Below are 57,671 nucleotides of genomic sequence, written 5' to 3'. Positions count from 1 at the left end.
TACACACTGCCGCTCGCGGAGATCGTCTTCGACTTCTTCGACCAGCTGAAGTCGAAGACGCGCGGTTACGCGTCGCTGGACTACGAGCCCACCGGCGAGCAGACGTCCAGCCTGGTCAAGGTCGACATCCTGCTGCACGGCGACAAGGTGGACGCCTTCTCGGCGATCACGCACAAGGACGCGGCGTACGCGTACGGGGTGCGGCTCGTCGCCAAGCTGCGCGAGCTCATCCCCAGGCAGGCCTTCGAGGTGCCCATCCAGGCCGCCATCGGCTCCCGGGTGATCGCCCGCGAGACCATCCGCGCCATCCGCAAGGACGTCCTCGCCAAGTGCTACGGCGGTGACATCTCCCGTAAGCGCAAGCTGCTGGAGAAGCAGAAGGAGGGCAAGAAGCGGATGAAGATGGTGGGTTCCGTGGAGGTTCCGCAGGAGGCCTTCATCGCCGTCCTCAGCAGTGATGACAGCGGGGGATCGGCCAAGAGCAAGAAGTAACCACCGGTAATAATCGGCCATGGCCGCAAAACGGGCGCAACAGGGGTCCGCCGTGCGAAAGCGTGGTGGACCCCTACGCGTGCGTAGGGTCGCTCTGTGTGGAACATGCGGGGAAACAGACAGGCCGAAGCCCCTTACGTACAGGCCGGTCGCGGCTTACTCTGATCCCTGCTCGATAGTTACTCGCGAGTTAAACAAGTAGTGCGAACCGCACCGTGAGTAAACCCAGCCGCACTGAGCCAGCCGCACCGTCGCGGGCCCCCGGAGGATGTCGTGAGCGACACGCAGACACTGATCGAGAACCGTCCGCCGTCCGTGGCGGCCCTCTTCCTGGAGCGTGTGGCGGCCACACCGGACGCCGAGGCCTACCGGTACCCGGTGCCCGCCGCCTCCGGTCAGGGCCCGGACGACTGGAAGTCCCTGAGCTGGGGGCAGGCGGCCGAGCGCGTCCACGCGATCGCGGCCGGTCTCATCGAACTCGGCATCCAGCCCGAGCAGCGGGTCGCCCTCGCCGCCTCCACCCGCGTCGAGTGGATCCTCGCCGACCTCGGCATCCTGTGCGCCGGAGCGGCCACCACGACCGTCTACCCGCAGACCAATGCCGAGGAGTCGGCGTTCATCCTCTCCGACTCCGGCAGCCGGGTACTGATCGCGGAGGACGCGGCACAGGTCGCCAAGGCCGTCGAGAAGCGCGCCGAGCTGCCCGAACTCACGCAGGTCGTCGTCATCGACCCGGCCGGCGTGGAGACGGGCGACTGGGTTCTCACCCTCGCCGAGCTGGAGGAGCGCGGTGCCAAGTACCTGGAGAAGCACCCCGAGCTGATCAAGGAGCGGGTCGGCGCGATCACCAAGGACCAGCTCGCCACGCTCATCTACACCTCCGGCACCACCGGCCGCCCCAAGGGCGTACGGCTGCCGCAGGACAACTGGTCGTACATGGCGAAGGCGATCGCCGCGACCGGGCTGGTCAGCGCCGACGACGTGCAGTACCTCTGGCTGCCGCTCGCCCATGTCTTCGGCAAGGTGCTCACCTCGGGGCAGATCGAGGTCGGCCATGTCACCGCCGTCGACGGCCGCGTCGACAAGATCATCGAGAACCTGCCGGTCGTGCAGCCGACGTACATGGCCGCCGTGCCGCGCATCTTCGAGAAGGTCTACAACGGTGTCGCCGCGAAGGCCCGTGCCGGTGGTGCGGCCAAGTACAAGATCTTCCAGTGGGCGGCCGACGTCGCCCGCGAGTACGCCAAGGCCACCCAGGACAACTTCCGCCGCACCGGCTCCGCCACCGCGCCCTTCGGGCTCACCGCCAAGCACAAGGTCGCCGACGGGCTCGTCTACTCCAAGCTGCGGGAGGCCTTCGGCGGGCGGCTGCGGGCCTGTGTCTCCGGGTCCGCCGCGCTGGCCCCCGAGATCGGCTACTTCTTCGCCGGCGCCGGTGTGCACATCCTCGAGGGCTACGGTCTGACGGAGTCCTCCGCCGCGTCCTTCGTGAACCCCGGCGAGGCCTACCGCACCGGTACGGTCGGCAAGCCGCTGCCCGGCTGCGAGGTACGGATCGCCGACGACGGGGAGATCCTGCTCCGCGGCCCCGGCATCATGCAGGGCTACCACGGGCTGCCCGAGAAGACCGCGGAGGTCCTCGAAGCCGACGGGTGGTTCCACACCGGTGACATCGGTGAGCTGTCCCCCGACGGCTATCTGCGGATCACCGACCGCAAGAAGGACCTCATCAAGACGTCCGGCGGCAAGTACATCGCGCCCGCCGAGGTCGAGGGACAGTTCAAGGCGGTCTGCCCGTACGTCTCCAACATCCTCGTCCACGGCGCCGACCGGAACTACTGCACGGCTCTGATCGCCCTCGACGAGGTCGCGATCCTGGAATGGGCCAAGGAGAACGGCCTGGACGGCAAGTCCTACGCCGAGGTGGTGGCCGCGCCGGCGACCGTCGAGATGGTCGACGGATACGTCAAGGAGCTCAACGAGGGGCTGCAGCGCTGGCAGACCATCAAGAAGTTCCGGCTGCTGCCCCGGGACCTGGATGTGGAGCACGGGGAGATCACGCCGAGCCTGAAGGTGAAGAGGCCGGTTGTGGAGCGGGAGTACAAGCACCTGATCGACGAGATGTACGCGGGGACGCGCGAGGCGTAGGGGTTTCGTCGTCAGGTGCTGGTGCGTGGGGGCTGTTCGCGCAGTCCCCCGCGCCCCTGCGGTCGGATCAGCTGACGCAGCTCACCGACTTCGGCCCGCAGTGCCGCCGCGTCCAGCGGACCGTCTGCGGACAAGTGGTCCTCCAGGACGGCCAGTCGCTTGCTCAACTCGCTGAAATCCGCCTGTTCTCGCGTCAGCAGAGCCTGCAACTGCTGGTTTTTCCTGTGCAGCTCCAAAAACACGTTGACCTTCGCCCGCAGCACCCACGGATCGAAGGGCTTCGTCAGATAGTCCGCCGCGCCTGTCGCGTAACCGCGGAACGCGTACCCGGCGTCCTCCTCCGCTCCCGTCAGGAAGATGATCGGGACGTCCTTCGTCTGGTCGAGGCGTTTGATGTTCGCGGCTGTTTCGAAGCCGTCCATGCCCGGCATGCGGATGTCGAGGAGGACCACGGCGAAGCGGCGGCGCAGCAGGGCCTTCATCGCCTCCTCGCCGGAACGCGCGCGTACTATCGGCTCGTTCAGGGATCCCAGCACGGCCTCCAGCGCGATCAGGTTGTCCTCCATGTCGTCGACCAGGAGGATGCCGGCCCGCTCGTCAGCGATCATCGCCCCGTCCGTTCCTCGTCGGCGGGTTCGCCGCCTTCCGTGCTGTCGGGGTCCAGGAGTGCGCAGACGACGGTGAGCAGCCGGTCGACGTCCACGGGTTTGGGTACGTAGTCGTTGGCGCCGCGTGCGATGGACTTCTCCCGGTCGCCGGGCATCGCCTTCGCCGTGAGCGCGACGATCGGCAGGCCGGTCCAGCGGGGGGCGCGGCGGATGGCCGCGATGGTCTCGTAGCCGTCCATCTCCGGCATCATGATGTCCATCAGGACCAGTTCGACGTCCGGGTTGCGCTCGAGGGTCTCGATGCCTTCCCGGCCGTTCTCCGCGTAGAGCACGGGCATGCCGACGCGGCCCAGGACATGGGTGAGCGCGAAGACGTTGCGGATGTCGTCGTCGATGATCAGGACGCGCCGGCCGGGCAGGATCCGGCCTGCGCGGCCGGACTGCCACGCCTCCAGCTTGGCCGGAGCCGGCCAGGAGTCGTCGGTGTCGGGGGTGGTGGCCGGGGCGGGGCCGGGCACCGGCAGGGTGTGGTCCTCCGGGGTGGGGCCGGCCGCCGTGTGACCGGGGCTGACGACGGGGACGTACAGCGTGAACGTCGAGCCCCTCCCCTGTTCGCTCGCCGCGACGATACGGCCGCCGAGCAGGCCCGCGATCTCGCGGCTGATGGACAGGCCGAGGCCGGTGCCGCCGTACTTGCGGTTCGTGGTGCCGTCGGCCTGCTGGAACGCCTCGAAGATCACCGGGAGTTTCTCGGCGGCGATCCCGATGCCGGTGTCCGTCACCTCGAAGGCGATCACCTCGTCGCTGCCGCGGACGTAGTGCTGGTCGGGGTCCTTCACCCGGTCGACGCGCAGTTCCACCCGTCCCTTGGCGGTGAACTTGATCGCGTTGGAGAGCAGGTTGCGCAGGATCTGCTGGAGGCGCTGTTCGTCGGAGTACATCTCGCGCGGTACGTCCTCGCCGACCGCCACCTCGAAGGCCAGACCCCGGTCCAGGGTCAGCGGGCGGAAGGTGGCGTGGACGTAGTCGAGGAGTTTGATCAGAGGCAGGCGTTTGGGGCGTACGTCCATCCGGCCGGCCTCGATCTTCGACAGGTCCAGGATGTCGTTGATGAGCTGGAGGAGGTCGGAGCCCGAGCGGTGGATCGTCGTCGCGAACTGGACCTCCTGGTCGGAGAGACGGCCGTCCGGGTTGTCGGACAGCAGCCGGGCCAGGATCAGCAAGGAGTTCAGCGGAGTGCGCAGTTCGTGGGACATGTTGGCCAGGAACTCCGACTTGTACTGGGAAGAAGTCGCCAGGAGAGCGGCTTTCTCCTCCAGTTCCGCGTTCGAGCGTTGCAGTTCCGCCTGTTGTTTCTGAAGTTCGTCCGAGCGTTCCTGGAGTTGCATCGCCAGGCGTTGCGACTCGCCGAGCAGGGACTCCGTGCGGGAGTTGGCGATGATCGTGTTGATGGCCACGCCGATGGTGTTGACGAACTGGTCGAAGAAGGCCAGGTGGACGTCGGAGAAGCGGGAGAAGGAGGCCAGCTCGATGACGCCGAGGAGTTTGTCCTCGAAGAGGATCGGGATGATGACGATCGTCGTCGGCGCCGCTTCGCCGAGACCGCTGTTGATCTTGATGTAGTCCGGCGGTGCCTCCTCGACGAGGATCCGCTTCTTCTCGCGGGCGGCCTGGCGGACCAGGCCGTGCACCGGCAGGCCGCCGGTCTCCACGATCGCGCCCTGCGCGGAGCCGTAGCCGGCGATGAACGCCATGCCTTTCGCCGGTACGGCCGTGCGCACGGCCGCGCCGTCCTCGTCCGGGTCGGCCAGGAAGAACGCGCCGTACTGGGCGTTCACCAGCGGGGTCAGCTCGCGCAGGATCAGGTCGGCGACCTCCATCAGGTCCCGGTGGCCCTGCATCAGCGCGGCGAGCCGGGCCAGGTTGGACTCCAGCCAGTCCTTCGCGCGGGTCGTCTCGCGCAGGTTGGCCACCATCAGGTTGATGTTGTCCTTCAGCTCGGCGACCTCGCCCTGCGTCTCCACGGTGATCGAGCGGGACATGTCGCCCTGTGCGACGGCCGAGGCGACCTCGGCGATCGCGCGGACCTGGGTGGTGAGGTTGAGGGCGAGTTCGTTGACGTTGGTCGTCAGGCGCTTCCAGGTGCCGTACACGCCCTCCACGCGCGCCTGGCCGCCCAGTTGCCCCTCGGAGCCCACCTCGCGGGCCACGCGGGTCACCTCGGACGAGAACGACGACAGGGTGTCGACCATCGTGTTGATCGTCGTCTTCAGTTCGAGGATCTCGCCGCGCGCGTCCACGTCGATCTTCTTCGACAGGTCGCCCTGGGCCACGGCCGTCGCCACCTGGGCGATGTTGCGCACCTGTGAGGTGAGGTTGTCGGCCATGTAGTTGACGTTGTCGGTCAGGTCCCGCCAGACGCCGGAGACGCCGAGCACCTGGGCGCGGCCGCCCAGCCGGCCGTCGGTGCCGACCTCGCGGGCCACGCGGGTCACCTCGTCGGCGAAGGCCCGCAGCTGCTCCACCATCGTGTTGACGGTGTCCTTCAGTTCGAGGATCTCGCCGCGCGCGTCGACGGTGATTTTCTTGGAGAGGTCGCCGTTGGCGACGGCTGTCGTCACCTGGGCGATGTTCCGCACCTGTGAGGTCAGGTTCAGCGCCATGAAGTTGACGTTGTCGGTGAGGTCTTTCCAGACGCCGGACACGCCTCTGACCTGCGCCTGACCGCCGAGGTTTCCTTCGGTGCCGACTTCGCGGGCGACGCGGGTGACTTCGTCGGCGAACGCCGACAGCTGGTCGACCATCGTGTTGATGGTTGATTTCAGTTCGAGAATCTCGCCTTTCGCCTCCACGGTGATCTTCTTGCCGAGGTCGCCCTGGGCGACGGCCGTGGAGACGAGCGCGATGTTGCGGACCTGGCTCGTCAGGTTGTCCGCCATGAAGTTGACGTTGTCGGTGAGGTCCTTCCAGACGCCCGACACGCCTCTGACCTGCGCCCGGCCGCCGAGGTTTCCTTCCGTCCCCACCTCACGGGCGACGCGGGTGACTTCGTCGGCGAACGCCGACAGCTGGTCGACCATCGTGTTGATCGTCGACTTCAGTTCGAGAATCTCGCCCTTGGCGTCGACCGTGATCTTCTGCGACAGGTCGCCGTTGGCGACGGCTGTCGTCACCTGGGCGATGTTGCGGACCTGTGAGGTCAGGTTCGACGCCATGAAGTTGACGTTGTCGGTGAGGTCCTTCCAGACGCCGGAGACACCCCGCACCTGGGCCCGGCCGCCCAGCTGTCCCTCCGTGCCGACCTCGCGCGCGACCCTGGTCACCTCGTCGGCGAACGCGGACAGCTGGTCGACCATGGTGTTGACGGTGAGCTTCAGTTCCAGCAGTTCACCGGTCGCCTCGACGGTCACCGTGCGGGTCAGGTCGCCGCGCGCCACCGCCGTCGTCACCAGGGCGATGTCTCGGACCTGGGCGGTCAGCCGGGACGCCATGGTGTTGACGGCCTCGGTCACGTCCCGCCAGCTGCCGGACAGGCGCTGCACCTTGGCCCGGCCGCCGAGCCGCCCCTCGGTGCCGACCTCGCGCGCGACCCGGGTCACCTCGCCGGTGAACAGGGACAGCTGGTCGACCATCTTGTTCACCGCGCGGCCCAGTCTGCGCAGGTCGCCGCGTAACTGGCGGCTGCCGTCGTGCAGATCGACCCGTTGGGTCAGATCGCCGCCGGCCACCGCGTCCAGGACGCGCGTGGCGTTCGCCGCGGGGGCGACCAGGGCGTCGAGGACCTGGTTGACGTCGTCGACGCGGGACGTCCAGGCGCCCTGGCCGGGGCTGGCCGAGAGCCGTTCGTCGAGGCGGCCGTGGCGCACCAGCTCGCGTTTCACGCGTTGCACTTCAGAGTTGAAGTGAACGCTGCGGTCCATGATCTGGTTGAAGACCGCGGTGAGTTCGGCGACCATCCCCTCCCCGGTCTCGGGCGCTTTGGTGAAGTCGCCGTCCCGGGCGGCGGTCAGCGCGGCGAGCAGAGGGCGCAGTTCGGATGCTCGGAGTTGTTCCGGTTTCTGTCCGTCTTCGAGCACACGTGTAGCACTGTTCTCACTCATGGCGGCCCACTTCGGTAACTCGGTGCTTATGGGCGCAGTCAGTCTGTCACTCTGTCCGCATCGATCGGGATGTATTCGTCCGAACTGCTCGGGGAGCTCGACATGGGGGCCATACCCACGCAACGGGAGACCGTCTCCCGGGTCCGTGAGGCGCCTGCGCGCGACGAGGCGCCCGCGCACGAGAGCGCGGGCGCGTACGCGCAGGGGCGCGCGACCCTGCCCGGGAGCCCCCTCGCGCCGGGTTCCGCCCGCGCGCTGGTGCGCGCCTGCCTCGACGAGTGGACCGACTGCGGCCTGCTGGAGCCGGGACAGCGGGTCGCCGAGGACGCCATGGTGGTCGTCAGTGAACTCGTCACCAACGCCGTCGTGCACGCCGGCACGGACATCGAGGTCGACTGGTGGCTGGAGGAGGCGCGGGAGGAGACGGCGTTCGTTGTCGAGGTCACCGACCACCACCCCTCCCGCGCCCCGCGCGACCACCCGGGCGAGACGCCGTACGAGACCCCGGAGTACGGGCGCGGGCTGCGCCTGGTCGCCTCGCTCGCCGAGTCCTGGGGGGTCACCTACCGCGTCGGCGCGAAGACGGTGTGGGCGCGCCTGACCGGGCACGGCGGCACGCTCCCCGACGAGCAGGAGCTGAAGGTGGCCGAGATCCTCGCGCCCGAGCCGCAGCGCCTCGACCGGGACCGGGACTGGCTGGACAGAGGCGTGCTGTCGTTCCTCGCCGAGGCCTCCGACCTGCTCGCCGGGCAGCTCGACGAGAACCTGGTGGCCGCGCTGGCCGGCCAGCTGATCGTGCCGCGGCTGGCCGACTGGTGCGCGGTGTGGCTGGAGGACGAGTCGACGGTGCGGTCCGGCGGCTGGGGCGACGCGAACGGCGCGGGCGGCCCGCGGCTGGCCCGGGTCTGGCACGGCAGCGAGAACCGCATCGAGGAACTGCGCCGCGCCCTGGAGAAGGACCCGCCGTGCGCGCAGGACGGCTTACGGTCCCGGCCCGAGTCGTATCCCTGGCCCGGCGAGGCGCTCGGCCCGCAGGGCGCCCGCGGCTCGGCGCTCTCCTACCGGCTGATCGCGGGCGGCCGTCCGCTCGGCACGCTCGTGATCGGACGCTCCGGCCCGGCCGGTTTCCCCGACGAGATCACCGGCCTGGTCGAGGACTTCGGACGCCGGGTCGCCCTCGCCATCGGCGCGGCCCGCCAGTACGCCCGCCAGGCCACCATCAGCGCCGTCCTCCAGCGCGGGCTGCTGCCGGGTGCGGTCGCCGAGATCCCGGGCGTGCGCAGCGCGCTCGTCTACGAGCCCTGTGACAAGGGCGGTCCCAGCGGTGACTTCTACGACCTGTTCCCGGCCGGCGACGGCCGCTGGTGCTTCGCCGTCGGCGACGTCCAGGGCAAGGGCCCCGAGGCCGCCGTCGTCATCGGCCTGGCCCGGCCCTGGCTGCGGCTGCTCGCCCGGGAGGGGTACCGGGTCGCCGACGTCCTCGACCGGCTCAACCAGCTCCTCCTCGACGACGCCACCGAGGCCGCCGACGCCGCCGCCCGCGCCCTGGTCGCCGGCGGCGGCCGTACCCTGCCGCCGGGCGACGGCCCGCAGACCCGTTTCCTCTCCCTCCTCTACGGCGAACTCACCCCCCTGGAGACGGGTGGCATCCGCTGCACCCTCGCCTCCGCCGGGCATCCGCTGCCGCTGCTCCTCGGTCCCGACGGCGTGGTCCGCACCGCCGCCCGGCCGCAGACCCTGCTGGGGGTCGTGGAGGACGAGACGTACACCAGCGAGACCATAGAGCTCGGGCCCGGCGACAGCCTGCTGTGCGTGACCGACGGGGTCACCGAGCGCCGCTCGGGCTCCCGGCAGTTCGACGACGGCGACGGGCTCGCGCGGGCCCTCGCGGGCTGCACGGGCCTGAGCGCCGAGCTGATCGCCGAGCGCATCAGGCGGCTCGTGCACGAGTTCGGCGGCGGGCAGCCGGAGGACGATCTGGCGCTGCTGGTCCTCCAGGCGGAGTAACCGTCGTCGTACGGGACAATGGGGGACATGCCTTCCGCACTTCCCGACGGCGAGCCGGTCCCCGACGACGGCGCGCTCCCGGCGCACGCGCTGGCCGGTGCCGCCGACCGCCCCCTCGGGTTCTATCTGCATGTCCCCTACTGCGCGACCCGCTGCGGCTACTGCGACTTCAACACGTACACGGCGACCGAGCTGCGCGGCACCGGCGGTGTCCTCGCCTCCCGCGACAACTACGCGGACACCCTGATCGACGAGATCCGCCTGGCCCGCAAGGTCCTGGGCGACGACCCGCGCGAGGTCCGCACGGTGTTCGTGGGCGGGGGCACGCCGACGCTGCTGGCCGCCGGTGACCTGGTACGGATGCTGGGCGCGATCCGCGACGAGTTCGGTCTGGCCGCCGACGCGGAGGTCACGACGGAGGCGAACCCCGAGTCCGTCGACCCGGCGTATCTGGCGGCCCTGCGCGAGGGCGGCTTCAACCGGGTCTCCTTCGGCATGCAGAGCGCACGGCAGCACGTGCTGCGCGTCCTGGACCGCACGCACACCCCGGGGCGCCCCGAGGCGTGTGTCGCCGAGGCTCGCGCGGCCGGCTTCGAGCACGTCAACCTGGATCTGATCTACGGCACGCCGGGCGAGTCCGACGACGACTGGCGGGCCTCGCTCGACGCGGCGCTCGGAGCCGGCCCCGACCATGTGTCGGCGTACGCGCTGATCGTCGAGGAGGGCACGCAGCTGGCCCGCCGGATCCGCCGGGGCGAGGTCCCGATGACCGACGACGACGTCCACGCGGACCGCTATCTGATCGCCGAGGAGATGCTGTCCGCGGCGGGCTTCGACTGGTACGAGGTGTCCAACTGGGCCACCTCCGAGGCCGCCCGCTGCCTGCACAACGAGCTGTACTGGCGGGGCGCCGACTGGTGGGGCGCGGGACCGGGCGCGCACGCGCACGTGGGCGGTGTGCGCTGGTGGAACGTCAAGCATCCGGGGGCGTACGCGGCGGCGCTGGCGTCGGGGCGGTCACCGGGGGCCGGGCGTGAGGTCCTCACGGACGAGGACCGCCGGGTGGAGCGGATCCTGCTGGAGCTGCGGCTGCGCGAGGGGGTGCCGCTGTCGCTGCTGAAGGAGCAGGGGCTGGCGGCCGCGCGGCGGGCGCTGGGGGAGGGGCTGCTGGAGACCGGCCCGTACGAGGACGGCCGGGCCGTGCTGACGCTGCGGGGGCGGCTGCTGGCGGACGCGGTGGTCAGGGACCTGGTGGACTGACGGGGCCGGGGGCGAGGGGCGCGGCTACGGGGCCGTCACGAAGTCGATCAGTTCCTCCACCCGGCCCAGCAGCTCCGGTTCCAGGTCCTTGTAGGAGCCCACCCGGGCCAGGATCGCCTGCCACACCGCGCCCGTGTTGTCCGAGGGCCAGCCGAGGGCCCGGCACACGCCCGTCTTCCAGTCCTGGCCGTGCGGGACGCGCGGCCAGGACTCGATGCCCAGGGCCGCGGGCTTCACGGCCTCCCAGATGTCGATGTACGGGTGGCCGACCACCAGGGCGTGTGCGCCGGTGACCGACTGGGCGATCCGCCACTCCTTCGTGCCGGGGAGCAGGTGGTCCACCAGGACACCGAGGCGCGCGTCCGGGCCCGGTGCGAATTCGGCCACGATCGACGGGAGGTCGTCGACGCCCCCCAGGTACTCCACGACCACGCCCTCGATGCGCAGGTCGTCGCCCCAGACCTTCTCGACCAGTTCCGCGTCGTGGCGGCCCTCGACGTAGATGCGGCCGGCGCGGGCCACGCGCGCGCGTGCGCCGGGGACGGCGACCGACCCGGAGGCGGTACGGGCGGGGCGTGCGGGGGCGGCGGACGTGGGGCGTACGAGGGTGACCACCCGGCCCTCCAGCAGGAAGCCCCGCGGTTCCAGCGGGAAGACGCGGTGTTTGCCGAAGCGGTCCTCCAGGGTCACCGTGCCCGCCTCGCAGCGGATCACCGCGCCGCAGAACCCGGTGCCGGGTTCCTCGACGACCAGGCCGGGTTCGGCGGCCACCTCCGGGGCCGGTTTCGGCTTCTTCCACGGCGGGGTCAGGTCGGCGGAGTACTGGCGCATTCGGATGACGATAGGAGAAGCGGCGGCGGCGTGGTCACGACACGCCGAAACGGGCGGCCAGGGCGTCGCGTTGCCGTCGTACGAACTCCGCGTCCACCACCGCTCCGTGACCGGGCACGTACCGGGCGTCCTCGCCGCCGAGGGCGAGCAGGCGGTCCAGGGCGGCCGGCCAGCGGGACGGTACGGCGTCGGGGCCGGCCTGGGGGTCGCCGGACTCCTCCACCAGGTCGCCGCAGAACACCACCGGCGGGTCGCCGGGGACGCCGGGGACGCCGGGGACGAGGACCGCGAGGTCGTGGGAGGTGTGGCCGGGGCCCACGTCGGCCAGCAGGGCCCGGCGGCCGTCGCCGAGGTCGAGGGTCCACTCGCCGGAGACCGGACGGCGGGGCACGGGCAGCGCGTCGGCCGCCTCCTCGGCCTCCGGGGCCGGCAGGCCGTTGCGGACCGCGTCCAGGCGCAGCGCCTCGCGGCCGTGCGTGAAGACGGCCTCCGCGCCCGCCGCCGCGTGCACGTCCACGCCCGCGAACGCCGGGGTGCCGAAGACGTGGTCGAAGTGGGGGTGGGTGAGCGCGAGATGGGTCACACGGCGTCCGGCCAGCCGTTGCGCCTGCGTCCGCAACCGCGCGCCCTCCGCCAGGCTCGACCCGGCGTCCACCATCAGGACCGGTCCCGCCCCGAGGACCAGCCCGGCCGTGCAGTCCCAGCCCGGCAGCCGGCACCGGCCGACCCCCTCGGCCACCCGCTCCCAGCCCAGCTCTTCCCAAGTCACCGTCACACCACGACGCTAGCGGCAGAACGCCCCGGGTCCTCACCGACCTTGCCCAGTCGGTACCCGGCGGCCGTACACTGGGCCGGGGACGTTGGCACTCGGGATCGCAGAGTGCCAGGCGAAAGACCCGAAAGGCCGCGGGGACGACTTTCTGGAGGTGTGGCGCTGGATGCTGAGTGAACGCAGGCTTCAGGTATTGCGCGCCATTGTCCAGGATTACGTCGGCACCGAGGAGCCGGTGGGGTCGAAGGCGCTGACCGAGCGGCACAACCTCGGGGTCTCCCCGGCGACCGTGCGCAACGACATGGCCGCCCTGGAGGACGAGGGGTTCATCGCCCAGCCGCACACCAGCGCCGGGCGGATCCCCACCGACAAGGGCTACCGGCTGTTCGTCGACAAGCTGGCCGGCGTCAAGCCGATGAGCGCGCCCGAGCGGCGGGCCATCCAGAACTTCCTCGACGGCGCCGTCGACCTCGACGACGTCGTGGCGCGGACGGTGCGGCTGCTGGCGCAGCTGACGCGGCAGGTCGCGGTCGTGCAGTACCCGTCGCTGACACGGTCCACCGTGCGGCATGTGGAGCTGCTCGCGCTCGCGCCGGCCCGGCTGATGCTGGTGCTGATCACCGACACCGGGCGGGTCGAGCAGCGGATGGTCGACTGCCCGGCGCCCTTCGGGGAGACGTCCGTGGCGGATCTGCGGGCGCGGCTCAACAGCCGGATCGCGGGACGCCGGTTCTCGGACGTGCCCCGGCTGGTGGAGGACCTGCCGGACGCCTTCGAGGCCGAGGACCGCGGCACTGTCTCGGCGGTGCTCTCCACCCTGCTGGAGACGCTCGTCGAGGAGAACGAGGAGCGGCTGATGATCGGCGGCACCGCCAATCTCACCCGCTTCGGACATGATTTTCCCCTCATGATCCGGCCCGTCCTGGAGGCCCTGGAGGAGCATGTCGTCCTCCTCAAGCTCATGGGCGAGGCAGGGGATTCGGGCATGACCGTACGCATCGGTCACGAGAACGCCTACGAGGGACTCAACTCAACGTCCGTGGTGTCGGTCGGCTACGGTTCGGGCGGCGAGGCAGTCGCCAAGCTCGGCGTGGTCGGACCGACCCGCATGGATTACCCGGGAACGATGGGAGCGGTACGAGCGGTGGCACGGTACGTCGGACAGATCCTGGCGGAGTCGTAAGTGGCCACGGACTACTACGCCGTTCTCGGCGTGCGCCGCGACGCGTCGCAGGAAGAGATCAAGAAGGCCTTCCGTCGGCTCGCGCGCGAGCTGCACCCGGACGTCAACCCGGATCCGAAGACCCAGGAGCGGTTCAAGGAGATCAACGCCGCCTACGAGGTGCTCTCCGACCCGCAGAAGAAGCAGGTCTACGACCTCGGCGGCGACCCGCTCTCGCAGAGCGGCGGCGCGGGCGCGGGCGGCTTCGGGGCCGGCGGGTTCGGGAACTTCTCGGACATCATGGACGCGTTCTTCGGTACCGCGTCCCAGCGCGGGCCGAGGTCGCGTACGCGGCGCGGCCAGGACGCCATGATCCGGATCGAGGTCGAGCTCGACGAGGCGGCCTTCGGTACGACCAAGGACATCCAGGTCGACACGGCGATCGTCTGCAACACCTGCAACGGTGAGGGCGCGGCGCCGGGCACCTCCGCCCAGACGTGCGACATGTGCCGGGGCCGTGGTGAGGTCTCGCAGGTGACGCGGTCCTTCCTGGGCCAGGTCATGACCTCGCGGCCGTGTCCGCAGTGCCAGGGCTTCGGTACGGTCGTGCCGACGCCGTGTCCCGAGTGCGCCGGTGACGGGCGGGTGCGGTCGCGGCGGACGCTGACCGTGAAGATCCCGGCCGGTGTCGACAACGGCACCCGGATCCAGCTCGCCGGTGAGGGCGAGGTCGGGCCCGGCGGCGGTCCCGCCGGTGACCTGTACGTCGAGATCCACGAGCTGCCGCACTCCACGTTCCAGCGGCGCGGCGACGATCTGCACTGCACGGTGACCATCCCGATGACGGCGGCCTCGCTCGGTACGAAGGTGCCGCTGGAGACGCTGGACGGGATGGAGGAGGTCGACATCCGGCCGGGCACGCAGTCCGGGCAGTCGATCCCGCTGCACGGGCGCGGTGTCACGCATCTGCGCGGCGGCGGGCGCGGCGATCTCATCGTCCATGTCGAGGTGACCACCCCGACCAAGCTCGACCCCGAGCAGGAGCGGCTGCTGCGCGAGCTGGCGAAGCTGCGCGGCGAGGAACGGCCGACGGGGCAGTTCCAGCCGGGTCAGCAGGGACTGTTCAGCCGGCTGAAGGACGCGTTCAACGGGCGTTGACCCGTCGGCGGGCGCCGGCGGCCCGTCGTACGGGCGCCGGCGGGTCGCCGTGCGGGGGCGCGGCCCCTTCGCTGCCCGGACATGTCTGGCATGTGCCAGGGGTACGGCCCGATTCGGTCTTGTTCAAAGGACGTGACAACATGCCGTCATGTCCTCCGCGCTGACCGATCTCTTTCCCCTTCCGATCGTGCAGGCCCCCATGGCGGGCGGGGTCTCCGTGCCGCAGCTCGCCGCCGCCGTGTCCGAGGCGGGCGGGCTGGGGTTCCTGGCCGCCGGGTACAAGACCGCCGACGGGATGTACCAGGAGATCAAGCAGCTGCGGGGGCTGACCGGCCGTCCCTTCGGGGTGAACCTCTTCATGCCGCAGACGGAGTACGCCGAGGCCGGGGCCGTGGAGATCTACGCGCATCAGCTGGCCGGTGAGGCCGCCTGGTACAAGACCGAGCTGGGCGACCCCGACAGCGGCCGGGACGACGGGTACGAGGCCAAGCTGGCCGTGCTGCTCGACAACCCGGTGGCCGCGGCCTCGTTCCACTTCGGTGTCCCGGGCAAGGACGTCCTCGACTCCCTCCGCCGCGCGGGAACCCTCACCCTCGTCACCGCGACCACCGCCGAGGAGGCTCTCGCCGTCGAGCGGGCCGGGGCGGACGCGGTGATCGCCCAGGGCGTGGAGGCCGGCGGTCACCAGGGCACCCACCGGGACGTGCAGGAGAACGAGGGCTCCGGGATCGGGCTGCTGTCGCTGGTCGCCCAGATACGGGAGACGGTGGGCATCCCCGTCGTCGCCGCCGGCGGCATCATGCGCGGCAGCCAGATCGCCGCCGTGCTGGCCGCGGGGGCGAGCGCCGCCCAGCTGGGTACGGCCTTCCTCGCCACCCCCGAGTCCGGCGCCACCGACCTGCACAAGCGGGCGCTGACCGACCCGCTGTTCATCCGGACCGAACTGACCCGCGCGTTCTCCGGGCGGCCCGCCCGGGGGCTGGTCAACCGCTTCATGCGCGAGCACGGCCCGTACGCGCCCGCCGCCTACCCGGAGGTCCACCACCTGACCTCCCCGCTGCGCAAGGCCGCCGCCAAGGCCGAGGACGCGCAGGGCATGGCCCTGTGGGCCGGGCAGGGCCACCGGCTGGCCCGCCCGCTGCCCGCCGGGCAGCTGGTGGAGACCCTCACGGCGGAACTCGCCGCCGCGTCGACAGCGTTGTCGGGCAAGGCCGAAGGGCGCGAGGGGTACGAGGGGCACGAGGGGCACGAGGGGTACGAGGGGTACGAGGGGTACGAGGGGTACGAGGGGGGCAGGCGGTGACCGCCCCGGTGTTCGTGCTCGACCCGCTCGTGGAACCCGACCTCTCCGGCGGCGAGGTCGTCCTGGACGGGCCCGAGGGACGGCACGCCGTCTCCGTGAAGCGGCTGCAGCCCGGCGAGGACGTCATCCTCACCGACGGGCGCGGCCGCTGGACGGAGGGCGTCGTACGGGCCGCCGAGGGCAAGGACCGGCTGATCGTCCACATGACGTCGATCTCGGAGGAGCCGGAGCCGTCTCCCCGCATCACCGTCGTCCAGGCCCTGCCCAAGGGCGACCGCGGCGAGGTCGCCGTGGAGACCATGACCGAGGTCGGCGTCGACGCGATCGTGCCCTGGCAGGCCGCCCGCTGCATCACCCAGTGGAAGGGCGACCGGGGCCTGAAGTCCCTCGCGAAGTGGCGGGCCACCGCCCGCGAGGCCGGCAAGCAGTCCCGCCGGGTGCGCTTCCCGGAGATCGCGGACGCGGCGACCACCAAGCAGGTCGCCGCACTGCTCGCCGGAGCCGACCTGGCCGCCGTGCTCCACTCCGACTTCGAGCACGGCAGTGACCCGCTCGCCGAGGCCCAACTGCCCGCCGAGGGCGAGATCGTGCTCGTCGTCGGGCCCGAAGGGGGCGTCGCCCGGGACGAGCTCGCGCTCTTCGAGGAGGCGGGTGCGAAGGCGTACACCCTGGGACCTACCGTGATGCGCACATCGACCGCAGGCACCGCGGCCGCGGCCCTGCTGCTGGGCCGCACCGGCCGCTGGTCCTGACCCGTACGACACCTCAGGGGGAACGCGCCGTGGAACTCGCCCAAGTCCGGCTCCTGGTCTCCGACTTCGCCGCCTGCTACCGCTTCTACGCCGAGGTGCTCGGGCTGAAGCCGCAGTCGGGGGCGAGCGAGGGACCGTACGAGAAGTTCAGCCCGCACGCCGGGTCGGCGGGGATAGCCCTCCAGGACCGGGCCATGATGGCCGAAGTGCTGGGCGAGCTGGGGGAGACCGCGACCGGGCACCGTTCGCTGGTGGTGCTGCGCGTCGACGACCTGGACGCCTACTGCGAGCAGATCGCCGCGCGGGGCGCGGTGCTGGTGCACGGGCCGGCGCCGATGACGGAACGCATGCGCGTCGCCCACCTCAAGGACCCGGAGGGCAACCTGGTGGAACTCCAGGAGTGGCTGCTGCTGCGCACCTGAGGAACCCGTCGGCCGCCAGGGGGACCTCTCCGAACACGTGAGTGGCCGTATGCCCCCTACCGTCACGGAGCCGACGGTGGCAGGCTGCCCTCCATGGGGGCATTGAGGCCGATTTGGCGCCGGCCGCGCGTGACGCGCCGGGCGAGCGTGACCAGAGCGGCGGCCGTGGCGGGGCTCGCGGTGGTCGCCGTGGGCGGTGTGGTGGGCTGTCAGCCGACCGACCTGAACTCCGCGACCGTCGCGTACACCACCGACCGGACCGCCACCGCCGAGCTGAAACGGCAGCACGTCGACGTCAGCTGGCTCACCTGCACCGGCAACTACGGCTCGTCGGCCCCGAGGACGCCCTCGGCCTCGGCGACCACCGTCGTCTCCGTGGACTGCCGGGGCAGGACCAAGGACGGCCGGGACATCACCGTCACCGGACGGGTCACCAAGGCGGTCAGCGGCGCCTGTGTGCGCGGGAACCTCGTCGCGAAGGTGGGCGGCAAGGAGTGGTTCCGGGTGAACGGCCTCGGCGACTGCGACGCCACGCCCGGACCGGCGTACAGCACCTACCGGCCGCCCACCTACGGGCAGCAGCCGGGCGCCACCGTGACCGTGACGAAGACCGTCTGGTGCCAGAGCGACCCCCAGTGCCGGCCGGTGCAGGGCAAGTGATCGAAATCGGCCACCGCGATCGGGTCGCGATGCATAGGCTGAGCGGGTGACTCAGGGTGCAGCGACAGGACCGCGGTCCTACCTCCGATTTCCCCATGTCCACGGCGACCTGGTCGCCTTCACCGCCGAGGACGACGTGTGGCTCGCGCCCCTGGACGGCGGCCGGGCCTGGCGGGTCAGCGCCGACAACGTCCCCGTGACGACGCCGCGCATCTCGCCCGACGGGACCACGGTCGCCTGGACCTCCACCCGCGACGGCGCCCCCGAGGTGCACACGGCCCCGGTGGAGGGCGGCAGCAGCGAACGCCTGACGCACTGGGGGAGTTCCCGCACCCAGGTGCGCGGCTGGACCGCCGACGGGCAGGTCCTCGCGATCAGCACCTACGGCCAGTCCAGCCTCCGGCGCAGCTGGGCCCGCACCGTCCCGCTCGACGGCGGACCGTCCACCGTCCTGCCGTACGGCCCGGTCGGCCATGTCGCCTTCGGGCCGCACACCGTGCTGCTGTCCGCGCCCATGGGCCGGGAGGCGGCCTGGTGGAAGCGGTACCGGGGCGGTACGGCGGGCAAGCTGTGGATCGACCGGGACGGCCACGACGGGGAGGGTGCCGGGGAGTTCGTCCGGCTGCACGAGGAGCTGGACGGGAACCTCGAACACCCGGTGTGGGCCGGCGACCGGATCGCCTTCCTCTCCGACCACGAGGGAACCGGCGCGCTGTACTCGTCCCTCGCCGACGGTTCCGACCTGCGCCGGCACACCCCCCTAGGGGGTTTCTACGCCCGGCACGCGGCCGGTGACGGCAACCGGGTCGTCTACGCCTCGGCCGGTGAACTCTGGCTCCTCGACGACCTGGAGGGCGCCGAACCGCGCCGGCTGGACATCCGGCTCGGCGGGTCCCGGGTGGACCGGCAGCCGCGCCCGGTCAACGCGGCCCGCTGGTTCAGCTCCGCCTCGCCCGACCACACCGCGCGCGGCAGCGCCGTCCTGGTGCGCGGCGGCGTGCACTGGGTGACCCACCGGTCGGGGCCGGCCCGCGCGCTGGCCGCCCAGCCCGGGGTGCGCGCCCGGCTGCCCGTCACCTTCCGCGCGGACGCGGAGGAGTGGGTGGTGTGGGTGACGGACGCCGAGGGCGACGACGCCCTGGAGTTCGCCCCCGCCACCGGTGCCGTGCCCGGCTCCACCCCGCGCCGGCTCGCCGCCGGACAGCTCGGCCGGGTCCTGGACCTCGCCGTCGCCCCCGACGGCGGCCGGGTCGCGGTCGCCGCCCACGACGGACGGCTGCTCCTCGTCGAACGCGAGACCGGCGAGGTCCGCGAGGTCGACCGCAGCGAGGACGGCGACGTCTCCGGGCTGGCGTTCTCGCCCGACTCCGGCTGGCTCGCCTGGTCCCACCCCGGAGCCGGCGGGCTTGCCCAGCTCCGTGTCGCCCACACCACCGACCTCACCGTCACCGAGGCGACCCCGCTGCGTTTCCAGGACTACGACCCCGTCTTCACCCGCGACGGCAAACACCTCGCCTTCCTCTCCACCCGCTCCTTCGACCCGGTCTACGACGAGCACGTCTTCGACCTGGCCTTCGTGGTCGGCGACCGGCCGCACCTGATCACCCTGGCCGCGACCACCCCCTCGCCGTTCGGCCCGCAGCGGCACGGCCGCCCCTTCGAGACCCCCGACAAGGACGAGACCCCGGACGCCGAGGGCACCCCGGCCACCCGGATCGACCTGGAGGGCCTCGCCGACCGGATCGTGCCCTTCCCCGTCGAGGCCGGCCGCTACTCCGGGCTGCGCGCCGCCAAGGACGGCGTCCTGTGGCTGCGCCACCCGGTGCGCGGCGTGCTCGGCGCCTCCCGCGCCCACCCCGAGGACCCCGACCCCAAGACCGAGCTGGAACGCTACGACCTCGCCCAGCAGCGCATCGAGTACCTCGCCTCCGACGCCGACCACTTCGAGGTCAGCGGCGACGGCAAACGCGTCCTGCTGTGGGCCGACGGCAAGCTCAAGGTGGTACCCAGCGACCGGCGTGCCTCGAACGACGACGACAGCGACACCAACATCACCGTCGACCTGTCCCGGGTCCGGCAGACCGTCGAACCGGCCGCCGAGTGGCGGCAGATGTTCGACGAGACCGGCCGCATCATGCGGGACCAGTTCTGGCGGCCGGACCTCGGCGGCGTCGACTGGGACGGCGTCCTCGACCGCTACCGCCCGCTCGTCGACCACGTCGCCACCCACGACGACCTGGTCGACCTGCTCTGGGAGGTCCAGGGCGAACTCGGCACCTCGCACGCCTACGTCACCCCGAACGGCGGCTACGGCCGCGGCGCCCGCCAGGGCCTCCTCGGCGCCGACATCTCCCGGCACCCGGACGGCAGTTGGCGCATCGACCGGATCCTGCCCGCCGAGACCTCCGACCCCGGCGCCCGCTCCCCGCTCGCCGCACCCGGCGTCGCGGTACGCCCCGGCGACGCGATCGTGGCCGTCGCCGGCCGCTCCGTCGACCCGGTGACCGGACCCGGCCCCCTCCTCGTCGGCACCGCCGGCAAGGCCGTCGAACTGACCGTGTCCCCCACGGGCGGCGGCGAGTTGCGCCACCCCGTCGTCGTCCCGGTCGCGGACGAGGAACCGCTGCGCTACCACGCGTGGGTGGCCGACCGCCGGGCCCATGTGCACGAGCTGTCCGGCGGCCGCCTCGGCTACCTCCACGTACCGGACATGCAGGCGCCGGGCTGGGCCCAGATCCACCGCGACCTGAGCGTGGAGATGGCCCGCGAGGGGATCGTCGTGGACGTCCGGGAGAACCGCGGCGGGCACACCTCACAGCTCGTCGTCGAGAAACTGGCCCGCCGGATCGTCGGCTGGGACCTGCCGCGCGGCATGCGGCCGTTCAGCTACCCGAGCGACGCGCCCCGGGGCCCGGTGGTCGTCGTCGCGAACGAGTTCTCCGGCTCGGACGGGGACATCGTCAACGCGGCGATCAAGGCGCTCGGCATCGGCCCGGTGGTCGGCACCCGCACCTGGGGCGGCGTGATCGGCATCGACAGCCGCTACCGCCTGGTCGACGGCACCCTGGTCACCCAGCCCAAGTACGCGTTCTGGCTGGAGGGCTACGGCTGGGGCGTCGAGAACCACGGCGTCGACCCGGACGTGGAGGTCGTCCAGACCCCCCAGGACTGGGCTGCGGGGAGGGACCCGCAACTGGACGAGGCGGTGCGGATCGCCCTGGAGGCGTTGGAGACGACGCCCGCGAAGGTGCCGCCGACGCTGCCGATCTGACGAGGGGCGCCAGGTCCCGCCCAAGGGGCGCGGGGCCGCACCGGTGTGCGGCTCCGCCGCGTGGGAGCGCTCAGCCCCCACCGGACGAGTACCCGACGGCGATACGATGCCCCGGAAGATCGATCACGGTGCCCAGGAAGGAAACCGCATGCCAGGGGAACCCCAGGACGACTGCCTCTTCTGCAAGATCGTCGCAGGTCACGTCCCCGCGACGATCGTCCGGGAGACGGACACCACCGTCGCCTTCCGGGACATAAACCCCCAGGCACCCACCCACGTCCTGGTGATCCCCAAGGTCCACTACAAGAACGCGGCCGAGCTCGCCGCGGGCGAACCCGCCGTGGCCGCCGACATACTGCGTGAGGCGCAGGCCGTCGCCGACGAGGACAAGCTGGACAGCTACCGCATCGTCTTCAACACCGGCAGCGGCGCCGGCCAGACCGTCTGGCACGCCCACGCGCACGTCATCGGCGGCCGCGGCCTGCAGTGGCCGCCCGGATAACCCGGGCAAGTCACCGTGTCCGTCCGTGAACTGGTGGTCCTCGGCACCGCCAGCCAGGTTCCCACCCGGCACCGCAACCACAACGGCTACCTGCTGCGCTGGGACGGCGAGGGCATCCTCTTCGACCCCGGCGAGGGCACCCAGCGGCAGATGCTGCGGGCCGGGGTCGCCGCGCACGACCTCAACCGGATCTGCGTCACCCACTTCCACGGCGACCACTGTCTCGGCCTCGCCGGGGTCATCCAGCGCGTCAACCTCGACAAGGTCCCGCACCCGGTCACCGCGCACTACCCGAAGTCCGGGCAGCGCTTCTTCGACCGGCTCCGGTACGCCACCGCCTACCGGGAGACCGTCGGCATCACCGAGGTCCCGGTCGACGCGGACGGCGACCTCGCCGTCACCCCGTCGTACACGCTGCAGGCCAGGAAGCTGTCCCACCCGGTCGAGTCCTACGGCTACCGGCTGGTCGAGCCCGACGGCCGCCGCATGCTGCCCGAACGGCTCGCCGCGCACGGCATCAAGGGCCCGGACGTCGGCCGTCTCCAGCGCGACGGCGTCCTCGGGGACGTCACCCTCGACCAGGTCAGCGAGGTGCGGCGCGGGCAGCGGTGCGCGTTCGTGATGGACACCCGGCTCTGCGACGGCGTGCACGCGCTCGCCGAGGGTTGCGACCTGCTCGTCATCGAGTCCACCTTCCTCGACGAGGACGCCGAACTCGCCGCGGAACACGGCCATCTGACCGCCGGGCAGGCGGCGGCCGTCGCGCGGGACGCGGGCGTACGACACCTCGTGCTGACCCACTTCAGCCAGCGCTACTCCGAACCCGAGGAGTTCGAGCGGCAGGCGCGGGCCGCCGGCTACCAGGGCGAGCTGACCGTCGCCTACGACCTGCTCCGAGTGCCGGTTCCGAAGCGCAGGTGAAACGGCCGTACCATGCTCTGATGCCCCTCCCCAAAGCTGAACTGCACCTCCACATCGAAGGCACCCTGGAGCCGGAGCTGGCGTTCCGGCTCGCCGCGCGCAACGGCGTAGAGCTGTCGTACGCGGACACCGACGCCCTCCGCGAGGCCTACCGGTTCAAGGACCTGCAGTCCTTCCTGAACCTGTACTACGAGCTCATGGCCGTCCTGCGCACCGAGCAGGACTTCGAGGACCTCGCGAACGCCTATCTGGGCCGGGCCGCCGCGCAGGGTGTGCGGCACGCCGAGATCTTCTTCGATCCGCAGGCGCACATCGCCCGGGGCGTGCCGCTCGGCACGGTCGTGGACGGGCTGTGGCGGGCACTCGGCCGAAGCGCCGAGAACCACGGGATCTCCACCCGGCTGATCATGTGCTTCCTGCGGGACGAGTCCGCCGACTCGGCGCTGGAGACACTGGAGGCCGCACGGCCCCACCTCGACCGGATCATCGGGATCGGGCTGGACTCCGCCGAGGTCGGACACCCGCCGGCCAAGTTCCGCGAGGTGTACGAGGCCGCCGCCGACCTCGGGCTGCGGCGCGTGGCGCACGCCGGTGAGGAGGGGCCGCCCGCCTACATCACCGAGGCGCTGGACGTGCTCGGGGTGGAGCGCGTGGACCACGGGCTGCGCTGCATGGAGGACCCGGACCTGGTCGCCCGTCTGGTGCGGGAGCGGATCCCGCTGACGCTGTGCCCGCTGTCGAACGTGCGGCTGCGCGCGGTCGACGTGCTCGCCGAGCATCCGTTGCCGGCGATGCTCGACGCGGGCCTGCTGTGCACGGTCAACTCCGACGACCCGGCCTACTTCGGCGGGTACGCCGACGACAACTTCCGCGCGGTCGCCGACACCCTGGGCCTGTCCGAGGAGCGGCTGCGGGAGCTGGCCCGCAACTCCTTCCTCGCGTCCTTCCTGGAGGACGACGAGGAGCTGCGGGCCCGGTACCTCGCCGAGGTGGACGCCTACGAGTTCGGCTAGGCGGCGACGTCCAGCCGTACCGTCTCGTCGGTGAGCGCCGGGTGGGTCGTCGTGACGGTGGTGGTCCTGCGCCGCAGCGCCACCGCCGTCAGCGGGACCGCGACCGCCAGCAGACCCACCGCCAGGACCGTCCCCATCGCCGGGAAACCGGCCCGGGCCGACAGCAGGCTGCCGGTCATCGGGCCGACGGCCGTCCCCAGCGACGACGCCGACCCGACCAGCACCGCCCAGCGGCCCCGCGGGTCCAGGGCGGCGGCCAGGCCGATGACGTACGACAGGACGACCGGATAGAGCAGGTTCCAGGCGATCTCGCCGGACGCGAACGTCGTCAGGTCCGTGGCGGACGCGCTGAGCGCGATACACCCCGCGATCAGGGCGGTGCCGAGACCGATCGGCAGGGCCTGCCCGAGCCGCGGGCCGAGCGCGCCCGCGCCGACCACGCCCAGCAGACCGGCGCCGAGCGCCACCGCGAACACCACGCCGACGGTCACCTCGCTCAGATGCGCCTGCGTCAGGCCGATCCGGCCGCTCACGCCCCACAGTGAGTTCTGCGCGGCCGACCAGCAGGGCATCGCGGCGGCCAGCAGCAGACCCGAGCGCAGGTGCGGGAGGCGGGAGCCGGTCGCGGTGCAGGGCAGGGCCGGGGCGGTACGGGGGGACAGCCGGGAGGTCAGCGGCCAGACCGCCGGCGCGGTGAGCGCGATCGCGGCGAGGGGCTGCGCGTGGCCGGGGCCGAGGTGCGGGACCGTCAGATAGACGGCACCCGCGAGGGCGGAGACGCCGAGCAGGCCGAGGGTGGTGGTGCGGTGCGGGTCCCGCTGTGCGGCGATGCCGGTGGCGGCCACCGCGGTGACCGTGCCGGAGCCGAAGCCGCCGATGATCGCACCGGCCACGACGGCCGGGACGTGGGTGGTGAGGGCGGCGCCGCCGTAGCCGAGGACGGTGAGGAGGAGGCCTGCGCGGGCGAGGGCGCGGGGGCCGACGCGGTCCACGCGGGACGCCAGCAGGAAGCCGGCCGCGGCGGAACTCAGCAGCAGGGCACTGCCGATGGCGCCTGCCTGGGTGGCGGAGATCGGAAGCCCCGATTCGAGCCTGCCGACGGTGGTCGGGAGGAGGTACGGGGCGAGGTACCCGGCCGTGAAAAGGGCGACGAGGGGCCAGGGGGTGGTGCGGGCGAACACGGGCGTTCCCAGGGCATGCGAAAGGACCGACGGAGGAGGGGGGTTGGGCGCAGGCCGTCGACGGACAGGAACGCGCGGGCAATTTGTATCAAGCGGGGGAGGGCGGAAGAAGGGCGGGGGGTGTGATGTGGGTCATGTTCTGTTTGGGGGGTGGGGGGAGGGGTAGCAGCGCCGCGCGCCGTAGGGGTTCGGCAGCGTCGCTGGTGCGGCTCGCGGGTGGCTGGTCGCGCCCACGCGGCGGAGCCGCATATCGATACGGCCCCGCGCCCCTGGGTCGGCTGTGGAGCCGCGTGCTGACAGGTCCCGTGTGCCCGGGTCGGCTGCGGAGTTGCTTGCTGACGTGTTGTCGCGCCCCTGGACGGAGACGTTGTGGTCAGCGCCAGTTGACCGTGCCGCCGGGGGCTGTTGCCGACTCGATCCTGGCCCGGGTCTCTCTCATCACCGACACGATCTCCGCCTCGTGCTCCGGGGTCAGGCGGGTCACCGGTACGGAGCAGCTGATCGCGTCCTGGGCCGGGGCGTCGTAGCGCAGGGCGAAGCCGAAGCCGGCGATGCCGGTGACGGCCTCCTCGCGGTCGATCGCGTAGCCGCGGGCTCGGATCCCGGCGAGGTCGGCGGCCAGCGCGTCCCGCGTGGTGCGCGTGCGGGGGGTCAGCGGCTCGTAGGGGCCCTCGGAGAGGTTCTCGTCGGGGCGTTCCGCGAGGAGCGCCTTGCCGAGGGCGCCCGCGTGGGCCGGCAGCCGGCGACCCACCCTGTTGATCGTGCGCAGGTATTCGTGTGACTCCCGGGTCGCCAGGTACGCCACGTTCGGGCCGTCCAGGCGGCCCAGGTGGATGGTCTCGCCCAGCGTCCCGGACGCCTCGTCCAGGTAGGGGCGGACGAGGCGGACGCGCGGGTCGGAGTCCAGGTAGGTCGTGCCGGTCAGCAGGGTGCGGATGCCGACGCCGTAGAGCGAGCCGGTCGTGTCCGTGCGGATCCAGCCCCGTGTGATCAGCGTCTGGAGCAGGGCGTACATCGAACTGCGCGGGACGCCGAGTTCGTCCGCCAGTTCCTGGAGGCGGGCCGGGCGGTCGCCGCGGGCCGCGAGGAGCTCCAGCAGCTCCACCGTGCGCGCCGCTGACTTCACCTCGCGGACGCCTGCTGTCTCGGACATGTGCAGATCGTAGAGGGGTGGGGCGTCGTGCGCCGTTGACGGGGGGCGTTCGCATATCTAGTCTTGGTTCTTATACGTGGATGACGTCTACATAGGGAGATGGATTCGGTGGCCGGACAGCCGGAGGACGTGGTGCGGAGGCTGCGGGACGGGATGGCGGGCGGGGTGCTGTCCTTCCCGCTCACCGCCTTTCACGCCGACGAGTCCCTGGACGTGGACGGATTCCGGGAGTACGTCGGCGGGCAGCTGGCCGCCGGGCCCGGTGCGCTCTTCCCGGCCTGCGGGACGGGGGAGTTCTTCTCGCTGGACGAGGACGAGTACCGGCAGGTCGTGGCCGTCGCCGTGGAGGAGGCCGCCGGCCGCGTGCCCGTGGTCGCGGGGGTGGGGTACGGCTGGGCGCAGGCCGTGCGGTTCGCCCGGGTCGCCGAGGAGGCCGGCGCCGACGCCCTGCTCGTGCTGCCGCACTATCTCGTCGCCGCCCCGCAGGACGGGCTGGTCGCGCAGCTGGAGCGGATCGCGGCCCGGACATCCCTTCCGCTCATCGCCTACCAGCGCGGACAGGTCGCCTTCACGGCCGACTCGTTGACCCGTATCGCCGGTATCCCCGGCGTGATCGGGCTCAAGGACGGGCACAGCGACCTGGACCGGCTCCAGCGGCTCACCCTCGCCGCCCCGGAGGGCTTCCTCTTCTTCAACGGCGCCGCCACCGCCGAGATCCAGGCCCGCGCCTACGCCACCGTCGGCGTCCCCGCCTACTCCTCCGCCGTGCACGCCTTCGCCCCCGAGATCGCCGACGCCTTCTTCGCCGCCCTCGACGCCGGCGACCACGGCACGGTCGACAAGCTGCTGCGCGACTTCTACGTGCCGTTCGTCGAACTCCGCGACCGCGTCCCCGGATACGCCGTGTCCCTCGTCAAGGCGGCGGCCCGGCTGCGCGGCCGTCCCGTCGGCCCGGTGCGCGCCCCGCTCACCGACCCCTCGGCCGCCGACCTCGCCGACCTCAAAGCCCTGCTGACCACCGGACTCGACCTCGTGGGAGCGATGCCGGTGGCCGAGCCGGGGTGAACCACAGCGGCCGTGCCGCGCTGGCAGCGGTGCTCGTTCGGGCGGTCGTACGGCGAGAGCCGCCGCCGCTGTCCCGACATGGTGCAGACTGGCCGGATCCGCACCACGTCCAGGGAGCGCACCGTGACCGCGTCCAACGCGTTCGCCGGAGAGGAACCGGAGTACCTCGACGACGACAGAGGAGCAACAAGACCGCACTGCGCCGCGCAGGTCGACCCGCTGGCCGGCCTGCGCACGCCGGACGATCCGCCCTGGGACGTCTACCTCACCGGCACCGTCTTCCTCGACATCATCTTCACCGGCCTGCACTCCGCCCCCGTACGCGGCACCGAGTCCTGGGCCCGGGGCATGGGCTCCAGCCCCGGCGGCATCGCCAACATGGCCACCGCACTCGCCCGGCTCGGCCTGAAGACCTCCCTCGCGGCGGCCTTCGGCGACGACCACTACGGCGAGTACTGCTGGGACGCCCTCGAACAGGGCGAGGGCATCGACCTCTCCCCGTCGCGGACCGTGCGCGGCTGGCACTCGCCGGTCACCGTGTCCATGGCGTACGAGGGCGAGCGGACCATGGTCTCGCACGGCCACGAGCCGCCCGCCGACACCCTGTTCCGGCAGCAGAACGCCCCCGGCCACCCGGCCCACGCGCGTGCCGCCGTCGCCTCCCTCACGCCCGGCAAACGCAACCCCTGGATCGCCAGGGCCGCCGCCGAGGGCACCCGGATCTTCGCGGACGTCGGCTGGGACGACACCGGCGCGTGGGACCTGGCCGGGCTCGCCGATCTCGAACACTGCGAGGCGTTCCTGCCGAACGCGGAGGAGGCGCGGCGGTACACCGGCGCCGACTCCCCGCGCGCCGCGGCCCATGCCCTCACCGAGTACGTACCCCTCGCCGTCGTCACCCTCGGGGCGGAGGGGGCCTACGCGGTCGACGGGCGGACCGGGGAGTCCGCGGAGGTCCCGGCGATCGCCGTGGAGGCCCTCGACCCGACGGGCGCGGGCGACGTCTTCGTCGCCGGGTTCGTCACCGGCACGCTCGCCGACTGGCCGCTGGCCGACCGTCTCGCCTTCGCCGGCCTCACGGCGGCACTCTCCGTCCAGGACTTCGGCGGCTCGCTGTCCGCGCCGGGCTGGTCGGAGATCGGGGCGTGGTGGCGCAAGGTCCAGTCGGTGCCGGGCCAGGACCCGGCGGCGCTGCGGCGCTACGCGTTCCTGGAGGGCCTGGTGCCGGAGGAGGACCAGGTGAGGCCGTGGCCTCTGCGGAGGGCGGTGCCGACGATCGGGTTCGGGCGCGCGGGGTGACCTCCGAGGGTGCGGGTGCGTGGGGGCTGGGGCGGGGGGTTTCGCTCACGGCGTCGGCCCGGTGCCTCCCCCAGAGGGGTACCCCCAGCGCCCACCCGTGCCCCCTGGGGGCACCTCCCAGGCCCTTGAGGCACGGGGGAGGCACGCCTGCCCGCAGCTACGACGGGCCCCGTAAGGGGCGCGGGGAACTGCGCGATCGGCCCCCACCGGCCCGCGGCCGACGACGAAGCCCGCACGGCCCCGGCCTACTCTCCCCGCACCCCGGCAACCTGCTCCCGCACCAACTCCCGCCCCGCCTCCGAAACCCCCGACAACGCCCCGGCGAACAGCTCCTCCACCCCGCCCCCCTCGGCCCCCACCCTCCCGCTGCTCACCACATACCCCTCCCGCACCGCGACCCTCAGCACACCCTCCGTGTCCACCGCCGCCGCGGCGATCGTCGGTACCTCGCCGCCCGCCGGGTCCGCCACCTTCGCGTACACGCCCTTCACCGGCTCCCGCCAGCGCAGCGCCAGCAGCACCGGTGACTTGGCTGCCACCTCGGACAGGTCCACCTCGTCCACCCCGTCCGCCGTGAGCACCTCGGCCCACGCGTCCAGCACGATCGCCGCCGGCAGCAGATCCCGCAGACTCGACCCGGCGATGTTCCCGCCCACCGTCGCCGTCCGGCGTACCGACCCCGTGCCGACCCCCTTCGCCGCCTTCCGCAGCACCTCGGGAACCCGGTCGTCCACCTGGTGCAGAAGCACCGCGCCGCCCAGTACCCCGTCCCCGATCGCCGTCGCCTCCGGCACCTTCCGCAGGGAGACCGCCTGTTCCGGGAAGCCGTCCCGCTGCCAGACGGCCCAGATCAGGGTCGCACCGCCGACTGGTATCGCCCCCTCGGCCAGGCATTCCCGGGCCTCGGACACCGACGTGGGCAGACGCACCAGCACGGCTACCTGCTTTCTGTACGTACAGGTGGCGTGGAGCGAACGCGGCCCCACGACCACGTAGGGCAGTGACGGCCCGGATTCTGCCCCGGCGTGCAGGAGCGCATGCAGGGCTCACGGCTGCATCCGGGGCGCCTTTCCCCGCGAAAAGGCCTACGGCGTTGTCAGCCCCGCGTCGTACGCTTGGTATCGCGAGGCCGCCCTCAGCTACGCGGCCGTGATGAGGAGGAACCGCAGGCCTTAAGCGCCGGCCCATGACTCAGACACCCACAGCTCAGACTCCCGCGCAGCAGCAGGCCCGAGCTCAGTTCGAGGTTCCCGCCCAGCACCCGATGGTCACCGTGCTGGGATCCGGCGACTCCCTGCTGCGCGTGATCGAGAAGGCCTTCCCGGCGGCCGACATCCATGTCCGGGGCAATGAGATCAGCGCGGTCGGCGATGCCCGTGAAGTCGCCCTCATACAGCGCCTGTTCGACGAGATGATGCTGGTGCTCCGCACCGGACAGCCGATGACGGAGGACGCAGTGGAACGCTCGATCGCCATGTTGCGGGCGAGTGAGAACGGGGAGGGACCGGAGGAGACCCCGGCCCAGGTTCTGACACAGAACATCCTGTCCTCGCGCGGCCGCACCATCCGCCCCAAGACCCTCAACCAGAAGCGGTACGTCGACGCGATCGACAAGCACACGATCGTCTTCGGCATCGGCCCCGCCGGTACCGGCAAGACCTACCTGGCCATGGCCAAGGCGGTGCAGGCCCTGCAGTCCAAGCAGGTCAACCGCATCATCCTGACCCGGCCGGCGGTCGAGGCGGGTGAGCGGCTCGGCTTCCTGCCGGGCACGCTCTACGAGAAGATCGACCCGTACCTGCGCCCGCTGTACGACGCGCTGCACGACATGCTCGACCCGGACTCGATCCCGCGCCTGATGGCGGCCGGGACGATCGAGGTGGCGCCGCTGGCGTACATGCGCGGCCGTACGCTCAACGACGCCTTCATCATTCTCGACGAGGCCCAGAACACCTCGCCCGAGCAGATGAAGATGTTCCTCACCCGGCTCGGCTTCGAGTCGAAGATCGTGATCACGGGTGACATCACCCAGGTCGACCTGCCCAGCGGGACCAAGTCCGGTCTGCGCCAGGTGCAGGACATCCTGGAGGGTGTGGAGGACGTGCACTTCTCCCGGCTGTCGTCCCACGATGTCGTACGGCACCGGCTGGTGGGCCGTATCGTCGACGCGTACGAGCAGTACGACAGCGAGCACGGCACCGAGAACGGCACGCCCAAGGGCGGCCGTCCGAAGTCCGCGCACAAGGGGAAGTAGACAAGCACAGCGCCATGTCGATCGACGTCAACAACGAGTCCGGAACCGAGGTCGACGAGCAGGCGATCCTCGACATCGCCCGCTACGCGCTCGCACGGATGCGCATCCACCCGCTCTCCGAGCTCTCGGTGATCGTCGTGGACGCCGACGCCATGGAGCAGTTGCACATCCAGTGGATGGACCTGCCCGGGCCGACCGATGTCATGTCCTTCCCGATGGACGAGCTGCGGCCGCCGTCGAAGGACGAGGACGAGCCGCCGCAGGGGCTGCTCGGCGACATCGTGCTCTGCCCGGAGGTCGCCGCGAAGCAGGGGGCCGAGGCCGACACCCAGCACTCCATGGACGAGGAGCTCCAGCTGCTCACCGTCCATGGCGTGCTGCACCTGCTCGGCTACGACCACGAGGAGCCCGACGAGAAGGCCGAGATGTTCGGGCTGCAGGCGGCCATCGTGGACGGCTGGCGGGGGGAGAAGGGCCTGACCGGTCCCTCCCCGGCGCCGACGGTCTCCTAGCCGGGTGGTCGTCCTCGTATGAGTCCGCAGATCGTCGCCGGAGCGATCGCCCTGGTCGTCGTGGCGTGGCTGGCCGCCTGCGCCGAGGCCGGTATCGCCCGCGTCTCCAGCTTCCGCGCCGAGGAGGCCGTGAAGTCCGGGCGGCGCGGCAGCGCCAAGCTCGCCCAGATCGCCGCCGACCCCACCCGCTACCTCAACGTGGCGCTGCTGGTCCGCGTCGCCTGCGAGATGGCCGCCGCGGCCCTGGTCACCTACGCCTGCCTCCAGGAGATCCCCACCACCTGGGAGGCGCTGCTCGCCGCGATCGGCGTGATGGTGCTCGTGTCGTACGTCGCCGTCGGCGTCTCCCCGCGCACCATCGGCCGGCAGCACCCGCTGAACACGGCCACGGCCGCCGCGTACGTGCTGCTGCCGCTGGCCCGCATCATGGGCCCGATCCCGTATCTCCTCATCCTCATCGGCAACGCCCTCACCCCCGGCAAGGGCTTCCGGCGCGGCCCGTTCGCCTCCGAGGCCGAACTGCGGGCCCTGGTCGACCTCGCCGAGAAGGAGTCCCTGATCGAGGACGAGGAGCGCCGGATGGTGCACTCGGTCTTCGAACTGGGCGACACCCTCGTCCGCGAGGTCATGGTGCCGCGCACCGACCTGGTGGTCATCGAGCGGTACAAGACCATCCGCCAGGCCCTCACCCTCGCCCTGCGCTCGGGTTTCTCGCGTATCCCCGTCACCGGGGAGAGCGAGGACGACATGGTCGGCATCGTGTATCTCAAGGACCTGGTCCGCAAGACGCACATCAGCCGGGACGCCGAGTCCGACCTGGTCTCCACCGCCATGCGGCCCGCGTTCTTCGTGCCCGACACCAAGAACGCCGGCGACCTGCTGCGCGAGATGCAGAAGGAACGCAACCACGTCGCCGTCGTCATCGACGAGTACGGCGGCACGGCCGGGATCGTCACCATCGAGGACATCCTGGAGGAGATCGTCGGCGAGATCACCGACGAGTACGACCGGGAACTCCCGCCCGTCACCGACCTCGGCGACGACCGCTACCGGGTCACCGCCCGCCTCGACATCACCGACCTCGGCGAGCTGTACGGCCTTGAGGAGTACGACGACGAGGACGTGGAGACCGTCGGCGGGCTGCTCGCCAAGGCGCTCGGCCGGGTGCCCATCGCGGGTGCCGCCGCCCAGGTCGAACTCCCCGACGGACGGCGGCTGGCCCTGACCGCGGAGGCCGCCGCCGGACGCCGGAACAAGATCGTGACGGTGCTGGTGGAGCCGGTGCCGGTGGCCGACGACCCGAAGGACGAGCCCGAGTGACCCCCGACCGGCTCCGCGCCCTCTGCCTCTCCTTCAACGCGGCCGAGGAGGACTTCCCGTTCAACCCGGACATCTCGGTCTTCAAGGTCCTCGGCAAGATGTTCGCGCTGAGCTGGATGGACGCCCGCCCGCTGAAGGTCAACCTCAAGTGCGATCCCGACGACGCGGTCCGGCTGCGCGCCGACCACGAGGGCCTGATCATCCCCGGCTACCACATGAACAAGCGCCACTGGAACACCGTGACCGTGGACGGCGGCCTCCCCGACCGCCTGGTGAAAGAGCTGATCGAGGACTCGTACGACCTCGTCGTGGCCGGCCTGCCGAGAGCGGAGCGGCTGCGGCTGGACCGGGCGTGACGCGGTGACCGGGGTGCCTGACCCAGTCAAGTTGTTCGTATGCTCGGGGCATGACCGAGAGCAGCGCGCTTGATCCCGAGGACCGCAAGATCGTCACCCTGGCCCGGTCGGCCCGGGCCCGTAACGGGGTGCCCGAGGGGGCTGCCGTACGGGACTCGACGGGACGGACGTATGTGGCGGGGACCGTGGAGCTGGCCTCGCTGAAGCTGAGCGCGCTGCGGACGGCGGTGGCGATGGCGGTGGCGTCGGGGGCGGAGTCGCTGGAGGCGGCGGCGGTCGTGAGCGGCGCGGAAGGGGTTGACGCGGGGGACCTGGCGGCGGTGCGGGATCTCGGGGGGCCGGGGACGCCGGTGCTGCTGGCGGGGCCGGACGGGGCGGTACGGCTCACTGTCCCCGCGTAGCTTTCCCACCCACCCATCCGACTCGCTCCGCTGAGAAGCGAGGCGTTCTCTGACTCCGTCGAGGGAAGGGTGGGGGTTGGCTGACTGGAGGCGGGTGCGGCGCCGCTGTGGCTGGTCGCGCAGTTCCCCGCGCCCCTTTCGGGGCGCCACGATCGCGTGCATCGAGACGGCGCCCTCGAAAAGCACCCCCACTGCTCCCACCCGAAGGGGCGCGGGGAACCGCGCGACAAGCCCCCACTCAGCCGCACTGAACCACATGCCTGACCGCCACCCCCTCGGCGCCTCCGCCCCCGCCCCGTCGCAGTCGGCCAAATTTCAACCTTGTCGGTCTGCGTCTCTCGCGTATCAATGGGACCGTAAGTTCCGACGGACCGTCAGATCTGGGCGGGGCGTCGGAATCGGCGCCCCGCGGTGTGCCCGCATCCACCCGGACCGGGGTCGCCATCCCCACATGGCATTCCCACGTAACGGGAAGGGAGCCCGATCTCCATGAAACGCTTGACCACCGGTGCGGCACTCGCGGCGGGGGCCCTCGCCGCCACGGCGTTGGCCTTCGCCCCCTCGGCCGCCGCCGTCACCCCGACCACCGCCACCGTCACCGCCAGCTGCGGCATCTTCGGCGGCGGCGCGGCCACCCTCACCGCGACCCAGAGCGGTACCTCGGCCACCCTCACGCTCACCTCCAGCGCGATCACCACCCCGCTCGCCCTGTCGGCGAACTCCATCGCCTCCACGCTCACCATGGCCAACTCCACCGGCAGCAACGTCGTCTTCAGCGGCACCGTGAACCCGGCCATGGCCGCCGGCAGCGCCGTCACCGTCGGCCCGCTGCCCGGCACCGTCGCCTCCGGCGACAGCCTCGACTTCTACGGTGGCTCGCTGAAGATGGTCATCTTCGGTATCACCGTCACCTGTACGTCCAGCGCCGCCCAGTCTCCGGGCCCGTTCGTCTTCTGAGCGTGCTGACGGGTCCGTTCCGGATGCCGCAGAAGCTGATGAACCGTCAGGTTTCTGCGGCATCTCCATTGACTTCTCACGCGCCCTCCACATCAATGGCCCCCTGTCGGCGCAGAGGAGCCGCTGCGCCCGCATCCCTCAGGAGGGGGCTTCCATGGGTTCACCCCCAAGATCACGAAGATCCCGACGGTGGCGCTGGATCTCACTGTTCGGGGCGACCGCGCTCGCGGTCACGACGGGGGGCGCGCTGGCCTGTCCGGCCGGTGCCGCCGGAACGAACGTCGACTTCGCCACGCACTGCATCCCGCCCGCCGTCGCGGGCCTGCCGCCGATCGACGGCACAACCACCGCCAGTATCTCGGTGGACGACACCACCCCGAAGGTCGGCGACACGGTCACGGTGACCTACACCGTGGTCACGCCCGCCGCCAACAACCCCACCGCCCTCGCCCTGCCGGCCGACATCATGACGCCGACCGGGAAGGTGACGCTGGGGGGCGCGCAGACCGGGGCCGTCACGGTCACCGGGCCGAAGAAGAACGACCCGGTGCCCGGCTACGGGACCTTCCCGTCGTTCTCCATGACCGGCACCTTCACGGTCACCTCGCCGGGCTCCATCACGCTCTCGCCCGGCGACTACAACATCCACACCAGCTACATCCTGGAGCTGGACACCCCCTGCACGGTCACCAACCCGCCCGCCCCGGTGTCGGAGACCGTCACGGCGACCGACTCGACCCCGGTCAACAACCGTGCCATCAGCCTGAGTTCGGCCTCCGGGAACCCCGGTGACAGCGTGACCGTCAGCGGGCAGAACTTCACACCCGGCGCGACCGTCACGCTCGCCGGGCGGTCCGGGACCAGCCAGACCGCGGACACGGCCACCGCGACCGCGGGCTCCGACGGCTCCTTCAGCGCCCCGATCACCGTCAACGACAAGACGACGACCGGGATCGTGGCGTACGAGGGCAGCGCGTGGAGCGACACGGCGGGGGCCGGTCCGGCCGCCTACGTCGTCAACGACACCACGCCGGTACCGGACGGCAGCCAGAAGCTGACGACCACCGTCAAGGCGGGAACCCTGTCCATGTCCCAGGCCGGGGACTCCGTCGCGCTGTCGGCGGTCGACTTCGGTCAGGGCGGGGCGTCCACCGGTGCGCTGCAGACCGTCACCGTCAAGGACTTCCGCGGCGGTCCGGCCGGCTGGTCGCTCACCGGCAAGGTCACCGACTTCACCGGCCCCGGCGCCAAGATCGACGCCGGGAAGCTCAGCTGGACCCCGTCCTGCGCGACCAAGGCGGGCAGCCCGAGCACCTGTGCGGCCGGTTCCGCGGGCGCCGTCGGCGGTTCCGGAGCGACCCTCGCGTCGACCCCGGACGCCACGGCCACCGGCGGCGAGTTCACGGTCGGCGCCGGACTCTCCCTGGACGTACCGGCGTTCACGCCCCCGGGCTCGTACTCCGGAGTCCTGACCCTGACGCTCACCTGAGCCACCTCCTCTGTGGCGACCGGGCCTTGATGAAGGACCCGGTCGTCACCCGACCCGCTTCCGACCGGGGGTCCGCACCCATGCGTCGCGTCAAGCCGTATGTCCTCCTCCTGAGCCTGCTCCTCGGACTCCTGTGCACGGCGGCTCCCGCGCACGCCGCCGACAACGGCAGCTGGTCCGTCTACCCGGTCGCCTCCAGGATCGCGGCGCGGCCGTACTTCTATCTCTCCCTCGACCCCGGGCAGACGATCACCGACAAGGTGGCCGTCGCCAACAAGACCGGCGAACCGCTCACCTTCCGGCTGTACGCGGCCGACGCCTACAACACCGCGCGGGACGGCGGGTTCGCCGTCCGGACGGTGAAGGAGAAGATGCGGGGGGTGGGGGCCTGGGCGAGCATCGCGAAGACGCGGGTCACCGTGCCACCGCACAAGACGGTCACCGTTCCCTTCACCCTGCGGGTGCCCGCGGGCGCCGAACCCGGTGACCATCCGGGGGCGATCGTGGCGCTCGACGAGCGTGTCGATCCGGGGGCCGGCTCCCTCGCGCTCGGTGTGCGGCGGGCCGTCGGCGCCCGGGTCTATCTGCGGGTGAGCGGGCCGACGCTGCCGGCCGTCGCCGTCGAGAACGTGCACCTCGCCCACCACCAGCCGCTCGTGCCCGGCCTCGGCGACAGCACGGCCACCGTCTCCTACACCCTGCACAACACGGGGAACGTCACGTTGAACCCCAGGGTGCGGCTGCGGGCCGAGGGGCTCTTCGGCCGTACGCTGCTCAGCCGCGACCTCGCCGGGATCCCCTCCGAGCTGCTGCCGGGGGAGCGCGTGCGGCTCACCGCGCGCTGGCGGGACGCGCCCCAACTCGACTGGGGGGACGTGACGCTGACGGCCAGCGCGACCGGCACCGAGGAGTCGGCGAGCACGTCGTTCCTCGCCCTGCCGTGGCTGGTGGTGGGGCTGGCCTTCGCCGCCGGGGTGGCGGGCGGCGTGCTGCTCGCCCGGGCCCGCCGGGGCCGCGGTCTGCCGCGGCTGCTCAGAGGGCGTCGGGGCCGCGCTCGCCCGTCCGCACCCGTACGACCGTCTGCACCGGCAGTGCCCACACCTTCCCGTCCCCGATCTTCCCCGTCCGCGCGGCCTTGACGATCGCCTCGATCGTCGGCTCGGAGTCGGCGTCCTCGACGACGACCTCGATCCGGACCTTGGGGACCAGGTCGACCTGGTACTCGGCACCGCGGTACACCTCGGTGTGGCCGCGCTGCCGGCCGTACCCGCTGGCCTCGGTCACGGTCAGGCCGTGCACCCCGATCTCCTGGAGAGCGGTCTTCACCGCCTCCAGTCGGTAGGGCTTGACGATCGCGGTGACGAGCTTCATGGCTGGCTCTTGACCTTCTGGGCGGAGGGGAGGAGGGACGCGTTGACCGGGGCGCCGTGGCCCAGGACCCCGTGATCGTAAGCGGTCTCGGCGTGCATCGTAAGGTCCAGGCCGGTGTGCTCCTGCTCCTCGCTCGCCCGGAAGCCCAACGTCCTGTCCAGCAGCCTGCCGAGGCCGTACGTCACGGTGAAGGCGTACGCCGCCACGGCCACCACCGCCACCGCCTGCTTGAAGAGCTGGGCGAGCCCGCCGCCGTAGAAGAGGCCCTCGGCGCCGCCGGTCATGGCCCGCTCCGCGAACAGGCCGATGAGGAGGGTGCCGATGACTCCGCCGACCAGGTGAACGCCGACGACGTCGAGGGAGTCGTCGTAGTTCAGCCTGAACTTCCAGGAGACCGCGTACGAGCAGACCACGCCCGCGGCGAGGCCGACGGCCAGCGCGCCGGGCAGCGAGACCGAGCCGCAGGACGGGGTGATCGCGACCAGGCCGGCGACGGCGCCGGAGGCCGCGCCCAGGGTGGTCGGGTGGCCGTCCCGCTTCTGCTCGACGAAGAGCCAGCCCAGCAGGCCCGTGCAGCCGGCGGCCATGGTGTTGAGGAAGGCGGCGGCCGCGAGACCGTTGGCGCCGAGCGCGCTGCCCGCGTTGAAGCCGAACCAGCCGAACCAGAGCAGACCGGCGCCCAGGATCACCATCGGCAGGTTGTGCGGGCGCATGGCGTCCTTCTTGAACCCGAGCCGCGGGCCGAGGACCAGGCACAGGGCCAGGCCGGAGGCGCCGGAGGTGATCTCGACGGGGAGGCCGCCGGCGAAGTCCAGGGCGCCGAGGTGGTGCAGGATCCAGCCACCCGGGCCCCACACCCAGTGCGCCACCGGAACGTATACCAGCAGTGTCCACACCGGGACGAACACCAGCCACGCGCCGAACTTCGCCCGGTCCGCGACCGCGCCGCTGACCAGCGCGGCCGTGACGATCGCGAAGGTGAGCTGGAAGGTGGCGAAGAGCAGGGTGGGGACCGTGCCCTGCACGCTGTCCGGTCCGAGCCCGTGCATCCCGGCATACCGCAGCCCGCCGACGAGCCCCGCCCCGGCATCCTCCCCGAAGGCCAGCGAGTACCCGCCCGCCAGCCACACCACCGTCACCAGCGCGATCGACACGAAGCTCATCATCAGCATGTTGAGGACGCTCTTCGTACGGACCATGCCGCCGTAGAACAGGGCCAGGCCCGGGGTCATCAGCAGGACCAGGGCGGTGGCGGCGAGCAGCCAGGCGGTGTCGCCGGTGTCGGCGTGCGCGGCGGAGAGGATCACGGGCGTCTCCAACGTCGTGGGGGCTCGTCAGAGATTCACCGGAACGCGTTTCCGGTCGCGTACGGCTGTGTTTCCGTGACGTTTCGTTGCGACGGGGTTACCGAATTCTCACGGTGCGGCGGGGTGTCGTGGATCAGGGAGAATGGGGGGCATGAGCGTTCGCAGCCAGTCAACCGAGCCGTCGGAATCGTCGGAGGCCGTCCACCGGGCGGGCTTCGCCTGTTTCGTCGGGCGCCCCAACGCGGGCAAGTCCACCCTCACGAACGCTCTGGTCGGGCAGAAGGTGGCGATCACCGCGAACCAGCCGCAGACCACGCGGCACACGGTGCGCGGCATCGTGCACCGGCCGGACGCCCAGCTGATCCTGGTCGACACCCCTGGCCTGCACAAACCGCGCACCCTGCTCGGCGAGCGCCTCAACGACGTGGTCCGCACCACCTGGGCCGAGGTCGACGTGATCGGCTTCTGCCTGCCGGCGAACGAGAAGCTCGGCCCCGGTGACCGCTTCATCGCCAAGGAACTGGCCGGGATCCGCAAGACCCCGAAGATCGCGATCGTCACCAAGACCGACCTGGTCGACTCCAAGACCCTCGCCGAGCAGCTGATCGCCATCGACCAGCTGGGCAAGGAGCTGGGCTTCGAGTGGGCCGAGATCGTGCCGGTGTCGGCGGTCGGCGACAAACAGGTGAACCTGCTGGCCGACCTCCTCGTCCCGCTCCTCCCCGAGGGCCCGGCCCTCTACCCCGAGGGCGACCTCACGGACGAGCCCGAGCAGGTCATGATCGCGGAACTGATCCGCGAGGCGGCCCTCGAAGGCGTCCGCGACGAGCTGCCGCACTCCATCGCCGTCGTGGTCGAGGAGATGCTCCCCCGCCCGGACCGCCCCGCCGACAAGCCCCTCCTGGACATCCACGCCAACCTCTACATCGAACGCCCCAGCCAGAAGGGCATCATCATCGGCCCCAAGGGCACGCGCCTGAAGGAGGTCGGCATCAAGTCCCGCAAGCAGATCGAGGCCCTGCTCGGCACTCCGGTCTTCCTGGACCTGCACGTCAAGGTGGCCAAGGACTGGCAGCGGGATCCGAAGCAGTTGCGGCGGCTGGGGTTCTGAGGGGGCGGCGGTCCCCTCAGTCGTCCCAAGGGGTGCGCAGGGGTTTGCGGGACCATCGGTCGGGGAGTTGCGCGTGGTCCTTCGTCGGCCGTACCCAGGGACGCAGTGAACCCTCCGGGTCAGGAACGCTCGCCGCGTCGAAGCGGGCGTCCAGCTCGGCCAGCAGCTTGCCGAGCGCACCCTCGCGTGCCGCCGCGGGCAGGGCGTCCCTCACCTCGTCCAGGCTGTCCCGGGAGTCGAGGTCGTTGCCGTACGCGCTGATCGGGTAGTAGTCGTCACCGCCCGGCCGGCCGGCTTCCATCCGGCGTACCAGGCGTTCCCAGGACGCGAAGCGGTCCGCGACCGAGTACACGGGCGTGGTGATCCGCTCCCGCAGATGCGGCGCGACCCGCGCCCGCTCCACGTCCAGCCGCTCCGCGTCACACCGTCCGACAGCCTCCAGCACCGGCTGCGGCAGGGCCTCCCACACGGCTCTGCTCTGCGGAGCGGACCAGAACACGTCACTCACCGCGCACTCACTCCTTCAACTGTTTCAGGAAGTAGTCGTAGCCCCCGTCGGGCTGCATGAAAAGACGTCCGCGGACTTGCCGGCCCATTGCAGGACGGTGTCCTCGCCGGCCATGCCCTTGACCAGGCGCAGGGCGTCGGAGACGTCGTCGGCGAAGTCGTGCAGCTGTGTGGCGAGCGAGCGGACGCGTTGCGGATCGCCCGGGGTCGGGTCCCGGTCGAGGTCGAGTGGATGCCAGTCCGCCGGCCGATACCCCGCCATAACCCGCAACCCCCGTTGCGGTTCTTCACTCGTCGTGCGTCCGCCCCGGCAAAGGTATCGGGTGGGTCAAGTGCGGCTCGGTGTCATGTCCTGCAGTCCCACCACCCGTAGCAGTTGCAGGCGTTCGTGGGACTCGGTGCCCGGGCGGGCCGTGTGGATGACGAGGAGCTGGTTGTGGTCGGCGGAGAGAAGGACCTCGCAGTCCAACTCCAGGAGGCCGACGGCCGGGTGGCGGAAGCGTTTTGCCGACGCCCGGCGTACCGAGACCTCGTGCTGCGCCCAGAGGTCGGCGAACTCCTGGCTGTGGGCGCGGAGTTCGGCCACCAGCGCGCCCGGCTCCGGGTCCGTCGGGCGGGCCGCCGCCACCGCGCGCAGGTTCGCCACGTGTTCGCGGGCCCGCACCGGCCGGTCCTCCGGAGGGAACAGGGTGTGGGACGCCGGGTCCAGGAAGAAGCGGCGGACCACGTTGCGATCACGGGACGGGCGGCCCGAGACATCGCCGTACAGGGCCCTGGCGAGGGCGTTCTGGGCGAGGACCTCGCCCAGGTCGGTGATCACGCTGGCGGGTGCGTCGTGCAGCCGGTCCAGGACCAGGAGGAGGCCGGGACGGACGTGCGTGCTCGTCGCCTCCCGGCGCGGGGGTTCCTCGCCGCCCAGGTGGAACAGGTGATCGCGTTCGTCCTCCGTCAGGCGCAGCGCGCGGGCCATCGCCGTCAGCATCTGGCGGGAGGGGCGCGGGCCCCGGGACTGTTCGAGGCGGGTGTAGTAGTCCGCCGACATGCCCGCCAGGGACGCCACCTCCTCGCGGCGCAGGCCCGGGGTGCGACGGCGGGCGCCGGGGGCCAGGCCCACGTCGGCGGGGTCCAGGCGGGTGCGGGCGTGGCGCAGGAAGTCGGCGAGTTCGGGGCGGTTCACCCCTCCAGGGTGGCCCGGGGCGGCCGGTATATCCAGGGACTGCGGGTCCCCTGATCGGGAGGTCTCTCCCGGCGGGGTCCGAGGAAGCCGAGGGTGGTGGCGTCAGAGCGAAGGCGTAGAAGGAGAGAGCCATGATCACTCTTGTCACCGGTACCACGGGACAGGTCGGGCGCCGGTTCGTGCCCAGGTTGCTCGCCCAGACCCGGCCCGGGGAGCGGGTGCGCGTGCTCGTGCGGGACGTGGCCCGCGGCGAGCCGTTCGCCGGTCTCGGCGCCGAGGTCGTCGTCGGCGACCTGCGGGACGAGGAGGCGCTCGGCAAGGCCGTCGCCGGGGTGGACGCCGTGGTGAACGTCGCCGCCGCCTTCCGCGGGGTGCCGGACGAGGAGGCGCGGGCCGTCAACCGGGACGCGGCGGTGGCACTGGGGCGGGCCGCGCTCGGCGCCGGCGTACGGCGGTTCGTGCAGGTCAGTACCGGGCTCGTGTACGGCACCGGGCGCGGTCGCCCGCTGACCGAGGACGACGAGAGCCGGCCCGGCGGTGAGATGTGGGGCGTCTACCCGGAGTCCAAGGCGATCGCCGAGCGGGAGCTGCTCGCGCTGGACGGCGGCATGGAGGTCCGGATCGGGCGGCTGCCCTTCGTCTACGGCGAGGGCGACCCCCACCTCGCCGACTCCCTGCGCTGGGCGGCGCGCTGGGCACCGACCCAGCGGCTGCACATGGGCCACCACGCCGATGTCGGGCAGGGGCTGCTGCGCCTCCTGTACGCACCGGCGGTGGACGGCCCGGTCTACAACATCGCCGACGACGCCCCCGTCACGGCCGTGGACCTGCACCAGCTCAACGGCGTCGAGGTGCCCGCGGACCCGCACACCCGCACCGACCCCGACCCCTGGTTCGGGATCATGTCCACCCAGAAGATCCGCCGGGATCTCGGTTTCCGGCCGATCTACCCGAGCGTCTGGACCGCCCGCGACGCCGGAGCCCTGTGAGCGGCTAGTCGACGCCCCGTATCCGCCCCACCAGCCACGCCCCCGCCAGCCCGATCACCGCCGCGGCCAGGTAGAGCACCCGGTAGCCGCCCAGGTACGTGACGACCGGTGCGGCGAGGGCGGGCGCCGCGACCTGGGGCAGGGCGTTGGCCACGTTGATGACGCCGAGGTCCTTGCCGCGGTCCAGGGCCTTCGGCAGGACGTCCGTCATCAGGGCGAAGTCGACCGAGGTGAACACGCCGAAGCCGATGCCCAGGAAGGCCGCCGCGACGATCGCCCCCGGCCAGGTCTGCCACGCCGCCAGCAGGGCCGTCGCCGCCGCCATCAGCATCCCCGACCAGACCACGAACGGCTTGCGCCGGCCCACCCGGTCCGACCAGACCCCGCCGACCACGACCGTCGCCATCAGCGTCAGCCCGTTCACCGCCGTCAGGATCAGGACGCCCTGGTCGGGGTCGTGGTAGTGCAGGCGGTCCCGCAGGTAGTAGAGCAGGTACAGCAGTACCAGCGCGTTGCTCAGGTTGATCAGGAACCGGGTCAGCCAGGCCCAGCCCAGGTCCGGATAGCGGCGCGGGCTCAGCCAGAAGCCCGCCAGGAAGCCCCGCCGGGACCAGGGCGGCCGGTCCTCCGGGGCCAGCCGCAGATCCGGATAGCGGAGCACGTACGGCAGCACGCCGACCGCCGTGAACACCGCGCACGCCACATAGCCCGCCCCGACACCCCCGGCGGCCGTCGCCAGCCCCGTGCCGCCGACCACCCCGAGGATCTGCGCGGCCCCCAGCCAGCCGCCCACCGAACCCCGCTGGCCCCTCGGCACCCGGTCCGGTACCGCCGCCGTCACCGCCGCGAAGGCCGCGTTCAGCGTCAGCTGGACCAGGCACCAGCCCAGCATCATCGTCCACATGCCGCCGGCGCCCGCGAGGAGCAGCAGCGACAGCGCCCCGCCCGCCGTGCCGGCCACGATCCACGGCGTCCGGCGGCCCCAGCGGGATGTCGTACGGTCCGACAGCGCGCCGAAGAGCGGGTTCGCCGCCAGTGACACCACCGCGCCGACGCCCGTCACCCACGCCAGCATCGTCTCCTTCGACATCCCGGAACCGGGCGCGAAGTCCTTGGCCTGGGAGGCGAGGAGGATCTGCAGGGGGCCGTACCAGCCCACCCAGATCGCCCCGTTGGCGAGGGAGAGCGCCGACGTCCAGCCCCGGCCGACCCGCTCGGCCGGTTCCGCCAGCGCGGCCGGCGCCCGCGTCGTCGTCATCCCCGCGCCTGGGAGCTCTGCGCCTGGGATCTCTGTGCCCGGATCAGGTCCCGGAACCAGCCGTACGACGACTTCGGCGTCCGCGCCTGGGTGTCGTAGTCCACGTGGACCAGACCGAAGCGGCGCGCGTACCCCTCCGCCCACTCGAAGTTGTCGAGCAGCGACCAGACGAAGTAGCCGCGCACGTCCACCCCGGCCTCCACCGCCCGGTGCAGCGCACGGATGTGGCCGTCCAGGTAGGCGATACGGTCCTGGTCGTCGACGCCCTCGTAGGAGCAGCCGTTCTCGGTGATGACGATCGGCGGGAGTCTGTCGCCGTAGCGGTCCCGGAAGCCGGTGAGGAGTTCGGTGAGGCCCTCCGGGACCACCGGCCAGCCGAAGTCCGTCACCGGCACGTCCTCGATGTCCTGGACGGAGAAGGGGAGGTCGGCGGGGAGGGTGAGTCCGCCGAACTCGATCTCGGCGCCCTGCGGGGCGCCCACCTTCGTCGGGGCGTAGTAGTTGACGCCGTACCAGTCGAGCGGCTCGGCGATCACCTTCAGGTCCGCGGCGACATCGCCCGGCATCAGGTCGCCCATGCCCTCCGGGTATTCGCCCAGCAGAATCGGCTCCGCGAACAGCCGGTTGAGGAGGAGGTCGTAGAAGGCGGCCGCCTCCAGGTCGGCCGGTTCCTGCGAGGCGGGCCAGGTCGGGCCGTGGGAGTTGGCGATGCCGATGTCGGCGGCGCCGGCCGCGCGCAGTGCCCGTACGGCCAGGCCGTGGGCGAGGAGCTGGTGGTGGGCGACCGGCAGCGCGTCGAACATCAGCTGCTCGCCGGGGGCGTGGGCGCCCAGCGCGTGGCCGAACAGGGTGTGTTCGGCGGGTTCGTTGAGGGTGATCCACTTCTTGACCCGGTCACCGAGCCGGTCCGCGACCGTGGCGACGTAGTCGGCGAACCGGGCGGCGGTGTCCCGCTCCAGCCAGCCGCCCTTCTCCTGGAGGGCCGTCGGCAGGTCCCAGTGGAAGAGGGTCGGGACCGGCCGTACGCCCGCCGCGCACAGCTCGTCCACCAGCCGGTCGTAGAAGTCCAGGCCGCCCGCCGAGCGCACCCTCGGCCAGGAGACCGAGAAGCGGTACGCGTCCACGCCGAGGCCGGCCAGCAGGGCCACGTCCTCGCGGTGGCGGTGGTAGTGGTCGCAGGCCACCGCCGCCGTCGAGCCGTCCTTGATCCGGCCCGGCTCGGCCGAGAACACGTCCCACACGGAGGGCTCGCGCTCGTCGGCCGCGCCCTCGATCTGGTGGGCCGAGGTCGACACACCCCAGAGGAAGCCGTCGGGGAGACCCGGAAGACCGGGGAGACCGGGTATCGGATGGACCGCGTCAGTCGCCATGGCCGGGATCATCCTTACCACCAGTAACAGAAGTCAACGTCCGGACGTGAACTACCCGTTACCGGTGCCGCTTAGGCGCCCTCCTTCAACACCCGTGAGATCAGCTCGCGTTGCTCTGAGGTCAGCCGCGGGTCGGCCGCGTACACCGTCCGCCCGTCCACCGTGATCCGGTACGCGAACCCGTCCGGCACCCCGGGCGGCGGCGTGCCCCGGCCGGCCGCCAGCGCGTGCTCGGCCAGGACCTGCCACTCATGGGCGTCGGGCCGCCCCGAGGTGTCCACCTCGGCCCGCCGCTCGATACCCGCGAACCCGCCCGTACGCCTCACCTGAATACGCATGGGTCCCTGTGTAGTACGGGATCAGCCGGTCTGCACACCCACCTGCGCCCACGCCTTGAGGACCGCCTCGGTCTCCTCGCCCTCCTTGAAGCGGGCCTTGGCCGCCGCCACGGTGAGCTTCGCGAAGTCCGTGAAGCGGGCGTCCGATCGCAGTTCGCCCCCGGTCAGCACGTCGTACCAGATCAGCCCGGCCCGCTCCCAGGCGTTGCCGCCGAGCGCACTGGCGAGGAGGTAGAAGGCGTGGTTGGGGATGCCGGAGTTGATGTGCACCCCGCCGTTGTCCCGGTTGGTCCTCACGTACTCCGCCATGGTCGCGGGCTGCGGGTCCTTGCCGAGGCGGGGGTCGTCGTACGCCGTGCCCGGGGCCTTCATCGAGCGCAGGGCCACGCCGCGCACGCCCGGGGCGAGCAGGCCCTCGCCGATCAGCCAGTCAGCCTGGTCGGCGCTCTGGCTCAGGGAGTGCTGCTTGATGAGCGAGCCGAAGACGTCCGAGACCGACTCGTTGAGGGCGCCGGACTGGCCGTAGTACTCCAGGTTGGCGGTGTACTGGGTGACGCCGTGCGTGAGCTCGTGGCCGATGACGTCGACGGAGCTGGTGAAGTCGGTGAAGATCTGCCCGTCGCCGTCGCCGAACACCATCTGCTCGCCGTTCCAGAAGGCGTTGTCGTAGTCGACGTCGTAGTGCACGGTCGCGTCGAGGGGCAGCCCCTCGCCGTCGATGGAGTCCCGCTCGAACGCCGTCAGGTACAGCTCGAAGGTGGCGCCGAGGCCGGCGTAGGCGCGGTTGACGCTGGCATCCTGGCCGGGCTCGGAGCCTTCGTCGCGGACCTTGGTGCCGGGCAGGTCGGTGCCGTGCCCGGCGTCGTAGACCGTGCGGTGCGGGGTGCCGGTGGCGGCCGTCGCCGTCGGGGCGACGGCGCCGCGGACCGTGGTGATCCGGCGGCGGGTGCGCTGTGCGGCGTCCTGCTGGAGGGTGCGCAGCGCGGAGTCGGCGAGCTCCCGGTCCTCGTGGGTGGCGAGGTGGTCGAGGATGTGCGGCGGCACGATGGTGCAGAAGACGGGCCTGTGGCCCCCGTTGGTCGTCATGGACCGCACCATCGCACTGAGTTATATCGCTGTCACTACCCGCAACCATGATTGGTGAAATACGGTGACAATTGACCACCCTCCGTGAGCAGGAGTGGTATGGCGCACTTTTTGTCCCATTCCTCCCAGCGGTCCCGCATACTGATACGGCGCCCCGCGTCCGGAGGGGGCTCGGCTAGCATGCGGAGCATCATGCGTTTCGGGCTGCTTCTTCTTAGCTGCCGCGGCGAGGGCCTGTAGTCCAGGTCGACTCCCTCCCCGCGGAGCTTCGCGTTGCGTCGTCGGCCGTCCTTCCGGACACCCTGAGGAGCCCCGCAATCATGGCGAACCGCCAGCAGCCCACCACCATGCCGGTGCGCAAGTACGGCCGTTACGAGCAGGTCGACATCCAGGACCGCACCTGGCCGGACAACCGGATCACCGCCGCTCCCCGCTGGCTCTCCACCGACCTGCGCGACGGCAACCAGTCCCTGATCGACCCGATGTCGCCCGAGCGTAAGCGCCGGATGTTCGACCAGCTGGTCAAGATGGGCTACAAGGAGATCGAGGTCGGCTTCCCCGCCTCCGGCCAGACCGACTTCGACTTCGTACGCTCGATCATCGAGGAAGAGGGCGCGATCCCGGACGACGTCACGATCTCCGTGCTGACCCAGGCCCGCGAGGACCTGATCGAGCGGACCGTGGAGTCCCTGAAGGGCGCCCGGCGGGCCACCGTCCACCTGTACAACGCCACCGCCCCGGTCTTCCGCCGGGTCGTCTTCCGCGGCTCCAAGGACGACATCAAGCAGATCGCCGTCGACGGCACCCGCCTGGTGATGGAGTACGCCGAGAAGCTGCTGGGCCCGGAGACGGAGTTCGGCTACCAGTACAGCCCCGAGATCTTCACCGACACCGAGCTGGACTTCGCGCTGGAGGTCTGCGAGGCGGTCATGGACGTCTACCAGCCGGGTCCGGGCCGCGAGATCATCCTCAACCTGCCCGCCACCGTGGAGCGTTCGACGCCGTCCACGCACGCGGACCGCTTCGAGTGGATGCACCGCAACCTCTCCCGCCGCGAGCACGTCGTGCTGTCCATCCACCCCCACAACGACCGCGGTACCGCCGTCGCCGCCGCCGAGCTGGCGCTGATGGCCGGCGCCGACCGCGTCGAGGGCTGCCTGTTCGGGCAGGGCGAGCGCACCGGCAACGTCGACCTGGTCACGCTCGGCATGAACCTGTTCTCGCAGGGCGTCGACCCGCAGATCGACTTCTCCGACATCGACGAGATCCGTCGTACGTGGGAGTACTGCAACCAGATGGAGGTCCACCCGCGCCACCCGTACGTGGGCGACCTGGTCTACACGTCCTTCTCCGGCTCCCACCAGGACGCCATCAAGAAGGGCTTCGACGCCATGGAGGCCGACGCGGCCGCGAAGGGCGTCACCGTCGACGACATCGAGTGGGCCGTGCCGTACCTGCCGATCGACCCGAAGGACGTCGGCCGCTCCTACGAGGCCGTCATCCGGGTCAACTCGCAGTCCGGCAAGGGCGGTATCGCCTACGTCCTGAAGAACGACCACAAGCTGGACCTGCCGCGCCGGATGCAGATCGAGTTCTCCAAGCTCATCCAGGCCAAGACGGACGCCGAGGGCGGCGAGGTCACCGGCTCCGACATCTGGGCGGTCTTCCGGGACGAGTACCTGCCGAACCCGGAGAACCCCTGGGGCCGTATCCAGGTGAAGACGGGGCAGTCGACCACCGACACCGACGGGGTGGACACCCTCACCGTCGAGGCCACCGTCGACGGCGAGGACACCGTCCTGACCGGCTCCGGCAACGGCCCGATCTCCGCGTTCTTCGACGCGCTGCAGGGTCTGGGCATCGACGTGCGGCTCCTGGACTACCAGGAGCACACGATGAGCGAGGGCGCCTCCGCGCAGGCCGCCTCGTACATCGAATGCGCGATCGACGACAAGGTTCTGTGGGGGATCGGCATCGACGCGAACACGACGCGTGCGTCGCTGAAGGCGGTCGTCTCCGCCGTCAACCGCGCGACGCGATAACCCTTCTGACCGGCGGTTTAAGGGCCCCGATCGCGCTGTACGGCGATCGGGGCCCCGTCGTTTACCGGCCATCCGACCGTGGAGGTCACGGAAAGGTCTCGTACGGGGTACTGACTCCACCTCACCGATGTGGCTAACATCACGCCAGCGGTGGCGATGTTGCCACGGCGTTAAGGAGGTGCGACGTGCTGCCAGTACGGGGACGAGACGGCCGAACCACCAGGCCTGCCCGCATTCTGGGCACCCGCACCGCATGGACACCCGTCGGCGACGGCGAGTTCTTCTGCCCCGGCTGCGGAGGCGACCGCAACTACCAGCGGCTCACCGGCCGCCGCCGCTTCACCCTGCTCGGCGTACCCGTGCTGCCGCGCGGCACCACCGGGCCCGTCGTGGAGTGCGCCGCCTGCCGTCACCACTACGGCACCGACGTCCTCGACCACCCCACCACCTCCCGCTTCTCGGCGATGCTCCGCGACGCCGTGCACACCGTCGCCCTCGCCCTCCTCGCCGCGGGCGGCGCCTGTGCCCGTACGGCCCTGGAGACGGCCGCGGCCACGGTCCGCGCGGCCGGCTTCGAGGACGTCACGGAGGAACAGCTGAGCGCGCTCGTCGACGCGCTCGCCGCCGACACCGGCCGGCTCCTCGGACAGCCGTGCGGGGCGAGCCTCGCGATAGAGCTGCACGAGGCCCTCGACCCGCTGGCCCCGCACCTCGCCCCCGCCGGCCGCGAGTCCCTGCTCCTCCAGGCCGCCCGGATCGCACTCGCCGACGGCCCGTACACCAACGCCGAACGCGAGGTCCTCGGCACGGTCGGCGCGGCCCTGACCATCTGCGCCGACGACGTGACCCGCCTGCTGGCAGCGGCCCGCACCCCCTCCTGAGCCAAGGGCGGAACACGACCCGCGCATCCTCCCGGCCAGTGCCTCGGGCACGGCCCGGACGCCCTCCCGAGCCGCCCGCGGGGCATGACCCATACGTTCCCCGCAGCCCCCGGCCGGCCCGGTACGGGACCTGACGGTGTGCCAAACCGCGTGACCCGTTCGGCCGTTGCGGGGATGCGATGAAGGCGGAGGGGAGGAACATGGAAGGGTGAGCCATGTGTCTCCTGTGACCTGTGTGAGCCGGATCTCCCTCGCCGCCGCCCTGCTGCTCGGGGCGTTCGCCGTCGAACCCAAGGCCTGGGCGGCCACCTGTGAGTCCTCGGTGCCGTATGTCTCCGGCGAGGGCGGCTACCCCCAGTTCCGCATCCCGGCCGTCGTCCGCACCTGGCGCGGCACCCTGCTCGCCTTCGCCGAGGGCCGGCACACCACCGCCGGCGACAGCGGTGACATCGACGTCGTGCTGAGACGTTCCTCCGACGGCGGCTGCACCTGGGGCCCGCTCCAGGTGGTGACCGACGGCAAGGGGAACACCCGCGGCAACCCGGCACCCGTCGTCGACCCGCGCACCGGCGACATCGTCCTGGTGACCTCCTACAACGACGGCTCGGTGAGCGAGGATCAGATCATGCGCGGCCAGGTCACCAAGGAGCAGAGCCGCCGGGTGTTCGTGCAGCGCAGCCGAAGCGACGGCCGGTCCTTCACCGCCCCGCGGGAGATCACGGCCCAGGTGAAACCCTCGGGCTGGCGCTGGTACGCCACCGGCCCCGGCCATGCCGTCGCCGTCACCGAGGGAGGGCACCGCGGCCGCCTGGTCGTCGCCGCCGACCACTCCGGCCCACCGCGCCCCGGCTCCTCCGACACCGGCCGGGAGGCCAGGTACTACGGCGGTCACGCGATCTACAGCGACGACGGCGGCCGCAGCTGGCACCTCGGCTTCGTCGACGACTCCTACACCGGCCGCGACAACGCCAACGAGACGACCGCCGCCCAACTCCCCGACGGCCGCCTCTACTTCAACGCCCGCGACCAGAACGGCACCAGCCCCGGCAACCGCCTCGACGCCTGGTCGAGCGACGGCGCGGAAACCCTGGACGCGCCGTACACCGTCCAGCCGACCCTGCGCCGGGTCCCGGTGGTCGAGGGATCGGTCCTCCAACTCCATGGCACGGGAGCCCCGTTGCTCTTCTCGGCCCCCTCCATCCCGACGGCCCGCCAGGCCATGGCCCTGTGGACCAGCACGGACGAGGGCATCAGCTTCGACAAGCTCCTCACCCTGTCCGGCCGGAAGGCCGCCTACTCGGACCTGGTCCAGGTGGACAGGAGCACGGTGGGGGTGCTGTACGAGACGGGGACGCGGACGGCGTACGACACGATCGAGTTCCGGCGGGTCGCGGCACCCCAGGAGTGAGCCACCGCCGTGCACCGGCCACCGCCGTGCACCGGCCGCCGCCGTGCACCGGCCGTAGCCGTGAACCGGCCGCCGTCGTGCACCGGTCGTGGCCGTGGGCCTGCCGTTGTCGTGAACCGGGCAACCGAATCGGGCCGGCCGGTGGTCTGGAGGGCGAGGGGGTGGCTGATGCAGGCCGAACTCGAGGCCCAGTTCCAGGAATTCGTCAGAGCGCGGTGGTCCCATCTCGTACGGACCGCCTATCTGCTCACCGGCGACCCGCACCACGCGGAGGACCTCACGCAGACCGCGCTGGCGAAGGCGTACCGGTCGTGGCGCCGGGTCTCCGGGACCGACCGCCCGGAGGCGTACGTGCGCCGCATGCTGGTCAGCTGCAACAGCGACCGGTTCCGCAAACGGCGGGTCACCGAGTCGCTGACCGCCGCTCCGCCCGAGCGCGCGGAGCACGACGACGCGGTCTCCCGGGCCGACGAGCGCGGCACGCTGCTCGCCGCCCTGGCGGAACTGCCGCCCAGGCAGCGCGCGGTGGTGGTGCTGCGGTACTGGGAGGACCTGTCCGAGGCGGAGGTCGCCGACGTGCTCGGCTGCTCCCCGGGCACGGTCAAGAGCCAGGCGTCCAAGGGCCTGGCCAAGTTGCGTACGTTTCCGGGGCTCGCGCAGACCATGAGCCCCGCGGGAACCGGACAGGGAGGCACCAGGTGAGCGGCGAGAAGCAGGGCGCGGAGGCCGAGCCGGACTTCGAGGACCGGGTCCGGGCGCTGCTGGCGGGGGACGCGTCGGCACTCAGGCCGCCACCGGTGCCGTACCCGGAGATCAGGCGGCGGGGCGTGCTGGAGCGCCGGCGGCGGCGTCTCGGGGTGACCGGGGTGGCGCTGGCGACCCTGGCGGTGGTGCCGGTCGGCGCGTACGCGATCGGGGGCGGTGGCGGCGGTGCGATGAGCCCGGCGCGGCCCGAGCCGTCCGTGCGGACCAGCGCGCGCCCGACGCCGTCCGCACCGTCCACGCCGTCCGTGCCGGGCCCCGCGCGGCCCGCCACCGCGGGGCAGCTCCTCGACGGTGTCACCTACGAGAACGCCGCCGCCGGGCTCGGCAAGTGCATCGCCTACGACAAGGCGAACCGGGTCGCCGGGGATCCCGGCCACACCGACCTCGGCACCGCCGCCGACTACCGGATCATCCTCGCGATGAAGAGCACCGGCGACTCCAACGCACCGGGCGACGGCATCTCCGTGGTCGCCGTGCGCGAGAAGCCGACGCCGGCCCGGCTGATCTGCACGGTGAAGGGCGGCGAGGCGCAGGGGCTGAACACCAGCGTCGGGAACCCGTTCGGCGACTCCCTGGTGGCCGTGGTCCCGGACATCAACGCCGGGAAGCTGTACCAGCAGTCGTATCTCGACAAGGGCCACTGGAAGCTGCCGTTCCGGTGGGGCGTCATCGGTGGCTACCGCAGCTCGGTCAGCAAGGTGACCGTCACCTACGGCGGCAGCACGAGCAAGGCCGTGCTGGACCACGGCTGGTTCGTCGCCACCGGCACCCTGCACCGGCAGGTCACCGAGGCGCCCCGCCTCCGGGGCTACGACTGGAGCGGAAAGCTCGTCTACGACTCGGACCAGGACGGGTCCTACGAGAAGACGCTGCCCTAGCTTCCCTGCCCGCCCCGGACCGCCTGACCGTCCTCGGGGAAGCAGCCCTCGGGGAGGCAGTCCTCGGGGAGATGCTCCTGGGGGAGCGCCTCACCCCGCCGCCTCCCGCAGCGCCGTGTCCAGCAGGGCCTGTGCCGCCCAGCGCATGACCTCCTTCGCCTCCGCCGGCTCCAGGTCGCAGACGTCGCGGGTCGAGACCAGGGCCTCCACGCCGTACACCAGGGTGAGGGCCATGGTCAGCCGGCGCAGGGCGGCGGGCGGGAGGGCCGCGGCGAGGGGGTCCAGCGCGGTGCGCGAGAGGTCGAGCCGGGTCCGGTTCCGGACCGGGAAGCCCTCTGCCTGCCCGGCTGCCTGCCCGGCAGGCTCCTGGCCCTCGTGCTGCCCGGCCTCCTGGCCGTCGTTCTGCTTGAAGTACCTCTCCAGGCTGGCGCCGAGCATCGCCCGCCAGGCCGGCTCGTTCGTCAGCTGCATGTCGGCGACCCGGGAGATCACCGCGTCGACCCGCTCGGCGGGGTCGGCCGGCAGGTCGGCGGTGACGTCCGGGCTGCGCAGCAGTGTCTGGGTCTCCCGGAGCAGTTCCTGGGGGCTGGAGAAGTAGCGGTAGGCGGTGGCCGTCGAGACCCGGGCGGCCTCGGCCACCTCCGCGACGGTCACCGTGCGCCCCTCGCGGAGCAGTTCCGCGGCCGCGTCGACGAGGGCCCGGCGGGTGCGCAGCTTCTGGTTGCGCCGGCCGTCCTGCGCGCCCCTTGTGCTCCCTTCACTCCCCTCCATGATGAGAGTCCCCTCTTGTAGTAAGAAACTGTTCTCATTACGGTAGCACTGTCTCACTACGGGGGCCGCGGGCTCTGCCGAAGGGCGCGCGGCGTGACGAGAGAGGGGGCTCCCGACCATGGGCTCCATGACCACCGCCGAGATGGAAGAGCTGATCCAGGCGCATCTGAGTGCCGAGGAGCGCGGCGACCCGGAGGGTTCGGTCGCCGTGTACACCGACGACATCGAGCACGACGTCGTAGGCGACCCGAACGGCCCGAAGCACGGCATCCCGGCGGCGCTCGACTTCTACCGGCAGCTGTGCAAGGACTTCCGCACCGAAAGCGAGGAGCGCACCCACACCTACTACTCCGACGACGCCGTCACCATGGAGAACGTGATGACGGGCACCGTCCCGGGCTCCTTCCTGGGGATTCCGGGCAACGGCCGCCGGATCACCTTCCGGATCCTGCATGTTTTCGAGTTCCGCGACGGCAGGATCTCCCGGGAGAACGTGTGGCTGGACGGCGCCGCGGTGGCCGCCCAGCTGACCGCTCCCGCATAGCCCCTCCGGCGCCGGCCACCTCCCCGGTGGCCGGCGCCGCTGCCCTTTCCGCTGTCCTCTCGCATCGCCATTGGTCCGACCTCTGGCGATTTACGCCATTCGTGTGCGCTGCCTTGACCGCCCCCAAACGCCCTCTTATGGTCGCGCTTACACAGGACGTCCGACGTCTCCTTTCCCCCACGCTGGAGGCACCGTGCGCGACGAGGCGACCCACGGCCGCAGGACGTTCCTGAAACACGCCGGCGCCCTGGGTGCGGCCGCCTCGCTGACGGCGCTGACGGCCTGCGGACCCAAGTCCACGATCGACCTCGGCGGCAGCGGCACCGACCGCACCCTCACGGCCGTGATCGGCTACGGCAACGACGGCAGCTGGGACCCGACCCAGACCGCGTCCGCGTTCGCGATGGCCGCCAACAACCACATCTACGAGGGCCTCGCCGACACGGATCCCATCACCCGCGCCCCCTATCCGGCGCTGGCCACCCGGCTGCCCGCCGACCCGGACGCCACCACCTGGCGGTTCACCCTGCGCCCGGACGCCACCTTCCACGACGGGAAACCGGTCACCGCCGACGACGTGGTCTTCGTCTTCGACCGGATCCTCGACCCGGGCACCCAGACCCTCGCCAAGGGCTTCTTCGCCAACTGGCTGAAGGAGGCCCGCAGGATCGACGCCCGGACCGTCGACCTGGTCCTCAGGTTCCCCTTCCCGGACGGGATCGCCCGCCTCACCCTCGCCAAGATCATGCCGGAGCACGTGTTCTCCCGGCCCGGCGCCTGGGACGACGCGATCAAGGGACTGGCGGTCGGCTCGGGACCGTACCGGCAGACCGGGCACCACCCGAAGTCGAACACCACCTTCGCCGCGTACGACGGCTACAACGGCCCCCGCAAGCCCGCCTTCCGGCGGATGAACTGGCTGACCATCGTCGACGCGGCCTCACGCGTGGCCAGGATCTCCGGCGTCGGCGCGGGCGCTCAGATCTCCGACAACATCCCCTACGCCAACATCACCCGCCTCGAACAGGGTGGACTGTCGGTCGGTGGCGGCGCCGGGATGAACAACCTGTTCCTGATGTTCAACACCCGGCACAAGCCCTTCGACGACGTCCGGGTCCGCCAGGCCCTGCACCACGCCATCGACACGGACAAGATCATCGAGGTCGCCCTCAAGGGCCACGGAAAGGCGGCGAGTTCGTTCCTGAACGAGACCAACCCCGGCTACCGCAGGGCGAAGACGGTCTACGACTACGACCCCGACCGGGCGAAGGCGCTCCTGAAGGCCGCCGGGGTCAGCGGACTCCACGTGAACATCCTCGCCGTCAACGTGAGCTGGATCGTCGACTGCCTGCCCACCATCAAGTCGTCCTGGGACGCGATCGGCGTCGCCACGACCCTGTCCCCGCAGGAGACCACGGCCGTGTTCACCAAGATGGACCAGAAACAGGATTACCAGGTCGTCGCCGCCGTCTCGAACCCCAACCAGTTCGGCCTCGACGCCGACCTGATCATGCACTACAACTACGGCCCCGAGAACCTCTGGATGGGCTACGCCCGATGGGCCGACAACGCTGTCGCGAAACGGCTCTTCAAGGACATGGACGCGGCCACCCGCGAACCGGACCCGGACAAGAAGCAGACGATGATCCAGGACTACATCGACGTCGTCGCCGAACAGGCCGTCCTCTACCCGGTCGTCCACAACGAGCTGATCACCGCCTGGGACCCGCGCAGACTCACCGGCATAAGGGCCCAGCCCTACCCCGGCATCAACGTCCTGACGGCCAAGTGGGCCTGACGGCATGAACGCCGTCCTGCGCATCCTGCTGCGCCGCGTCGTCCTGCTGGTGCCGCTGCTGCTCGGCATCGCCCTGTTCGTGTTCCTGGTGATGCGCTTCTCCGACGTCGACCCGGCGTCCGCGTTCTTCCAGGGCGCCAACCCCACCCCGCAACAGCTCCACGACTTCCGCGAACGCAACGGCCTCCTCGACCCCCTGCCGCTGCGCTACGTCCACTTCGTCGGCGACCTGTTCCACGGCGACCTCGGCACCAGCGCCCTCACCCGCACCCCGGTCCTCGAACAGGTCGCCACCGCCCTGCCGCTCACCCTCCAGCTGACCTTCCTCGGCCTCGGCATCGCGGTCGTCCTGGCCCTCACCGGCGGCGTCACCGCGGCCATCTACCGGGACCGCTGGCCGGACCAGGTCATCCGCGTCCTCTCCCTGATCGGGGTCGCCGCCCCCGCCTTCTGGCTGGCGCTGCTGATGATCCAGTACCTCGCGGTCGACCGGGGCTGGTTCCCGTCGGGCGGCTACATCAACCCCGAGGACTCCGTCACCGGCTGGCTGAGGACCATGGCTCTGCCCGCCCTCGCGCTCTCCCTCCCGGTCGCCGCCCAGCTCACCCGGATCGTCCGCACCTCGGTGGTCGAGGAACTCGACCGGGACTACGTCCGCACGGCGATCGGCAGCGGCCTGCCGCCCCATGTCGTGGTCGGCCGCAACGTCCTGCGCAACGCGCTCGTCAACCCGCTGACCGTGCTCGGCCTGCGGGTCGGCTACCTCCTCGGCGGCGCCGTCGTCATCGAGACCATCTTCGCCCTGCCCGGCATGGGCAAGCTGATGATCGACGCCGTGCAGAACGGCGACCCGGCCGTCGTCCAGGGCGTGGTCCTCACCACCGCGACCGGCTTCGTCGTCGTCAACCTCGTCATCGACGTCCTCTACCTGCTGGTCAACCCCCGTCTGAGGGAGGCGACATGACGATGTTCACCCGCGCGGCCCTCACCACCGCCCTGGCCCGCCCCGGCGTACGCCTGCGCAGGCTGTCCCCGCTGTCGAAGACGGCCCTCGCCTTCCTGACCCTGATCGTCCTGGTGGCGGTGTTCGCCCCCCTCCTGGCCCCCGACGACCCCCTCGCCCAGCAGGCCCCCGCCGACGGCACCGGGCACCCCTCCGCCGGCCACTGGATGGGCCAGGACAGCCTCGGCCGGGACATCCTCAGCCGGCTGATGTACGGCGCCCGCTGGTCCCTGGCCATCGGCCTCGGCGCGACCGGTCTCGCCCTGGTCGCCGGCGCGCTGCTCGGCGCCCTCGCGGCCACCTCCCGCAAGGCCGTCGACGAGACCCTGATGCGCTGCCTGGACGTGGTGATGGCGTTCCCCGGCATCGCCCTGGCCGCCGTCCTGGTCGCCGTCTTCGGCGGCGGCATCACGGTCCTGATCTGCGCGATCGCCTTCCTCTTCACCCCGCCGGTGGCCCGCGTGGTCCGGGCGAACGTCCTCGACCAGTACGGCGAGGACTACGTCACCGCGGAACGCGTGATCGGCGCCCGCACCCCGCACATCGTGCTCCGCCATGTGGCCGTCAACTGCGCCGCCCCCGTCCTGGTCTTCTGCACGGTCCAGGTCGCCGAGGCCATCGTCTTCGAGGCGTCCCTGTCCTTCATCGGCGCGGGCGTCCGGCCCCCGGACCCGTCCTGGGGCAGCGTCATCGCGGACGGCAAGAACATGGTGCTGACCGGAGGCTGGTGGGCGACCCTCTTCCCCGGCCTGCTGATCCTGCTCACCGTCCTCTCCCTGAACATCCTCTCCGAGGGCGTCTCGGACGCGTGGGCGTCACCGGCGGGCAGGGAGGTGGAGCCGACGGGAGCCGATCCGGTGGAGACCGTCGACCGAGGCGAGGTCCTGGAGCTGCCCGGCCTGGCGGAGGCGGGCGAGCGGCTCCGCGCCCGCGCCCGGCCCCCCGTTTCGGACGGGCGACCGGTACTGGCCGTGGAGCGGCTGGCCATCGGCTTCCCCGACCGCCACCGGGGCGTGAACATCGTCGACGGCATCAGCTTCGAGGTGTACCCGGGCGAAGTCCTGGGCCTGGTGGGGGAGTCGGGCTGCGGCAAGTCGCTCACCGCACTGACGATCATGGGCCTGCAGCCGAAGACGGCACAGGTCAGCGGGCAGATCCGGTACGCCCCGAAAGGGGCGCGGGGCCGTGTGGAACATGCGGCTGCCGCCGCGCGGGCGCGACCAGCCCCCACCCACCCGCAGCCGCCCGTGGATCTGACCGTTCCCCACCGCCGCCTCCTCGGCCACGAACTCGCGATGGTCTACCAGGACGCCCTGTCCTCCCTGAACCCCTCCATGACCGTCAACGCCCAGCTCAAGCAGCTCACACGGCGCGGCGGCCACCGCACCCCCGCCGAACTGCTCGCCCTCGTCGGCCTCGACCCCACCCGCACCCTCCGCAGTTATCCCCACGAACTCTCCGGCGGCCAACGCCAGCGCGTCCTGATCGCGATGGCCCTCTCCCGCGACCCCCGCCTGATCATCGCCGACGAACCGACCACCGCCCTCGACGTCACCGTCCAGGCCCAGGTGATGGAACTCCTCCTGCGCCTCCGCGAGGAACTCGGCTTCGCGCTGATCCTCGTCTCGCACGACCTCGCCCTGATCGCGGACGTCACCGACCGGGTGGTGGTGATGTACGGCGGACAGATCGTCGAGA

The 57,671-nt window shown here is 71.5% G+C and carries 51 protein-coding genes and 1 pseudogene (2 of these 52 cut by a window edge); 35 read left to right on the top strand and 17 right to left on the bottom strand.

Annotation, left to right across the window (positions count from 1 at the left end; genetic code table 11):
* On the top strand, positions 1-492 hold the 3' end of the coding sequence (gene lepA, locus ACZ5K7_RS08545; RefSeq protein ID WP_351691288.1) for a translation elongation factor 4. The gene continues 1,383 nt to the left of window position 1, outside the view; 492 of the gene's 1,875 nt are visible here — the last part of the coding sequence; its start codon lies beyond the left edge, outside the window; it ends in the stop codon at positions 490-492.
* Between the two features lie 273 nt (positions 493-765).
* Positions 766-2,640 (top strand): AMP-dependent synthetase/ligase, encoded by a 1,875-nt coding sequence (locus ACZ5K7_RS08540; protein ID WP_468911925.1) that lies wholly within the window; start codon positions 766-768, stop codon positions 2,638-2,640.
* An 11-nt stretch (positions 2,641-2,651) separates the two neighbouring features.
* On the opposite strand, the gene ACZ5K7_RS08535 is transcribed toward ACZ5K7_RS08540, so the two are convergent.
* Positions 2,652-3,248, bottom strand: a complete 597-nt coding sequence (locus ACZ5K7_RS08535) for a response regulator (protein ID WP_351691294.1) — start codon at positions 3,246-3,248, stop codon at positions 2,652-2,654.
* Positions 3,245-7,348: a HAMP domain-containing protein gene (locus ACZ5K7_RS08530; protein WP_468911922.1), complete on the bottom strand. Its 4,104-nt coding sequence runs from the start codon at positions 7,346-7,348 to the stop codon at positions 3,245-3,247. Before ACZ5K7_RS08530 ends, ACZ5K7_RS08535 begins: the two co-directional genes overlap by 4 nt.
* 102 nt (positions 7,349-7,450) lie before the next feature.
* On the opposite strand from ACZ5K7_RS08530, the gene ACZ5K7_RS08525 reads away from it, so the two are divergent.
* The gene (locus ACZ5K7_RS08525; RefSeq protein ID WP_468911919.1) at positions 7,451-9,355 is read left to right on the top strand and encodes a SpoIIE family protein phosphatase; all 1,905 of its coding nucleotides are present in this window, start codon (positions 7,451-7,453) and stop codon (positions 9,353-9,355) included.
* Between the two features lie 27 nt (positions 9,356-9,382).
* A complete protein-coding gene (hemW, locus tag ACZ5K7_RS08520; RefSeq protein WP_351691303.1) occupies positions 9,383-10,615 on the top strand; it encodes a radical SAM family heme chaperone HemW in 1,233 nt (410 codons plus the stop codon).
* A gap of 24 nt (positions 10,616-10,639) precedes the next feature.
* Here hemW and ACZ5K7_RS08515 read toward each other — a convergent pair whose 3' ends face one another.
* Positions 10,640-11,446: a DUF3097 domain-containing protein gene (locus ACZ5K7_RS08515; protein WP_351691306.1), complete on the bottom strand. Its 807-nt coding sequence runs from the start codon at positions 11,444-11,446 to the stop codon at positions 10,640-10,642.
* Positions 11,447-11,480: 34 nt separating this feature from the next.
* A complete protein-coding gene (locus tag ACZ5K7_RS08510) occupies positions 11,481-12,221 on the bottom strand; it encodes an MBL fold metallo-hydrolase (RefSeq protein ID WP_468911914.1) in 741 nt (246 codons plus the stop codon).
* 163 nt (positions 12,222-12,384) lie between these two features.
* Here ACZ5K7_RS08510 and hrcA point away from each other — a divergent pair, with 163 nt between their 5' ends.
* From hrcA to ACZ5K7_RS08460, 10 genes are all read left to right on the top strand, one after another.
* Positions 12,385-13,401, top strand: a complete 1,017-nt coding sequence (hrcA, locus tag ACZ5K7_RS08505) for a heat-inducible transcriptional repressor HrcA (RefSeq protein ID WP_351691312.1) — start codon at positions 12,385-12,387, stop codon at positions 13,399-13,401.
* Entirely contained in the window at positions 13,402-14,538 is a 1,137-nt protein-coding gene (gene dnaJ, locus ACZ5K7_RS08500; RefSeq protein ID WP_351691315.1) for a molecular chaperone DnaJ, read from the top strand.
* 148 nt (positions 14,539-14,686) lie between these two features.
* Positions 14,687-15,841, top strand: coding sequence for a nitronate monooxygenase (locus ACZ5K7_RS08495; RefSeq protein ID WP_468911908.1), 1,155 nt, complete (start codon positions 14,687-14,689; stop codon positions 15,839-15,841).
* Positions 15,838-16,593, top strand: coding sequence for a 16S rRNA (uracil(1498)-N(3))-methyltransferase (locus ACZ5K7_RS08490; RefSeq protein WP_468911905.1), 756 nt, complete (start codon positions 15,838-15,840; stop codon positions 16,591-16,593). Before ACZ5K7_RS08495 ends, ACZ5K7_RS08490 begins: the two co-directional genes overlap by 4 nt.
* Before the next feature lie 29 nt (positions 16,594-16,622).
* Positions 16,623-17,015 carry a VOC family protein gene (locus ACZ5K7_RS08485; RefSeq protein ID WP_351691326.1) on the top strand — a complete coding sequence of 131 codons (393 nt, stop codon included), beginning with the start codon at positions 16,623-16,625 and terminating at the stop codon, positions 17,013-17,015.
* Between the two features lie 93 nt (positions 17,016-17,108).
* Complete coding sequence (locus tag ACZ5K7_RS08480; RefSeq protein ID WP_450971587.1) at positions 17,109-17,675, top strand: hypothetical protein; 567 nt, start codon at positions 17,109-17,111, stop codon at positions 17,673-17,675.
* A 46-nt stretch (positions 17,676-17,721) separates the two neighbouring features.
* Positions 17,722-20,946, top strand: a complete 3,225-nt coding sequence (locus tag ACZ5K7_RS08475) for a S41 family peptidase (RefSeq protein WP_468911901.1) — start codon at positions 17,722-17,724, stop codon at positions 20,944-20,946.
* 148 nt (positions 20,947-21,094) lie between these two features.
* Positions 21,095-21,448, top strand: a complete 354-nt coding sequence (locus tag ACZ5K7_RS08470) for a histidine triad nucleotide-binding protein (RefSeq protein ID WP_351691333.1) — start codon at positions 21,095-21,097, stop codon at positions 21,446-21,448.
* Between the two features lie 15 nt (positions 21,449-21,463).
* Positions 21,464-22,369 (top strand): ribonuclease Z, encoded by a 906-nt coding sequence (locus ACZ5K7_RS08465; protein ID WP_351691336.1) that lies wholly within the window; start codon positions 21,464-21,466, stop codon positions 22,367-22,369.
* 20 nt (positions 22,370-22,389) lie between these two features.
* Complete coding sequence (locus ACZ5K7_RS08460; RefSeq protein ID WP_450971586.1) at positions 22,390-23,382, top strand: adenosine deaminase; 993 nt, start codon at positions 22,390-22,392, stop codon at positions 23,380-23,382.
* Here ACZ5K7_RS08460 and ACZ5K7_RS08455 read toward each other — a convergent pair.
* Together ACZ5K7_RS08455 and ACZ5K7_RS08450 are read right to left on the bottom strand one after the other, a co-directional pair.
* Complete coding sequence (locus ACZ5K7_RS08455) at positions 23,379-24,563, bottom strand: MFS transporter (protein ID WP_468911896.1); 1,185 nt, start codon at positions 24,561-24,563, stop codon at positions 23,379-23,381. The two genes, ACZ5K7_RS08460 and ACZ5K7_RS08455, sit on opposite strands and share 4 nt — an antisense overlap.
* Positions 24,564-24,936: 373 nt before the next feature.
* Positions 24,937-25,716: an IclR family transcriptional regulator gene (locus ACZ5K7_RS08450; protein WP_468911893.1), complete on the bottom strand. Its 780-nt coding sequence runs from the start codon at positions 25,714-25,716 to the stop codon at positions 24,937-24,939.
* A 108-nt stretch (positions 25,717-25,824) separates the two neighbouring features.
* On the opposite strand from ACZ5K7_RS08450, the gene ACZ5K7_RS08445 reads away from it, so the two are divergent.
* Entirely contained in the window at positions 25,825-26,781 is a 957-nt protein-coding gene (locus ACZ5K7_RS08445; protein ID WP_468911890.1) for a 5-dehydro-4-deoxyglucarate dehydratase, read from the top strand.
* Between the two features lie 123 nt (positions 26,782-26,904).
* The gene (locus ACZ5K7_RS08440) at positions 26,905-28,080 is read left to right on the top strand and encodes a carbohydrate kinase family protein (protein ID WP_468911888.1); all 1,176 of its coding nucleotides are present in this window, start codon (positions 26,905-26,907) and stop codon (positions 28,078-28,080) included.
* Positions 28,081-28,325: 245 nt separating this feature from the next.
* Here the strand turns inward: ACZ5K7_RS08440 and ACZ5K7_RS08435 are convergent, their stop codons facing one another.
* A complete protein-coding gene (locus tag ACZ5K7_RS08435) occupies positions 28,326-29,015 on the bottom strand; it encodes an FAD binding domain-containing protein (RefSeq protein WP_468911885.1) in 690 nt (229 codons plus the stop codon).
* A 251-nt stretch (positions 29,016-29,266) separates the two neighbouring features.
* Here ACZ5K7_RS08435 and ACZ5K7_RS08430 point away from each other — a divergent pair, with 251 nt between their 5' ends.
* From ACZ5K7_RS08430 to ACZ5K7_RS08395, 8 genes are all read left to right on the top strand, one after another.
* The gene (locus ACZ5K7_RS08430; protein ID WP_351691357.1) at positions 29,267-30,334 is read left to right on the top strand and encodes a PhoH family protein; all 1,068 of its coding nucleotides are present in this window, start codon (positions 29,267-29,269) and stop codon (positions 30,332-30,334) included.
* A 14-nt stretch (positions 30,335-30,348) separates the two neighbouring features.
* Positions 30,349-30,846, top strand: coding sequence for an rRNA maturation RNase YbeY (gene ybeY / locus ACZ5K7_RS08425; RefSeq protein ID WP_351691360.1), 498 nt, complete (start codon positions 30,349-30,351; stop codon positions 30,844-30,846).
* Between the two features lie 18 nt (positions 30,847-30,864).
* A complete protein-coding gene (locus tag ACZ5K7_RS08420) occupies positions 30,865-32,166 on the top strand; it encodes a hemolysin family protein (protein ID WP_351691363.1) in 1,302 nt (433 codons plus the stop codon).
* Positions 32,163-32,522, top strand: a complete 360-nt coding sequence (locus ACZ5K7_RS08415) for an MmcQ/YjbR family DNA-binding protein (protein WP_351691366.1) — start codon at positions 32,163-32,165, stop codon at positions 32,520-32,522. The genes ACZ5K7_RS08420 and ACZ5K7_RS08415 overlap by 4 nt, the downstream gene beginning before the upstream one ends.
* Positions 32,523-32,572: 50 nt before the next feature.
* Positions 32,573-32,923, top strand: a complete 351-nt coding sequence (locus ACZ5K7_RS08410; RefSeq protein WP_468911878.1) for a cytidine deaminase — start codon at positions 32,573-32,575, stop codon at positions 32,921-32,923.
* A 489-nt stretch (positions 32,924-33,412) separates the two neighbouring features.
* Positions 33,413-33,880 (top strand): hypothetical protein, encoded by a 468-nt coding sequence (locus tag ACZ5K7_RS08405; protein WP_450971583.1) that lies wholly within the window; start codon positions 33,413-33,415, stop codon positions 33,878-33,880.
* Between the two features lie 154 nt (positions 33,881-34,034).
* Complete coding sequence (locus ACZ5K7_RS08400) at positions 34,035-35,369, top strand: beta-xylosidase (RefSeq protein WP_468911874.1); 1,335 nt, start codon at positions 34,035-34,037, stop codon at positions 35,367-35,369.
* Between the two features lie 80 nt (positions 35,370-35,449).
* A complete protein-coding gene (locus ACZ5K7_RS08395; protein WP_468911871.1) occupies positions 35,450-36,508 on the top strand; it encodes a WxL protein peptidoglycan domain-containing protein in 1,059 nt (352 codons plus the stop codon).
* Here the strand turns inward: ACZ5K7_RS08395 and ACZ5K7_RS08390 are convergent.
* Entirely contained in the window at positions 36,402-36,740 is a 339-nt protein-coding gene (locus ACZ5K7_RS08390) for a P-II family nitrogen regulator (RefSeq protein ID WP_351691378.1), read from the bottom strand. The genes ACZ5K7_RS08395 and ACZ5K7_RS08390 overlap by 107 nt on opposite strands.
* Positions 36,737-38,047 carry an ammonium transporter gene (locus ACZ5K7_RS08385; protein WP_468911867.1) on the bottom strand — a complete coding sequence of 437 codons (1,311 nt, stop codon included), beginning with the start codon at positions 38,045-38,047 and terminating at the stop codon, positions 36,737-36,739. The genes ACZ5K7_RS08390 and ACZ5K7_RS08385 overlap by 4 nt, the downstream gene beginning before the upstream one ends.
* A 142-nt stretch (positions 38,048-38,189) precedes the next feature.
* Here ACZ5K7_RS08385 and era point away from each other — a divergent pair, with 142 nt between their 5' ends.
* A complete protein-coding gene (era, locus tag ACZ5K7_RS08380) occupies positions 38,190-39,158 on the top strand; it encodes a GTPase Era (protein WP_468911864.1) in 969 nt (322 codons plus the stop codon).
* 16 nt (positions 39,159-39,174) lie between these two features.
* Here era and ACZ5K7_RS08375 read toward each other — a convergent pair whose 3' ends face one another.
* From ACZ5K7_RS08375 to ACZ5K7_RS08365, 3 genes and pseudogenes are all read right to left on the bottom strand, one after another.
* Positions 39,175-39,666: a hypothetical protein gene (locus ACZ5K7_RS08375; protein WP_468911861.1), complete on the bottom strand. Its 492-nt coding sequence runs from the start codon at positions 39,664-39,666 to the stop codon at positions 39,175-39,177.
* 60 nt (positions 39,667-39,726) lie between these two features.
* A pseudogene (locus tag ACZ5K7_RS08370) lies at positions 39,727-39,927 on the bottom strand (putative T7SS-secreted protein); the annotation flags it as partial.
* Between the two features lie 66 nt (positions 39,928-39,993).
* Complete coding sequence (locus ACZ5K7_RS08365) at positions 39,994-40,842, bottom strand: helix-turn-helix transcriptional regulator (RefSeq protein ID WP_351691393.1); 849 nt, start codon at positions 40,840-40,842, stop codon at positions 39,994-39,996.
* Positions 40,843-40,973: 131 nt separating this feature from the next.
* Here ACZ5K7_RS08365 and ACZ5K7_RS08360 point away from each other — a divergent pair, with 131 nt between their 5' ends.
* Positions 40,974-41,831: an NAD-dependent epimerase/dehydratase family protein gene (locus ACZ5K7_RS08360; protein WP_351691396.1), complete on the top strand. Its 858-nt coding sequence runs from the start codon at positions 40,974-40,976 to the stop codon at positions 41,829-41,831.
* A gap of 4 nt (positions 41,832-41,835) precedes the next feature.
* Here ACZ5K7_RS08360 and ACZ5K7_RS08355 read toward each other — a convergent pair whose 3' ends face one another.
* The 4 genes from ACZ5K7_RS08355 to ACZ5K7_RS08340 form a co-directional block, all read right to left on the bottom strand.
* Positions 41,836-43,089: an MFS transporter gene (locus ACZ5K7_RS08355; RefSeq protein WP_351691399.1), complete on the bottom strand. Its 1,254-nt coding sequence runs from the start codon at positions 43,087-43,089 to the stop codon at positions 41,836-41,838.
* Complete coding sequence (locus ACZ5K7_RS08350; RefSeq protein WP_468911856.1) at positions 43,086-44,459, bottom strand: GH1 family beta-glucosidase; 1,374 nt, start codon at positions 44,457-44,459, stop codon at positions 43,086-43,088. Before ACZ5K7_RS08350 ends, ACZ5K7_RS08355 begins: the two co-directional genes overlap by 4 nt.
* Before the next feature lie 71 nt (positions 44,460-44,530).
* Positions 44,531-44,797 (bottom strand): protealysin inhibitor emfourin, encoded by a 267-nt coding sequence (locus ACZ5K7_RS08345; RefSeq protein ID WP_351691405.1) that lies wholly within the window; start codon positions 44,795-44,797, stop codon positions 44,531-44,533.
* Positions 44,798-44,818: 21 nt separating this feature from the next.
* Positions 44,819-45,883, bottom strand: coding sequence for a M4 family metallopeptidase (locus ACZ5K7_RS08340; protein WP_468911852.1), 1,065 nt, complete (start codon positions 45,881-45,883; stop codon positions 44,819-44,821).
* Positions 45,884-46,203: 320 nt separating this feature from the next.
* Between ACZ5K7_RS08340 and leuA the strand changes: the two genes are divergently transcribed.
* From leuA to ACZ5K7_RS08315, 5 genes are all read left to right on the top strand, one after another.
* Positions 46,204-47,925, top strand: a complete 1,722-nt coding sequence (gene leuA / locus ACZ5K7_RS08335) for a 2-isopropylmalate synthase (protein WP_468911849.1) — start codon at positions 46,204-46,206, stop codon at positions 47,923-47,925.
* A gap of 185 nt (positions 47,926-48,110) precedes the next feature.
* The gene (locus tag ACZ5K7_RS08330; protein WP_351691413.1) at positions 48,111-48,806 is read left to right on the top strand and encodes a TerB family tellurite resistance protein; all 696 of its coding nucleotides are present in this window, start codon (positions 48,111-48,113) and stop codon (positions 48,804-48,806) included.
* 226 nt (positions 48,807-49,032) lie between these two features.
* Positions 49,033-50,214 carry a sialidase family protein gene (locus ACZ5K7_RS08325; protein ID WP_468912016.1) on the top strand — a complete coding sequence of 394 codons (1,182 nt, stop codon included), beginning with the start codon at positions 49,033-49,035 and terminating at the stop codon, positions 50,212-50,214.
* Between the two features lie 168 nt (positions 50,215-50,382).
* Entirely contained in the window at positions 50,383-50,916 is a 534-nt protein-coding gene (locus ACZ5K7_RS08320) for a SigE family RNA polymerase sigma factor (protein WP_351691416.1), read from the top strand.
* Entirely contained in the window at positions 50,913-51,857 is a 945-nt protein-coding gene (locus tag ACZ5K7_RS08315; protein WP_468911845.1) for a hypothetical protein, read from the top strand. The genes ACZ5K7_RS08320 and ACZ5K7_RS08315 overlap by 4 nt, the downstream gene beginning before the upstream one ends.
* A gap of 90 nt (positions 51,858-51,947) precedes the next feature.
* On the opposite strand, the gene ACZ5K7_RS08310 is transcribed toward ACZ5K7_RS08315, so the two are convergent.
* Positions 51,948-52,628 (bottom strand): TetR/AcrR family transcriptional regulator, encoded by a 681-nt coding sequence (locus ACZ5K7_RS08310; RefSeq protein WP_468911842.1) that lies wholly within the window; start codon positions 52,626-52,628, stop codon positions 51,948-51,950.
* Positions 52,629-52,755: 127 nt separating this feature from the next.
* Between ACZ5K7_RS08310 and ACZ5K7_RS08305 the strand changes: the two genes are divergently transcribed.
* The 4 genes from ACZ5K7_RS08305 to ACZ5K7_RS08290 form a co-directional block, all read left to right on the top strand.
* Complete coding sequence (locus ACZ5K7_RS08305) at positions 52,756-53,172, top strand: nuclear transport factor 2 family protein (protein ID WP_351691425.1); 417 nt, start codon at positions 52,756-52,758, stop codon at positions 53,170-53,172.
* Positions 53,173-53,365: 193 nt separating this feature from the next.
* On the top strand, positions 53,366-54,970 hold the full coding sequence (locus tag ACZ5K7_RS08300) for an ABC transporter substrate-binding protein (RefSeq protein ID WP_468911839.1): 1,605 nt from the start codon (positions 53,366-53,368) through the stop codon (positions 54,968-54,970).
* A 4-nt stretch (positions 54,971-54,974) separates the two neighbouring features.
* Positions 54,975-55,934: an ABC transporter permease gene (locus ACZ5K7_RS08295; RefSeq protein WP_468911836.1), complete on the top strand. Its 960-nt coding sequence runs from the start codon at positions 54,975-54,977 to the stop codon at positions 55,932-55,934.
* 2 nt (positions 55,935-55,936) lie between these two features.
* On the top strand, positions 55,937-57,671 hold the 5' portion of the coding sequence (locus ACZ5K7_RS08290) for a dipeptide/oligopeptide/nickel ABC transporter permease/ATP-binding protein (protein ID WP_468912013.1). Its footprint extends 284 nt past the window's final position; the window shows 1,735 of its 2,019 coding nt (coding positions 1-1,735); its start codon is at positions 55,937-55,939; its stop codon lies beyond the right edge, outside the window.

The organism is Streptomyces sp. NPDC031497, assembly GCF_055580905.1.
Note: the sequence above shows the minus strand (reverse complement) of the source record. Positions and strands in the feature narration are given on the sequence as shown.

Coding starts and splice junctions, on each gene's coding strand:
- hrcA (WP_351691312.1), top strand. CDS start 12,385: ATGCTGAGTGAACGCAGGCTTCAGGTATTGCGCGCCATTGTCCAGGAT.
- ACZ5K7_RS08340 (WP_468911852.1), bottom strand. CDS start 45,883: ATGACGACCAACGGGGGCCACAGGCCCGTCTTCTGCACCATCGTGCCG.
- ACZ5K7_RS08310 (WP_468911842.1), bottom strand. CDS start 52,628: ATGGAGGGGAGTGAAGGGAGCACAAGGGGCGCGCAGGACGGCCGGCGC.
- ACZ5K7_RS08305 (WP_351691425.1), top strand. CDS start 52,756: ATGACCACCGCCGAGATGGAAGAGCTGATCCAGGCGCATCTGAGTGCC.
- ACZ5K7_RS08355 (WP_351691399.1), bottom strand. CDS start 43,089: ATGACGACGACGCGGGCGCCGGCCGCGCTGGCGGAACCGGCCGAGCGG.
- ACZ5K7_RS08345 (WP_351691405.1), bottom strand. CDS start 44,797: ATGCGTATTCAGGTGAGGCGTACGGGCGGGTTCGCGGGTATCGAGCGG.
- ACZ5K7_RS08535 (WP_351691294.1), bottom strand. CDS start 3,248: ATGATCGCTGACGAGCGGGCCGGCATCCTCCTGGTCGACGACATGGAG.
- ACZ5K7_RS08495 (WP_468911908.1), top strand. CDS start 14,687: ATGTCCTCCGCGCTGACCGATCTCTTTCCCCTTCCGATCGTGCAGGCC.
- ACZ5K7_RS08515 (WP_351691306.1), bottom strand. CDS start 11,446: ATGCGCCAGTACTCCGCCGACCTGACCCCGCCGTGGAAGAAGCCGAAA.
- hemW (WP_351691303.1), top strand. CDS start 9,383: ATGCCTTCCGCACTTCCCGACGGCGAGCCGGTCCCCGACGACGGCGCG.
- leuA (WP_468911849.1), top strand. CDS start 46,204: ATGGCGAACCGCCAGCAGCCCACCACCATGCCGGTGCGCAAGTACGGC.
- ACZ5K7_RS08405 (WP_450971583.1), top strand. CDS start 33,413: ATGAAACGCTTGACCACCGGTGCGGCACTCGCGGCGGGGGCCCTCGCC.
- ACZ5K7_RS08470 (WP_351691333.1), top strand. CDS start 21,095: ATGCCAGGGGAACCCCAGGACGACTGCCTCTTCTGCAAGATCGTCGCA.
- ACZ5K7_RS08390 (WP_351691378.1), bottom strand. CDS start 36,740: ATGAAGCTCGTCACCGCGATCGTCAAGCCCTACCGACTGGAGGCGGTG.
- ACZ5K7_RS08525 (WP_468911919.1), top strand. CDS start 7,451: ATGGGGGCCATACCCACGCAACGGGAGACCGTCTCCCGGGTCCGTGAG.
- ACZ5K7_RS08360 (WP_351691396.1), top strand. CDS start 40,974: ATGATCACTCTTGTCACCGGTACCACGGGACAGGTCGGGCGCCGGTTC.
- ACZ5K7_RS08320 (WP_351691416.1), top strand. CDS start 50,383: ATGCAGGCCGAACTCGAGGCCCAGTTCCAGGAATTCGTCAGAGCGCGG.
- era (WP_468911864.1), top strand. CDS start 38,190: ATGGGGGGCATGAGCGTTCGCAGCCAGTCAACCGAGCCGTCGGAATCG.
- ACZ5K7_RS08450 (WP_468911893.1), bottom strand. CDS start 25,716: ATGTCCGAGACAGCAGGCGTCCGCGAGGTGAAGTCAGCGGCGCGCACG.
- ACZ5K7_RS08530 (WP_468911922.1), bottom strand. CDS start 7,348: ATGAGTGAGAACAGTGCTACACGTGTGCTCGAAGACGGACAGAAACCG.
- ACZ5K7_RS08430 (WP_351691357.1), top strand. CDS start 29,267: ATGACTCAGACACCCACAGCTCAGACTCCCGCGCAGCAGCAGGCCCGA.
- ACZ5K7_RS08295 (WP_468911836.1), top strand. CDS start 54,975: ATGAACGCCGTCCTGCGCATCCTGCTGCGCCGCGTCGTCCTGCTGGTG.
- ybeY (WP_351691360.1), top strand. CDS start 30,349: ATGTCGATCGACGTCAACAACGAGTCCGGAACCGAGGTCGACGAGCAG.
- ACZ5K7_RS08395 (WP_468911871.1), top strand. CDS start 35,450: ATGCGTCGCGTCAAGCCGTATGTCCTCCTCCTGAGCCTGCTCCTCGGA.
- ACZ5K7_RS08350 (WP_468911856.1), bottom strand. CDS start 44,459: ATGGCGACTGACGCGGTCCATCCGATACCCGGTCTCCCCGGTCTTCCG.
- ACZ5K7_RS08410 (WP_468911878.1), top strand. CDS start 32,573: ATGACCGAGAGCAGCGCGCTTGATCCCGAGGACCGCAAGATCGTCACC.
- ACZ5K7_RS08400 (WP_468911874.1), top strand. CDS start 34,035: ATGGGTTCACCCCCAAGATCACGAAGATCCCGACGGTGGCGCTGGATC.
- ACZ5K7_RS08420 (WP_351691363.1), top strand. CDS start 30,865: ATGAGTCCGCAGATCGTCGCCGGAGCGATCGCCCTGGTCGTCGTGGCG.
- ACZ5K7_RS08480 (WP_450971587.1), top strand. CDS start 17,109: ATGGGGGCATTGAGGCCGATTTGGCGCCGGCCGCGCGTGACGCGCCGG.
- ACZ5K7_RS08460 (WP_450971586.1), top strand. CDS start 22,390: ATGCCCCTCCCCAAAGCTGAACTGCACCTCCACATCGAAGGCACCCTG.